A 55,029-nucleotide genomic window follows, 5' to 3' on the forward strand; every position below is an offset into this window, starting at 1 on the left:
ATGGCTAGAGAGATCTGAGTGAATGATCATCGCTTGAAAATTAATAGATGTCCCGGCCTGTTTGTTGCTTTATTCATAAGAATGGGATTTCAAGTTACCCACTCACTTTGCATTTATCACCGCGCGGGTCTCTTGCCAAATCTGTTTGGCAATTCCCGGGTGGTTCATCGTGTACAAATGAATGCCGGCCACGCCTTGAGATACCAAATCAATGATCTGATCGACCGCGTAGGCAATCCCTGCATCCCTCATTGCTTCCTTGTTGTCTTGGTAACGATCCATGATGGCCCGGAACTTTTTAGGTAGTGGGACCCCCGACAGTTGCGTAATTCTGGCAATTTGGTTGCGGTTGGTACATGGCATAATTCCAGCTTCAATTGGGACGTTAATGCCGGCAATTTCAGTCTTTTCTTTGAAATCATAGAAGGCTTGGTTGTTAAAGAATAGTTGGGTGATCAAATGGTCAACCCCTGAATCGACCTTCCGCTTTAAATTGCCAATATCATCAACGAAGTCAGTTGCCTCCATATGACAATTGGGGTAACACGCACTGGCAATGCTGAAGTTGGGCCGGTTTTCCTTAATGAAAGCAACCAGTTCGTTGGCATGATTGAAATCACCAGCTGGTTGTTTGTCAGGGATATGGTCACCTCGTAATGCCAAAATGTTTGCGACATTAATGGAACTGAGTTGATCAAGCAAATCCAAGACTTGTTGCTTGGTTTGATACAATCCAGGCACATGGGCCATTGCGGGAATCTTTAATTGATTCTGAATCAAGTTGGCAACTTCTACCGTGCGATCACAATGATCAGTTCCACCAGCACCCAGAGTGACCGAAATAAAGTCTGGATTGATCGATTGCAACTGCTCTAATGTCGGCAAAATTGCGTCCTTATCTGCAGTCTTCTTTGGTGGGAATACTTCTAGTGAAAAAACAGTTTTCTGGTTAAATAACTCCGTTAGGCTCATGAATCGCACTCCTAACCTTTTTAGTTGCGTCAACGATATTTCGTAGACTCTCGAACGCTTCATCTTCAGAACGCGTCTTCAAACCACAGTCAGGGTTAATCCAGATTTTTTCAACGGGTAATTTTGAAACCAACTGCTTGATTAAATCTTCAACTTCTTGTTCTGATGGGATTCGAGGTGAATGAATATCGTAAACACCGGGACCAACTTCTGTTTGGAAGTTCGCCGCAACTAATTCATCAATCAAGGTAAAGTCCGCCCTGGAAGCTTCAAACGAAATGACATCGGCATCCAAAGCATCAATTGCCTTGATAATGTCACCAAATTCGCTGTAACACATATGCGTATGAATCTGGGTACTTGGTTGAACCTTGCTGTGAACAAGCCGGAATGCCGGCACAGCCCAGTCAAGGTATTCAGAGTACCAGTTGGATTTACGGAGTGGTAAGTTTTCCCGCAAAGCTGGCTCATCAATTTGGATAATCTTAATGTCATTCTTTTCCAAATCAAGGACTTCATCTTGAAGCGCCAACGCAATTTGGGTGACCGATTCCTTGGGGGTAACGTCTTCTCGAGGGAATGACCAGTTGAAGATGGTTACGGGTCCGGTGAGCATTCCCTTAACAGGTTTGTCAGTTAAGTTCTTTGCAAAAACGGACGCTTTGACGGTGATTGGGGCTGTTCGGTTGATATCGCCCCAAATGATTGGTGGCTTGACCCCACGAGTGCCGTAGGATTGAACCCAACCGTTTTGAGTGAAGACAAAGCCGTCCAGCTTTTCGCCGAAGTACTCGACCATGTCGTTACGTTCGTATTCACCATGAACCAGTACATCCAAGCCAAGATCTTCTTGAATTTTGATAATTCGGCGAATTTTGTCTTCGTTAAATTGATCATACTGTTCACGGGTAATTTCACCCTTACGCAATTTTGATCGGTTTTGCCGAACGTCCTTGGTTTGGGGGAATGAACCGATCGTTGTGGTTGGCAGGATTGGCAGATCAAATTCCTTTTTCTGAATGACTTCTCGCTCGCTTCGTTTTGGCAAGCGGGTATAATCTGCATCAGTCAACTTGGCAATTCGCTCATGAACCGCTTCTTTATAAGGATGCTTGACGTTCTTAAAGAGGGCGTCATTTTTATCCAAAGCGGCCTGACCATCTGCCTCATCACGATAAATGTTATCCAATTCCTTAATTTCAGCCAGCTTTTCAATGGCGAAGGCCAAGTGTTGGTGCACATCGGCAGGCAGCTTGGTTTCGTCGGCAGCCGTGTAAGGAACGTGAAGCAGGGAAGTCGAACTACTGAGGACGATTGTCGCATCGGTATGAAGGCCATTTAAGAAAGCGATCGTCTTAGCGTAATGATTTCGCCAAATGTTTTTACCATTGACAATGCCGGCAAATAAGACTTTGTCAGCTGGAAAACCATTTTGCTTAACTAATTCGGCGTTGTAGCAGCCTTCAACGAAGTCTAGGCCAATGCCATCAAAATCGAGGCTGGTGACATCATGATAAACATCCCGAAGATCGCCAAAGTAGTTTTGAAGGAGGACCTTAACCGTCCCTTTGTTGGCTAAAATTGTCTGATAGAGTTTGTCGAACAATTGCTTTTCAGCAGCATCAACGTCAAAACTCAAGGCTGGTTCGTCAATTTGAACCCATTTAACGCCTTGTTGACCAAGCTTTTGCAGCACTTGGGAATAAGCGGCTGCCAATGTATCAGTAAAATCAGTTGGCTTGGCGCCATCAATAAACCTGCTTAATTTTAACAAGGTATATGGTCCGGTGATGACCGCCTTTGCGTTGATTCCGAGCTTGAGGGCCTCATCAACTTCATTAAATAATTTGTCACCAACCAATTTGACATCGGTATCCTTGGAAAATTCAGGGACGATGTAATGGTAATTGGTGTTGAACCACTTCTTCATTGGGAGGGCTTTAACCGTTTCGGATCCCCGTTGGTACCCACGCGCCTGGGCAAAGTATTCATCAAGTGGCGATAGATTCAATTGTTTGTAGCGGGCAGGAACGATGTTCAGTAAATTAGCAGTATCAAGAACCCCATCAAAGAATGAAAAGTCACCAGCTGGAATCAAATCGATTCCGGCCGCTTGTTGCGCTTGCCAGTGATTCTGCTTGATCTCGTCAGCCGTTTTTAGAAGTGCGGCTTGGTCGATCTTGTTCTTCCAATAGTGTTCCGTTGCAAATTTTAATTCGCGGTGATGCCCGATCCGGGGAAATCCAATAATTGTGGTTGTCATATAAACCCTCCTAGTTTTAGTTGCAAAGTGATTTGTGAACTTATTTTAATGTTAGTTGCTTGGTGTTGTAATGTGAGAAGGGTATAAGACGGGGTCAAAATCTCATAAATGAGACTAGTCGACAACGTGTCTTTCGAATGGGTCATCAGAAATTCCCTTAGCTAGAATATCTTTGCTCCATTCCTTGGCTGAGAATAATGAGTGGTCACGGTAGTTTCCGCAGCTATACTTGTCGGTTCCTTGAACGTCCTTCCATTGGATGTCGTTGGCGATTTCTTCAAGTGAACCTTTCAGGGCTTTGGCAACTTCTGTGGTGCTGTGCTTACCCCAAGTAATCAAATGAAAACCAGTTCGGCAGCCAAATGGTGAGCAGTCAATCACACCGTCGAGACGGTCACGAAGCAAGCCGGCTAAGAGATGTTCAATCGTGTGTAAACCGGCAGTTGGAATCGCGTTTTGGTTTGGTTGAACCAGTCGTAAGTCGTAGTTTGAGATAACGTCGCCTTTTTGACCAGTTTCCTCAGTAATCAAACGAACGTAGGGTGCTTTAACCTTTGTGTGATCCAATGTAAAACTTTCAACTTTTGCCATGATAGTGTCAATCTCCTTAAAATTTATTTGATACACTGTTATTTTAACGCGTGCTAAGAATCATAAAAACCCTTCCAGAAACTTTTGACCAAATAAAAAAGCATCCGCCCCTTACACCAGAAAATCTGATTAAGGGGCGAATGCTTCGCTGTACCACCCTGAATTCGTATTATTCTCACAAATAATACCTCAAAAAGTACCATGATCGATACTCGGCGATATAACGGTCGCACCCGACAACTCAAGCGTGAACTTGAATGCCGCTAATCAGAGTTCATCTTCACCAACGTATCAGCTATCCTTTCCCATCATCCGGATTCTCTTTGTGCTTGATTAGTTGGCTACTCTTCTCTTCAGAGCTTTGCTTTTTGAACTAGCATTAAAATTTAATGATAATACTAGACGCCATTCTAATCATTGTCAACCATCATTTGAGAGAATTTGATTGTAAATTGCATTTTGCGGTCGGCTCACGTATAATTACCACTGAAAAATCTGTCCTTTAAGATGGTCCTGAGAGGCTGTGAAGGAAGCCATTAATGAACATGTTTTGCTGCACCGCCTGGTTAGTCGCTTTGTTCTCCTGTTGGAATATAATTTTGCGATGGCGAATGGTCGATGTGGTTCAGATGAGCACCAGCAGTTAAATCCTCAGATAGGGTTTGAGTGTTGGTGCTCTTTTAGATAGCTGATATTAAGTTTTCCAGCGTTTGAAATCAACTTCCACGATTTTGTTAACGCCTAAGCCAACAATTCTCGCCGGATTTCCAACTGCAGTGGTTTTGGGCGGGACATCAACCAAGACCACCGCGCCGGCGCCGACTTTGCTGAAAGCCCCGATGGTAATGTTGCCGAGGATCTGGGCATTTGCGCCCAGGAAGGCCCCCTGTTCAACATGGGGATGGCGGGGACCGAAGACAGTTGTTCTTGCACCCAGGGTGACGCCGTGCAAAATGGTAACATCATCTTCAACGATTGCGGTTGAGCCAATGACCACGCCAACCCCGTGATCGATAAACACCCGTTTGCCGATGGTGGCTTCAGGAGAAATCGAGATCCCGGTGCTGTGAGCTGCATGCTGGCTGATCAGACTGGCGAGGGTGAAGAAGCGCCTTAACACCAGAAAGTGGGCAATTCGGTACCAGAATAGCGCGCGGATTCCGGGATAGGTTAGAAGGACTTCGGTCAGACTGTGCGCCGCTGGATCACGCTTGAGAATGGAGTGGGCTGTTTGAAACATGGTCATCGCTCCTCTCCAAAGCGGCGAATCCAGCTTTCAGGTCAGCCAGTAAATCTTGCTGATCTTCTACGCCAACGGATAGTCTGATCAATTCATCTTGAATGCCATTCTTTAACCGGATTTCGCGGGGAATTGCCCCGTGGGTCATCAAAGCTGGAATTTCAATGAGACTTTCAAGCGCCCCTAAGCTTTCCGCTAGGGTAATGATTTGCAGGTGCTCGACAAATTGTTTTGGATCCAGCCCCGGTTGTAACTCAAAGGAAATCATTGCGCCAAATCCGTGCATTTGTTTGCGGGCAATGTCGTAATCCGGATTGTCAGGATTGCCCGGGTAGTAAATTTTGCTGACAAGTGGTTGGTGGGAGAGATAGTCAAAGATGGTTTCAGCGTTTGCTAAATGGGCGCGCATTCGGAGCGAAAGGGTCTTAATGCCGCGTTGGAGCAGCCAACTTTCTTGTGGGGCCAAGATGCCGCCGATGGCATTTTGCAAATAGCCAATTTGTTCGCCTAGCTTTTCATCTTTGGTGACGACCAAGCCGGCGATTACGTCGCTGTGGCCGCCAAGATATTTAGACGCACTGTGGAGAACAATATCAACTCCCAGCTCCAATGGCCGTTGAACATACGGGGAAGCAAAGGTATTATCGATAATGCTTAATAGATTGTGTTCTTTTGCAATATTGGCGATGGCAGCAATATCGGTTACCCGGAGTAGTGGATTGGTTGGGGTTTCGAGGTAGATTGCTTTGGTTGCTGGTGTGATTGCCTGTTCAACTGCCTGCAAATCCCGGGTGTCAACGACGGTGAACGTCATCCCAAAGCGTTTGAGCACGGCATCGATTAATCTAAACGTGCCGCCATACACATCGTTGCCAACGATAAAGTGATCACCAGCTGAAAAGAGTGAAAAGACCGTATCGATTGCAGCAGACCCCGAAGCAAACGCAAAGCCATTCGTGCCGCCTTCAAGATCGGCAATTAATTTTTCCACTGCCTCTCGGGTTGGGTTGCCGGAACGGGAATATTCATATTGATTCTCGCCAATTTTGTTTTGGCGGAAGGTTGATGCCATATAAATTGGCACAGACGTTGCGCCGGTTGTTGCGTCTTCACTGATGCCGCCATGTAATAATTTCGTATCAAATTTCATCATAAATTACCTCACTTTTAGTTTTTAGTCGTAAATATGTTCACTCATGTAACGTTCACTGCTGTCTGGAAATACTGTCACAATCCGGCTGTTTTGGGGTAAGCGCTCCGCCACTTGTAAGCTGGCTGCCAGGGCGGCACCACTTGAACTGCCAACAAACAGCCCTTGGGTTCTCGCGAGTTGTTTCACTTGGGAAAAGGCGGCCTGATCGGGGATGGTCAAAGTTTGATCAATTTGGACCTCCTTGAAGAATGGGGGAACGAATTCTACCCCGATGCCTTCGGTGCGATGGGGATGAGCCGGGCCGCCGTTTAAAATCGATCCCTCTGGTTCGACCACGATTGTTTGGGTTGCTGAATTTTGCTCTTTTAGATATTTGGCAATTCCAGCGAAGGTGCCTCCGCTGCCAGCCCCCGCCACAAATGCAGTGATGGGTTGGCCTAAGTCTTCGATGAGTTCGGGTGCAAGGGTGTGGTAATAGGCTGCCGGGTTGGCTGGATTTTCAAATTGCATCGGAACATAACTATTTTCGATGTTGGCGGCAATGTCTCGCGCCTTCTTGATCGCGCCTTTGATTCCCAATTCACTCGGCGTGTTGATTAACTCCGCGCCCAGCGCCTTCATCAATTGCTGCTTTTCAAAACTAAATTTTTCTGGAACAACTAAAATCGTTCGTAATCCATGTTGCTGGGTTGTCAAGGCGACGCCAATGCCGGTGTTGCCAGCAGTTGGCTCGATGATTGTGGTGCTGTCATTGATTTTGCCACGGTCAATGCCATCTTGAATCATGTATTGACCAAGCCGGTCCTTGATGCTGCCACCAGGATTGAACATTTCAAGTTTGGCGTAGATGTGGCTGTGATTTGGGATATCAATTTGGAGATCAATAAGTGGCGTGTGGCCGATGAGTTGTGAAACTGATTGAATTAACATGATGTCATCCTCTCAAATGTCAAAATAGATAGAAAAAGGGTGCGAAAACTCAAATGAATTTTCGCACCCTTTGCTGAGTTCATGCCCCTGAAAGGCAATTAACTTTTAAGGTCGGTATTCCTCAAAATGTCAATGCTAACAGGCCGAACATCGCAAAACGCGCGTTGTTCGACAACAGTTATTGATTGCATTAAACATTGATTGAGTCATAAGGACACCTCCGAAATTTTGTTGATCAAATCATACTGAATTTAGATGACATTGTCAAATGATATTTTAATTTTTATTTGACACGATTCAGCAGGTTAGTGATTAAAGTCGACTTTAGCGCATTGACAAATTTTAATAATTTACTCATAATCAATACCAAATGAGGGGATCCTTGCACTCAAATTAACGATGAAGGTTGGCGACAAGATGTCAGTTAATATTAATGAGTTATCATTACCAGATGGTCAGATTGTGTCAGATAATGAAGAAATCAAGAAATTGAGCAGTGATAAATTCACTGAAGCAATTGAAGAAGATAATCAGCCATTAGCAGTTATTCAGGCGAAGAGCGTTGCCGATGTGCAGGCGGCGGTTAAATTCGCGAACGATAACCGGATCCCGGTTACTGCTCGTGGCGCTGGAACATCAATTGTGAACGGGTCAGCGGCTGAAAAAGGTGGCTTGATCATTGACCTGACACAACTCAATAAGATATTGGAAATTAATATTCCCAACCAATATGCCATTGTCCAAGCGGGCGTTTTAAACTCAGATCTTGATGAAGAAGTTCGCAAACATGGGTACTTCTTTTCACCTGATCCTGGTTCCAAGCGGATCAGTTCGGTCGGTGGGAATATCGCGACCAATGCTGGTGGAATGAGCTCATTAAAGTACGGAACAACGAAGCAATCCGTTGTTGGGTTGCAGGTGGTTCTGGCTGACGGGAAATTAGTAGAATTGGGTGGCAAAACCTTCAAAAACAATGCCCCTTACGATTTGACCGATTTATTTGTCGGTTCTGAAGGAACGTTGGGAATTATTACCGCGGCAACGGTCAAATTACTACCAATTCCGTTTGGAAACCCCGTTACAGGGTTGGCCACTTTTGATAACATGAAGCAATTGAGCATTGGGGTTCAAAATATTTCTGGCAGCGGCCTCTACCCATCAATGATGGAAGCTTTAAATAAAACGTCGATTGAAGCCTTGGATAATTTGGAAAAGTCCGATTTGGGTAAAGGTGGCGCTGAATCCCTCTTAATCTTCCAGTTGGATGTTGCTCCAGCCGGCGCGGTTGACGCTTTGAAGAAAATCTTGACTAAATCGGGAGCATTGCAGGTTAATGTCACCGATGATCCAGATTATGCTAAGAAGATCATTAAGATTCGCCAAGATTATTACCAGGCAGAAGCAGCTTATGGGCGCTTGATCGTGGAAGATGTCGCCGTGCCGCTATCCAAACTACCAGATTTGGCTGACTTTGTTGAAAAATTACAATTCACGTCTAAAGTGACTGCCTTTTTGGGCGGCCACGCTGGTGACGGTAATTTCCATCCAAACTTTGCCGTTTCAAAGGAATATTCAGAAACGCCAGCCGACGTCAATGATGCCATTAATAGAATCTTCAAGTATGTTCAATCCATTGGCGGCACAATTTCAGCCGAGCATGGGATCGGGGACTTAAAGTACAAGTGGGTATTGCCCCAACTTGGTGAAGATGTGGTTGAGTTGCAACGAAAGGTTAAAGCAGCCTTTGACCCTAATAATATCTTAAATCCAGGTCGCAAAGTCTAGCTTTAGCAGTCGTTAACAGCTAAGGCTGGTGCATCGGCTGATTTACTGATGATGCTTGATTACCAATGATATTCGGATAAAAGCTGTAATATGCAGTTGATCCAAAATAACGCAGCAGGAAGTTGGGACATATATTAATTTCCAATCAGTCATTATTCGTTTGGATCGCTGTAGTCACTTGGATAAAAGCTGCGCCAAACGGCTGATCCCGGCCATTTAACGAAAAGAACCAACTATTCCAAAATCAGGAATAGTTGGTTCTTTTCGTTAAATTCTGGGATCAAAACGCCTATTGTCTCAGTCTCTGCTGCGTTATTTTCTGTTGCAAATTACTTAAGACATTTGCGTTATTTTGTCAGATACATCATCCGTAACTTGTGAACATCACTGTTGGATAACCTTAATGCGGCCTTCTGATAATGCTTCATTGAGCCATACCGTTGATCAATCGCGCGGTAGGCGGCATCGAGATAAGCCGCCTTAGCAGATTTGGATCGTTTAAAATTAGCCAGGGCCCGTTTGTTATGAGTAACTCGTTTCAACTGCTGGTACTCCTTATGAACCGTGCCTTTCAAATCATGATTCGAAGCCAAGTAGTTTTTCATGATCGTTTGCTTGGAAACGCCCAAGCAGGCAAGGATCAGCATCGTGGCAATTCCGGTCCGATCTTTTCCATAGGTGCAGTGGTATAAAAGAGCACCGTGTTTTTGTTTCAAGAGTTGGTTCATGAATGAGCGGTAAGCTTTGATGCTATGGGAACTTGTGACCATTTTTTGATAAAACAGCTGCATATTATTTGGCTGCTTGTTTGCTAACTGGTTTGCGTATTGGCGAGTGGTGTGCACACCAAAGTTTTTGTCTGCCATCACGCTATCGTGACGATAGGCAACCCCAGACAGCTTAGCATCTTTGGCGACTTTAATTTCCCCAGTGGAACGAAAATCGCAAACCACTTTTACATTGACGTTCTTGGTTAGTTTCCACCGGTCAGTTTTCGTTAAATGAGCCAAAGCGGCCGAACGGATGAGTCGCTTTGGCTTAATGTGCCAACCGTTTTTGGCTACAATGCCGCCTAAATCGTGCGTATTCACAGTGCCCGTTAAATGAATAGGGGTTCCATAAATCTTTTGGGCAGAGGCTTTGACCGCAGTTGGTTGTAATAATCCCCAGCTTAGACAAGTAGCTGCAAATAATGTGATTCGGATGAAATGATGATCATTCATATTGATCCCCCCCAGAAAAATTAATGAATGTTCAACCCAATTTTGTCTTTCATTGTCAAAATTCGCTTAACGGACGCGTTGATCTGCTTGACGGAAACTTGCTTATTTGCCACCGCACGTCTCAGCTGAGGAATTCCCCGTTTATAATCGCTGGTTAACAGGACATCATTACCGGCTTTAAATGCGGCCACATCTCGATAAACATGATGTGATCTGGCATAATTACCAACGGCTTGCATCTGTAAGCTGTCTGAGACGATGACCCCTTTAAAGCCAAGATCCTTGCGAAGTAGGTGAATATCTTTTTTTGAAAGTGAGGCTGGCTTGTGTGGATCAATTTTTTTCAAAATGATGTGGGTGACCATGACGGAATCAACGCCGCTCTTAATTCCCGCCTTAAATGGCCGGAAGTCTTTTGATTTGAATGACCTAAGCGACCGGTTCACGGCTGCCGATCCAGTATGGGTATCAGCGGCCGAGCCATAGCCAGGAAAATGTTTGAGCGTTGCGGCCACGTGTTGCTTTTGAATTGCCGGCACGCTTGCGGCAATGTACTTAGACGTTTTGGCATAACCCTTGCCAATTGTTCGATCATAAATAAAACTACTTTTGTGCAGCGAAACATCGGCTACCGGCGCAAAGTCCCAATTAATTCCCAGGGAGTGGAGCTGTTTGGCCTGGTAACGATACATCGACAGAACTTTCTTCATCCCGCCGCGGTGAAGCGCCTGTTGTGGTGACAAATAATAGTTGTGACCAGAAATTCGTTTGTTGGCGCTCAGCCGAGAGACGGTGCCACCTTCTTGGTCAGTTGAAATGGTTAGTGGAATCTTGGCGCTATGCTGGTAACTCTTCAGTCTGCGCTTAAACGATGATTTAGTACCGACAAAATTGTTGCCCATCAAGATAATGCCACCAAGATGGTATTTTTTGATATCGTGTTTCGTGACGGATTGATTATTTGAGACGCCGGTTACAAATAATTGGCCGATTTTCTCATTAAGAGTCATATGCTTAATTCGATTATTGATTCTTTGCTCATTGGTTTGCTTTGGATGGATCCCAGAAGCAATTGACTCAGTACTTGGATGAAGAATCGTCAGGCCCAACCCAAATGACACGGTTGTAATCATTGCAAACGATGCAACCCGTTTAATCTTAATATTCACTTTCCTCAATCTCCCTATATACAATTATTATGACAACATAACAATTATATGTTAAAAGCGATCAAAATAGTTATTAATATAGCAAATTTGTTTTTCTATCAAAACTAACCAGGCATTCTTGATACCTCGACTACTTAAAGAGCCCTGATTGTATTGAACGGTTGGCAAAGTTCAAAAAAATTCAATATTTTTTATGTGAACGTGACAAGCGCTTTCTTTGTTTATATACAAACAACTTTCTTTCTATTTTATTTTAAAGCAAAGTTAGGTATACCAAATTTAGACGTTCACAATGGTTAAAAATATGATAGGATATGTTCGTAACAAATAATACAAGGAGGCCTTCTGATGCCAGAAGAAAAAGAACCAAAGAAGCAGCATTTGATTCACTACGCCAACGGTCCTTCGTTGGAAGAAATCAACGGAACCGTGGTTGTTCCAAAAGGAAAAGGATTTTGGAGAACATTGTTTGGGTATTCCGGTCCAGGCGCGTTAGTTGCGGTGGGGTATATGGATCCAGGTAACTGGTCAACGTCAATTACCGGTGGTCAAAATTTTGAGTACTTATTGATGTCCGTGATCTTAATGTCGAGTTTAATTGCCATGTTACTCCAATATATGGCGGCTAAACTGGGCATTGTGACGCAGATGGATTTAGCGCAGGCAATTCGGGCGCGTACCAGTCGAGCACTCGGGTATGTCTTATGGATTCTGACTGAACTCGCGATTATGGCAACTGATATTGCCGAAGTTATCGGGGCAGCGATTGCATTGTATTTGCTGTTTAATATTCCACTGGTCATTTCGGTATTTATCACTGTGTTTGATGTTTTGCTATTATTATTGTTGACCAAGATAGGTTTTCGAAAGATTGAAGCAATTGTTGTGTGCTTGATTTTGGTCATTTTTGTTGTGTTTGCCTATGAAGTCGCTTTGTCAGATCCGAGTTGGCTGGGGGTCTTCAAGGGATTGGTTCCAAATGGCGAAACATTTTCATCTTCGCCACATGTTGGTGGGCAAACCCCATTGACTGGGGCCCTTGGAATTATTGGCGCGACGGTGATGCCTCATAATTTGTACTTGCATTCGGCGGTTTCCCAAACACGGAAAGTTGATCACAAGGATGAGGAAGATGTTGCAAGAACAGTCCGATTTTCAACTTGGGACTCTAACATTCAATTGACAATGGCATTCTTTGTTAACTCATTATTGCTGATTATGGGAGTTGCTGTATTTAAGAGCGGCGCTGTTAAGGATCCTTCGTTCTTTGGGTTGTTTCAAGCTTTGTCCGATCCATCGACATTGAGTAATGGCGTGTTAATTGCCGTTGCGAAATCAGGAATTCTGTCAATCCTATTTGCTGTTGCTTTGCTGGCATCAGGGCAAAATTCGACCATTACAGGTACCCTGACCGGCCAAGTTATCATGGAAGGATTTATCCACATGCACATGCCATTATGGATGCGTCGTTTGGTTACCCGGTTGATTTCGGTTGTCCCAGTTTTGATCTGTGTGGCAATGACCGGTAAAGAAAGCCCAATTCAACAACACGAAGCCTTAAATACTTTGATGAACAATTCGCAAGTGTTCCTGGCCTTTGCACTGCCATTCTCAATGTTGCCATTATTGATGTTTACAGATAATAAGGTCGAAATGCATGACCGGTTTAAAAATTCTTGGATTATCAAAACCCTTGGCTGGATTTCTGTCATTGCTTTGACATATCTAAACATGAAGGGATTGCCTGGCCAATTTGAAGGATTCCTGGGCGATAATGCCTCGAAGGGCCAAGTAGCCATGGCTGATAACCTTTCATATATTGTGATCTTCCTTGTGCTGGCATTACTTGCTTGGATGATTTGGGATATTCACAAGACAAACAAAAAATTGCAGGCCAAGTTTGAAGCAGCCCATGAAGAATAGAATAAAAAAGGTATAATAAAGAGTGTTAAACAATATAGAGATCATGAAAGATGAAAGGGATGTTTAAAAATGCCAAGTACTACAGGTGGCCAAAAATTTGCCAGAATTTTAGTTGGTGTTGATGATTCGGAAGATGCCCAGTTGGCATTTAGATATGCAATTCGTGAAGCCCGCCAATCCAATGCCCGGCTCATCATTGTGTCGATTATGGAACACGATGATATGAATATTTACCAAGCATTAAGCAAAGACTACGTTCATGGTGAACGCAAAGAGTTGGCTGAACATATTGAAAAATACCGTCAGCTTGCTTTAAGAGCCGGCGTGAAGGAAGTCGACACCGTCATTGATGAAGGCGATCCGGGTGAAACGATCGTCAAACGCGTGATTCCGGCAACCAAAGCGGATTTACTCATTGTGGGGTCATTATCAAAAACTGGTGTGAGAAAATATTTTGGTTCTCAAGCAGCTTACATGGCTAAGTATTCGCCGATTTCGGTCATGATTGTTCGTTAGCGAGCGGAGCAGAATACCTAGGAATCGAAGCGTTATTTTCCACTCAGAAGAACTTTTCTCTGAGGTCGGTTACATGTTATGTTTAATGAACGATTACCAAATTTCCAGTAAAAGGACTGCCAACAAAACAGTGACGTTTTGTAGCAGCCCTTTTCTTAATTAAACTACTGGGGGATTTTCAAAATGCAATTAACAGATAAAAGCCGCAAGTGGTTCATTGCCACTTTGCTGCTTGGAACGTTTACCATGTCGATTAGCCAATCATCGCTATCGACAGCTTATCCAACGTTTATGAAATACTTCAATTTACCAGCAAGTAAGATTGCCTGGTTAACCACCGGATTCATGTTGATCATGTCGGTGGTCATGCCGCTATCACCATGGTTAATGGATAACTTTAAATTTAAGCCACTTTATTTGTCACTCTTAATTAATTTCGTCGTCGGGACGTTGATTATTATTTTTGCGCCTAATTTTTTGATTATGATGGTCGGCCGATTGATGGAGGGATTTAGTGTCGGTGTCCTGTTTCCGTCCTATCAATCAATTATTTTGGAAATCACCCCGACCAATCAACGAGGAGCTGTGATGGGCACGGTGGGCTTGGTGATGGGGTCGGCACTTGCAGTTGGCCCGATTGTTTCGGGTGTGTTACTTCAAATCCTGAATTGGCAGTCAATTTTTGGATTTTTCCTCATCGTCTTGACGGCTGTCTTTTTACTGGGTCTCAAAACCATTGTGAGTCCGTTAAAACTAAAATCGTCAGAATTTGATTTTATTTCGGTATTTATGTCACTTGGCATTATTGGGCTATTGTATTTTATTAATGAGATCTCACATATGACAATTGGCAATTATTTGAATTGGTCAATTTTGATTGTGTCATTGATCTTGCTGTACCTGTTCGTTCGTCGTCAGCTCAAGATGAAGGCACCGCTGCTTCATTTAGATATTTTAGCAATTCCAAACTTTGATCTGGGAGTTGCCCTGACGTCTTTGTCTTACATGTCGCTCATTACGGTCACAATCATCATGCCATTATATTATCAGCAGATCATTGGCCTCACGCCATTATGGTCAGGCTTGGCGTTAGTGCCAGCAGCCGCACTGCTTTCGTGGTTAAATCGTCGTAGCGGCAAACTCGCTGACCGGATTGGCTTTAAGCCAGTCATTTTAATCGGTTTTGTTCTATTTATCATCGGCTGGGCAGGGTTGCTGCTTTTCTCTGAGATGCGAAACATCTGGATTGCAATTGCCTGTTCAATGGTCATTGAGGCTGGTAATGCCTTCGCAATGATGCCAGCAACCACTTTGGGGGCTGATTCACTCACGAATGAGTTAATTCCCCACGGGTCATCAGTCATTGCAACTGTTCGCCAAGTCATGGGATCTACTGCAATCGTGTTAGCAACTGTTGTTTTAGGTGATAAAAATTTCAATGGTGTTTTCTTAACATTTTTAGTGATTGAAATCATTGCAATCTTTTTAGTATTCAAAATTAAAGATACGATGAAAGCCACGGCATAGTTGCTATTGTGAAATGTAAGCAGTTTTCAATACAAAATCAATGTATAAGTGAACAACGTGATTGTTTTGAAAATCACAAGTCATTCGATTGTACCCGTTTTCATTTTGTGGTAATCTTTTTGTGGATGATAAAACGTCAGTCGCTTTTCATTCCCGCAGGGCAGCTGTTCAAGTTTCAATGAGCTGCTTTGCCGTTATTGACGTTTCCATTAGTTTATCCAATATAATCGGACGGCTGCGTAAAGCAGAAGTCTGCGCGTAAGCACCTCAAACAAAAGTCCCCCAAGTCGGAATTTCTGTCCGAGGAGACTTACGCTCCGACTTCTAACCACTTTACTCCGCCCACTTACTTTAGGAGGGTGTACAATGGCATATCGAACTGTTAATCCTTACAATAATGAAGTTGTTAAGGAGTATCCTTTTGCAACAGATATTCAACTTGGCGAAACACTTGCGGAAAGTGACGCAACCTATCGGGCAATGAAGAAACAACCAATTTCTGAAAGAGCAAAAATTCTTCATAACGTTGCTGCCAAGTTACGTGAACATGAAGATGAACTTGCCAGAGCCTGTACCATTGATATGGGGAAATTAATTGGTGAATCAAAAGGTGAAGTTGAATTAGTTGCAATTATCGCTGATTGGTTTGCTGATCATGGTGAGGAACTGCTTCAGCCAGAAGAAGTGGATACGATCGCAACTGGTCATGCCGAGATTCAAAAGCATGCAACTGGCGTAATCATGATGGTCGAGCCATGGAACTTCCCATACTACCAAATCATGCGGGTGTTTGCGCCTAACTTCATGGTTGGCAATACCATGATTTTGAAACATGCTGCTAACACGCCAACTTCAGCTCAAATGTTTTGCGACGTTGTTGCCGAAGCTGGGGCACCAAAGGGTTCATTGACTAACTTGTTCTTAAGTTATGATCAAGTTGGCGAAGCAATTGCAGATCCACGAGTTCAAGGGGTTGCATTAACCGGTTCTGAGCGTGGTGGTACAGCCGTTGCTGAAGCCGCTGGTAAGAACTTGAAGAAGAACACAATGGAACTTGGTGGCATGGATCCGTTCATTGTCCTCGGGGATGCCAATATGGACGATGTTGCTGATATCGCATGGCGAGCACGTCTCTACAATACTGGTCAAGTATGTACATCATCCAAGCGGTTCATTGTCATGGATAACGTTTACGATGAATTTGTCGATACCCTTAAAGATAAATTCAGCAAAGTTCAACCAGGTGACCCACTGGATCCTGCAACTTCACTTGCACCAATGAACACCGAAAAAGCTAAGAACAAGCTTCAAGGACAATTGGATGAAGCCATTGCTGCCGGTGCCAAGGTTGAATATGGTAATGAACCAATTGATTTGCCAGGCCAATTCTTCAAGCCAACAATCTTAACCAATATCAGCAAGAATAATCCAGCATATGACACTGAGTTATTTGGCCCAATTGCTTGCGTTTACAAGGTTCACAGCGAACAAGAAGCCATTGATCTTGCCAACGATAACCCTTATGGGCTTGGCGGCATTGTCTTTGCTGGTGATGAAGACCACGGTGCTGAAGTTGCTTCTCAAATCGAAACTGGCATGGTATTTGTTAATAACTTCATGTCAACGTTGCCAGAATTACCATTTGGCGGGGTTAAACTTTCAGGCTACGGCCGTGAAATGAGCCACATTGGCGAAGAAGCCTTCATTAATCAACAATTAATTGTCAAGACTGCTAAACCAAACATGAACAATTTGGCTGGTGGATTAGTCGCAACGGATCCACAACCTAAAAAATTAAGCAAAACAAAATAGTCCACGCTATGTTTGAATGATAAGCGTGATTTCAAGTAAAAATTCGTCAGGGAGTCATAACCTCTGGCGTTTTTTGCGTATGGTTTTAAGTAAACGGGGGCTGGTGAACCATGACCAGCAATCTTCCAAATGGTAGGCGGGAATCTGCCAGAGTTTAAAATTGTTGGCTGAGAGGCCGGACGGTAAAATAATCCCTACCAAAGATTGAATTGAACTGGAGGTGGCACGATGAACAAAGCAACTGGTTTTTGGTCAAAGTTATCGATTATCCTGGCAATTGGTCAATTAGGCCTCTCGCTATATAAACAGTACCAAGCATCAAAGAAGCAGCGGTAAAACCAAGCGCAATTAACCAAGAAGGGCAATCATTCCAGCGTGTCGGAATGATTGCCCTTCTTGGTTAATTTCTAGTTAAAAGTGTTCAGATACGCCAGCCTATTGCTATTTTGGAACAATCACTTGCAAAAAATCGGCCTTGGTTTTAACCGTAATCGGCAGCTCCATCGCTGGGTCGCCATCGATACGGGTCTGGATTTCTCGCCGAGATAAACCTTCAATTTTAACCGTTTTACATTTGAAATACTTGACGTCGGCATTATCTTTCAAATTGCCTGAAAGAAAGTAGGACAGATACGCAAGCAATTTCGGCAAAGTAAATTTTTTCAGGATAAACACGTGAAGATGATCGTCATCATAAGTGGCTTCGGGGTTAAATTCAACGTAACCGCCAACTGAATTGGTCGTGGTGATGAGGACAATCTGGGCCCGCAAAGTTTCGACCTTGTCGTTAGCAGAAATTCGCAGCTTATAGGACCGATGAGTGAACAGTTCCTTGAATCCCCTAATGAGATAGATGACCTTGCCAAACTTTTTCTTCTTGTCGTCCTTAATGTCTCTGGCGATATCCGCTAATCGTCCCAAAGTAAGGCTGCTAATCATTGGGGTTGCCCCAACCGTTCCAAGGTCAACGGCGACACAGGTGCCAGCTAATAGATTAGTGATTGCGTCGTCAGTATTCAATGGCACTTTCAGCGCGCGGGCAAAGTTATTGACGGTCCCACCGGGAATGATGCCCAAAGGGATGGCCTTCCCGGCTTGCAGGAAGCCTGTACAAGCAGTATTAATTGAGCCGTCGCCACCAATCGTGACCAGACAGTCAAATTGATTAGGCGCTTCTGCCGACTTTGAAATGGCTTCCTCTTCAGATTGCGTTTTGGCCAATTCAACCCGCTTGCCATGGGTTTCCAAAAATGTTTTGGCTTGCTTGGCAATCTTTTCGTTATCACTTTTTCCCGCCGACCCATTGTAGATAATCAGATAGTTTTCCATGGCGCACCTCCTATAAATGTAGTTGGTTTGTCACTATTATTATATGATTATTGATCGGTTAAGTCGTGTTTGGGGATTATCGTCAGCGAGCCATTCATTACAGGCGAAGTCGCATCAACTGCGTGAGGGTCGGTAAAGATTTTGAGCATTTTCATAAAGCTTTCAGCGGTATTTTCTTCGGTTAACTCATCAATTGGCAACCAATAGATTTTCCCTTCATCCGATTGTTTCAATTGACCAGTAAAATGGCTGGTCCGGTATAAAAAGCCAATCCGGCGATAAGCGGGTTCCTCGCTGAACCACTCAACGGTGCCGCATGATTCCATTTGGCTGATATGTAAGCCGGTTTCTTCAAAGATTTCGCGCACCATTGCGTCGTACAAGCTCTCGCCCTTTTCAACGTGCCCACCGGGAAAGGTATGGCCGAACTTCCAGGCAACGTCGGTTTTATCTTCAACCAACACTTTATTTGTCTGTTGATCATAAATCATGCACATGTTAACCATTTCAATATGTTCCGTTCGGGAATAAGTCATTTGCCCACCTCATTTTCAGAATTATTTAACGACGTAATTACGGGTTTGAATTGGCTCCAGATAATCATTGAGTCGTTCAAATAGCATGACCAGCCAGGTAAACGCCAGCATAAATGCCAGAATTTCAAACGCGGTTAGTGATAGATAGCCGACCACTTGAAAGAGAATTTCGCCAGCAAGCAGCGCGCCGGCAATCAACCAGGATAGGTGAAGAAAGTCTGGCGAAACATTGGGGAGCAGCCACCGAATGCCAATGATCAATGCCAAGACCAGATACACCAAATAGCCGGCCACTTTGCCGTGGAGCAGATGCAACTGAACGTTGTTAGGAAAAACGCCAACTGAGGCTAAATCGACGGCCAATAGGGTTAAGAGAACCCTTAAAATCAATAATTGCTTGTTTTTGGGAAAAACGCGCTTTAATGACACAAATAAATAATCGATTAAGGCGATTAGGATGAGACCTGAAAAAATCAATGTCAGGTTAAATTCCCAAGCAGATTTGGCGTTAGTGGTTCCCAGGAAGCTCAAATTGCGCTTCCACCAGTAGAGGTTTTGGTTACTCATCATTGCCAGAACCATGCCGCTCACAATGACAGCGATAAACGTATTCGTCAGCAATCGAGATGAAAGTCTCGGGACCAGGTTAGCCATTGTCTGGGTCTCGATCAACGTAATCATGGCAAAAATGGCCGTGGATGTTGCCAAGTCAAAGGTAGCACCCTTGAACAGGTTGCCGGCAATCCAGAATAGGCCGGCCATTAACATGAAGCTAATTAAAGCGCCAGCTAAAGCGACCGTTGGAAAATTCCGCCAAGAAACGGCTTGAACCACCGCGGCTTTTTTGTGCTTGAGCAAAATGAATGAAGTCGAAAAGCTAATCAGGCCGCTTAAGGTGGTCAGCCCCAAGGAAAGGGTGGCAACTGATTCATTCCCGGTTAACGGGATGTAGTGGATTTTTCGGACAATAAAATAACCTAGGAACGCAATTGTCATGAGGATAATTAAAATAATTGTGCTCACCCGGCGTTCATGAATTTCAGTCGGCTTTTGAGGAGATTTGACGATGAGCCCATCTTGAGTAATTGTCACCTCAACGTTATTGCCCGATTTAATGCCCAGATGTTCTTTGAGCTGCTTTGGCAATTGTAAAAAATTCTTTTCTTCCAACAATGTTCCTCCTCAAAGTATGATGCGATCTTTCCTTGGCTAAAGAATGAACGTTCCTTATCCATATTGAAATGTTATCCTTCTTAGGATTAAATGACAAGTGATAGTGATAGCTATGTGCAGTGACACAAAAAACTAACTAACAGCTTGTTTCAGCAGTCAGCTAGTTTTGTATTTATCATATTATTGTATATAGAAGAAACAATTTATTTCACTGGTGGATCCTTTGGTGTCAAATTGGCCATCTGACCTCTAAATTCCTTTGAGTAAAGATTCAGATCTGAGCGGTATTCGTCAAGGTTATCACTCATTTCAACGGTGTAATCAGCTTCCTCACCGTGTTCACCTTGATCAAGGCCAAGTTCCTCTTCCTTACGGTCAACCCGCATTGGCATCACGAGACTGAGGCCTTTGATGATGATTGAAGCGGCAATGACGACGAATACGATGGTAACTGCAGTAGCAAGTAACTGGATGCCAAATTGATGGAAACCGCCACCGTAGAACATACCATTGTGGGTAACGACTGGGTTAACGGATTTAGTTGCGAACAAACCGGTTGCGATACTACCAACGATCCCACTAACGCCGTGACAGCCAAAGGCATCAAGGGCATCGTCAACACCAATTCGATCCTTTAGATAGTTAACGAAGAAGTAGCTGGCAAAGGTTGAGAACATCCCGATCCAAAACGAACCGGCGATGGTGACAAACCCACAAGCAGGGGTGATGCCAACTAATCCACAAAGGGTACCGGTACAAACGCCCACCAAAGTCGGCTTGCCGCTAATGATCATATCGAGGACCATCCAGGTGACCATCGCAGTACCGGTTGACATGGTCGTCGTGATCGTTGCTTGAGAAGCAATGTTATCAACACCCAGTGCTGATCCGGCGTTAAAGCCATACCAACCAATCCAGAGGATCGTTGCGCCAAGCAAGACCCAAGGTAAGTTGTAGTGGTTATGCGGCCGATCACCAAACTTAATTCGTTTGCCTAAGAAAGCGGAAAGGACAAACGCAGTCACACCGGCATTGATATGAACAACGGTTCCACCAGCAAAGTCGAGAACACCCAAGCCGTAAAGAATTCCGTGAGGGCTCCAAACCAAGTGAACCATTGGGTAGTAAATAATGATTGACCAAAGAACTAAGAATACTAACAGGAAATTAAACTTGATCCGGCCAACCACGGCGCCGACGAACAAAGCCGGCGTGATGATGGCAAACATCATTTCAAAGATTGCAAATATGCCAGTTGGAATCTTGGTAGCCGTCAGAGATGTTAAATCAACACCATTCATGAAGAAGTTCTTCACGTTACCAATGATCCCACTGATGTCACCTGAAAATGATAGCGAGTAACCAATCACAACCCATAAAACAATTGCAACACCAGTCATAATGAAGACGGACAACATGGTGTTAACCACGTTACGCTTTGACACGAGACCCCCATAAAAAAACGCCAGTCCAGGAGTCATGAACAATACTAAAATACTGGATAAAATCATAAAAGAGGTATTTGCAGCATTCATAACATCGCTTCCTTTTTCTTAATGTCATAAATTCTAACATCATCTTCGTGATAATTCCAGCAGTTTTTGAAAATGATTAGAAAATGAGAAAATGGTAAACAAATTTGTAAACGTCACCACAGTTGTTGGAAAGGCAACCAACCAATGACAAAAATGAGCTAATTATTTTGAAATTCAAAGTGATTAATGTGATCAAAACTAACATAAGTTACAAAAAACGATCCAACAGCACTCGAGGTGACGTGATGATGAATCGTTCAGGTAGGATTTAAAATCAGGCTAATTTAAATGATTAATGGCTTCTGGAATTGGCTCATTGCCAGCACTCATTTCAATGACTTCACCAATCGATGAATTGTGCTCAGCTAAGCCGATGAGGACTTCAGCGACGTTGTCGATACTATTTTCGTTAGTGGTGTAATCGCCCAGGGTAACTTTGCCCGATCCCGGCTTCTCGACTAATGCCGTTGGCTGCAGGATGGTGTACTGTAGATGGGTATTGTTCATTAACCATTCGTCGGCATAATACTTGGCAATTAAGTAATCAGCCAGCGGGGATTGTTTTTTACCGCTAAATAAATCTGGGGTTAAGGAACCCTTTGAGCTCAGCATGATAAATCGTAAGATGCCTTTTTCTTCGGCAGCTTTCATCACCTTGACAGCACCGTTGAGGTCGACTTGCAGTAAATCTTTACCGCCAGAGCCAGCAGCGAAAATCAATTTGCCAGCTTCCGGGAGCGCTTCTTTGATTTCGTCCTTGGTGTCATGTAGGTTAATTTTAAATGGCGTGACATTTGGGGCGACGGGAACTTTCTTGGGGTGGCGGGCACCTGCATACACTTCGATGTCCTTATTAGCCATTAACTTCGAAACGACGGTCGATCCGACTCGGCCGGTTGCGCCAATCACGATAATTTTCATGGGGAGCCTCCTAACATATTTGTTAACTTAATTATAGATAAAAACGGTCGCATACACAAAGCGTTATGATTTTAATTTGCAATACTTGATCCAGATCAATTATTTATTGGGGATTGCTCCCTATACTTAGGGCATAATCAAAGGACGGGAGCGAAACATGATGAAAATACAACGATTTATTAATCAACACACTAATCAAATTACGTTAATAACAGCGATTCTGATTGGAATTGGGCTGCTTGGAAATGTACTGGGTTCGCGGCTGCTTTATACGGGGGCATTTATCCTGGCTTCAATCATTTCCGCGGTGCCAATTCTGCTACGAGCGATTTCGGCGTTAAGGTTTAAAACGATCAGTATTGAACTGCTGGTCAGTATCGCAGTTGTTGGCGCCTTTATCATTGGTGAGTACAATGAGTCCGCCATTGTGACCTTCTTATTTCTTTTTGGAACCTTTCTGGAAGATAAGACGCTGGCTAAGACCCGCCATTCCATCAAAGATTTAACTGAAATGGCGCCAACCACCGCAACAATTGTGAATGACGATGGCAGCACGGCAGAATCCGACGTTGACTTTGTGGATGTCGGCGATGTGGTGCTAGTCAAAGCCGGCGGCCAAATTCCAGTTGATGGCAAAATTGTGGCCGGTTCTGGTCATCTCAATGAAGCCAGCATTACCGGAGAATCCAAGTTGGTGACCAAAACTGAGGGTGACCCAGTATACTCAGGGACGATTTTGGATAACGGGACCGTTAAAGTTGAGACTACTAAGGTCGGTGATGAGACCACCTTTGGCAAGATCGTTGAGTTAGTTGAGGATGCCCAAGATACCAAATCCCCAGCCGAAAAGTTTATTGACAAATTTGCGACGTACTACACCCCAGCCGTGTTAGTGATTGCGCTAGTGGTTGGCTTGATCTCTCAAGATTTTCGCTTGGCGATTACCGTGTTAGTTCTCGGCTGCCCAGGGGCGTTGGTCATTGGCGCGCCAGTTTCCAACGTTGCCGGAATTGGTAATGGCGCCAAAAACGGTGTCCTGATTAAAGGCGGCGAAGTGATGAATACCTTTGCCAACGTTGATACCTTAGTCTTTGATAAGACCGGCACCTTAACTGAAGGTAAAACCGCTGTGACCCAATTTAAAAATTATGCGGCTAATGAAGCTGGTTTGGCAATGGCGGCCTCAATTGAGCAGCATTCCGATCACCCTTTGGCCAAAGCGATTGTTCAATTTGCGACTGACAAAGGAGTTCGCCTGGATCAAGCTACCGCAGGCTCAGTCAACACAATTAAAGGTCGGGGCATTCAAGCTGACATTGAAGATCAGCAAGTGTTAATTGGTAATGCCGCTTTGATGGCTGATCATCAGATTAACCTTTCTCCTCAGCAGCGAGATGATCTGGAAACCATTCAAAATCAGGGGAGTTCATCCGTTATTGTGGCAATTAATCATCAGGTGAGTGCAATTTTAGGGATCTCTGATGTGATTCGCCAAGGAGTTGTCGAGAGTCTCCGCCAGCTTAAAAAGTTGGGGATCAAGCAAACGATTATGTTAACGGGCGACAATCAAGCGACTGCTCAAGCGGTTGCCCAACAAATTGGTATCGATACGGTTCATGCTGAACTGCTGCCAGAACAAAAGGTGGCTTACGTGAAGAAGTATCAAGCTCAAGGGCACAAGGTTGCCTTCATCGGCGATGGGATTAACGACAGTCCATCGATTGCCACTGCAGACATTGGGATTGCCATGGGTGGCGGAACCGATGTCGCAGTTGAAACGTCCGACGTTGTGTTGATGGCTTCAAAATTCGACGAGCTGGTTCACGCGTTTGGCCTCGCTAAAAAAACGGTCGCCAATACAAAGGAGAACATCTTTATCGCGATCGCCACCGTCGTATTTCTACTGATCGGGTTAATGCTTGGCTACATTTATATGGCAAGTGGGATGTTTGTCCACGAAGCAAGCATCCTGGTTGTGATCTTTAATGCGATGAGATTGATTAAATATCGAACAAAAGTGGCAAAACTTGATCCAGATCAATTATCTTTGCAGGGATCGGAATTATCATTAAAACAATAAGAGTGCGAGTCCAAGCGGTAGAAATCGGAGCATAAGTCTCCGCTAACAGAAATCCCGGGTTTAGGATTTTTGTTAGCGGTGCTTATGAGCAGATTTCTGCTTGGGGGAGCACATTTAATAAGAGTGTGAATCCAAGCGGTTAAGAACCGGACCATAAGGCTTCTGCCAGGGAAATTCCCGGGTTTGGAATTTTTCTGGGAGATGCTTATGGGGAGGTTCTTGCTTGGAAGAGCGCATTTAACTAAATGGAGGTCATTATTATGAGTAAAGCAATTCTACAATTAGACGCATTATCCTGCCCATCATGCATGCAAAAAATTCAGGGGGCATTGGCAAAACAGGATGGCGTTGAAGACGTTAAAGTCATGTTCAACGCTGCCAAAGTTAAGACGGAGTTTGATGGCACCAAAATTTCTGCGGACGATCTATCCAATACGGTGACAGATTTAGGTTACGAAGTTCAATCAATGAAAGTGAAGGAATGAGGTAGAAAAATGACAACTAAAAATGCGGAAACAACTCCAAAAGATTTATTTGCAGCGGAAGTGAAACAAGCCGATATTGACCACCACACCCCAACCGCAGGGGCAATGGTTGGCCACATTGTCTCAAACCTGGTAGTGTTAGCGGATAAGCTTCAGCAAGCCAAATGGTATGTTAAAGGGATGAACGCCCACTCACTGAAGGCCTACTTTGGTGAGTTGCTGATGCAAGCCAACAAGCAAAAGGATGCATTAGGCGCAACCCTGATCGATGAAAATTTATTGACGCCAACAACCCAAAAAGAGTTCAGCGAGTATGCGATGTTAACTGAAAATGGTGAAAACAAGTACCACTCAGCAGAGTGGCTGATCGATAGTTTTGTCCATGACTATGACACAGAAAACTTGTTTATTACCCGGGCAATTAAGCTGGCAGAAAAAGAAGATCGGCCAGTTCTGGCAGCTGCTCTTACAAAGCTACTCGGTGATAATAATCACAATATTGCTGAACTGCAGGCGCTTCTTGGCAATGATCCTCGAGAAGGATTGGACGAAGAAGACTTTTAGCGGTATATCGTAACTGAATTAAATCTTGATTAATAATTGCAAACGAATCATCTCCAGACCAAAATTCTTGGTTTGGGGATTTTTTACTTTATGGGGGTAGACTAATGTCGACTGTTTTTAAATTGTCGATGAGAGATATTGTCATTGACAAATAAGTACGTTAGGGTTAAATTTAACGTCATAGTTAGTTACTCATATAATTAACTAGCTAACAAATTGATTTGAAAGAATTTGGAGGATTAGTCATGAATTTAACCGCCACCAGCAGAAGAGGTCTAACCAATTTTGACATTAAAGTACTCGGGATTACGTTAATGTTTATTGACCATTTTCATGAAATGTTTGCAGCAGCCGGGGCCCCGAACTGGCTTGACTGGTTTGGCCGACCCGTTGCGACCATCTTCATGTTTTTAAGCGTTGAAGGATTTACCCACACCCATAATCAGCGACGCTACCTGTCACGATTGTTGATCGGCTTTTGGGTAATGGGAATTGGTAATTTGGTTGTCCAGCATTTCTTCAGTATGGGAAATTTCGGCCTGATGAACAATATTTTTAGTGACTTGTTCATTGGTGTTTTAACCATGTACGGTCTTCAAACCATTGCCGACGGTCACCGGGATCATCGGTGGGGAACATCTTATTAGGAATTGGTATTATTATATTGCCGCTGCTGTTTGCCGGTGTTTTAATCGGATTCATCGGCACGGGCAATCCAAGCATTTTCTATAAAGCAATCGCCATTGCAGTCCCAACCCCAATCACGGCTGAGAACTCATTCTTTTTGTATCTTGGTCCAGTGATGTATCTGTTGCGAAACAAGCGTAGTTGGCAGCTGCTGGCGGTTGCAGTTTTTGCCTTCCTGTCGACTGGATTTAATTTCAGCTCGCTGCTTTCAGAAAACACCCAATGGATGATGGCCTTTGCGATTATTCCTTTAGTAATGTATAACGGCAAATTGGGTCGAAGTATGAAGGGCTTCTTCTATGCATTTTATCCGATTCACATTTGGGTACTATATATCATCGCTTCGTTGCTTGGCGTGAGAGCCTAATAGGCAATTTGTTTGCTTGTGAATTCCGTCCGGGGTACGATTACTTATGAAACGTAATCGACCAGAGATTTAGGACAGCTCCTCCAAGCAGTAACCTGCACGTAAGCACCTCAATCAAAAATTCTAAAAACCAGAATTTCTGATTGAGGAGACTTACGCTTCGGTTACTAACCGCTTGGATCCGCTCACTTACAAATGGAGGGACATTTATGGCAAATCAATATGATTATGATGTTTTGTATATTGGCAGCGGCCACGGAACCTTTGATGGCGCTATTCCACTCGCAAGTACAGGTAAAAGGGTCGGCGTAATTGAGACCGATTTAATTGGGGGAACGTGTCCAAATCGGGGCTGTAACGCCAAAATTACGTTGGATGCCCCTGTTCAATTAGCTCGGTTAACAGAGCGACTGGACGGCATTGTTTCTGGCGGCATTTCGATTAATTGGGAACAAAATGAACAGCACATGCATGAGGTGATTGATGAGTTGCCGACCATGATTGCTGGATTAATGAAGTCGGTCAATATTGATATCATTAAGGGCTATGGCGTCCTGGCTGATAATCATACAGTGATGGTTGACGGGACACCGAAAACTGCCGACAAGATTGTGATTTCAACCGGTCAGCATCCCCACCGTTTGGAAGTGCCGGGAAACGATTTGATGCATGACAGCGAAGAGTTCATGAATTTAAAGCGGCTGCCCCGGCAAATTGTGATTATCGGTGCCGGCTATATTAGTTTGGAATTTGCCACAATTGCCAACGCTGCTGGCGCTCAGGTCACGGTCATGACTCACGGTGACCGGGTGCTGCGAAAGTTCTATCAGCCTTATGTTGATCAAGTGGTGGCTGACTTGAAGTCTCGCGGGGTCCAGTTTATTTATGATGCTAAGGTAACCGAAGTTGAAAAAGCCGCCGATAATTTCGTTGTTCATTATAATGATGATCAACAAGTTACTGCCAGCTGGGTGCTTGATGCAACTGGTCGCAACCCTAATGTCGATGGTCTTGGCTTAAACAAGCTCGGGATTAAGTATAATCGGAATGGTATTTCGGTGAACGATCATCTGCAAACCAGCGTTGATAATATTTATGCGTCTGGGGATGTGATCGATAAGGATCAACCTAAATTAACCCCAACCGCCATTTTTGAGTCAACTTACCTGATGCATCAATTTGCTGGTGATAGCGATGCACCGATTAGCTATCCGGCGATTCCTTCAGTTGTCTTCACCTCACCAAGGATTGCCAAAGTCGGGGTGACCCCGGAAGCCGCCAAGGACAGTGGTGATTTCGATATTCAAACCAATCATTTGCCCGATGATTGGTACCGGAAAGTTACGAAGGAAAAAATTGGGGATAACACCTTAATTTATAATCAGCAGCATCAATTAGTCGGAGCAACCGAAATCAGTGACCAAGCAGAAAATGCGATTAACACTTTGCTGCCGGCGATTGAGTTCAAATTCAGCGCTGATCAACTTGGTCGGCTGATCACGTTGTTCCCATCAATTGCAGCTGATACGCTCGGGCAATTGTCATGAAGAACAGGTTAGTTGTTTAGCAACCAGTTCATTGGCGGCTGAATGGCTGTTTGAGTTAATCCATTTCGTCAGTGCTGCTAAGATCAAAGTAAAATAACTTTAAAATGAAAAAAGTGGACCAAGAATCAACAATGGAAGTTTCAGCTTCTGATTGTCGGTTTTTGGCCCACTTTTTTGATTTAAAGAATGAGATCTTCGTGCACTTAATTACCAGAGATACTCAACGGGGTTTTTAATATATTTATTGTAAACATCGCGGACGATCTGCATTTGTTCATCGCTAAGTGCTGGAAGGTCAGCGGCAGTCGTGTTGCGATCAATTTGGGTCGGATTGCTGGCACCGGGGATGACAGCGGAAACGGCATCGTACATCAGAATGAAACGAAGGGCGGTTGCAGCCAAGTTGTCGGTGCCTAAGCGTTCCTTTAACTCGTTGGCGGCTTTCACACCAGTCAGGTAATCGACACCGGAGAAGGTTTCACCCTTATCGAATTGTTCACCGTTTCGATTGGTTGTGCGGTGATCTTCCGGAGCAAATTTGGTATCTGCCGTGAATTTGCCGGTCAATAGGCCACTTGCCAAGGGGACCCGGGCCAAAATGCCAATGTTATGTTGTTTGGCGAGATCGAAGAATAAATCGGCTGGCCGTAACCTGAACATGTTGAAGATAATTTCAACGGCGGAAATGTCGTACGACATCGCTTTGATCCCTTCTTCAACTCGTTCGACACTCACCCCGTAATTTTTGATTTTACCCGCTTTCTTGAGCTTATCCATCGTGAAGAAAGTTTCCGGCATGTAATAAGTCTGCATTGGCGGACAATGGAGTAACACCATGTCCAATGCATCGACTCCCATGTTCGTCAATGATTCCTCAACGTAGCGGGTGAGGTGTTCAGGATTGAAGTGGTCAACGGTTAATGGCATTTCTTTGCGACCAATTTTAGTTGTGAAATGGACATCAGGGTGGGTTTGAACAAATTTGCCCACCGTCTTTTCACTATTGCCATCCTGATAACCATCGGCAGTATCGAAGAAATTAACCCCGTGATCATAGGCTTCAGCAAGGGTCTCTTCAGCATCCTTGGGGTCAAATGGGGTACCCCACTTACCACCGAGCTGCCAAGTTCCAAGTGAAACTTCACTGATTGAATAGCCAGTCTTTCCAAGTGTCCGGAATTTCATGATTGTTGCCTCCTAATTGTTGTTAACGTTACTTCAATTTTAACATTTTTTGAGCAGAATAATTGTTCCCTGGCCGGATTCGGTTGAATAGGGCTAAAATCAATCGAAGTTAAAACGTTAAAACATAAAATATGAACTATTTTTTGTAAAAAAGCGGCAAAAATGGGGTAAAACACGAACAATGCTGTTGACAATTAAAATCGATGCCAGTATGATTTAGACACCAAATAAATTCGAAAAGGTGAGTGTTGAAATGGCAAACGTCGTCGGAGTGGCAATGGGATCGATATCTGATTGGCCAACAATGAAGCTGGCATGTGAACTACTTGAAAAGCTGGGGATTCCGTATGAAAAGCACGTTATCTCAGCTCATCGGATGCCAGACGAACTACAAGCGTTTGGTAAATCTGCCAGAAATAACGGTTTGAAAGTCATCATTGCCGGTGCTGGTGGGGCGGCCCATCTACCAGGCATGATTGCGGCAAATACGACATTACCCGTTATCGGGGTACCCATCAAAACACGAACATTAAACGGCGTTGACTCCTTACTTTCAATTGTCCAAATGCCATTTGGGGCACCAGTGGCGACTGTTAGCATTGGTGAATCTGGCGCTAAAAATTCAGCGTTACTCGCAGCTCAGATTTTAGCAACGACTGACAAAACAATTGAAAAGAAGTTGCTCGATTTGAAACATGAGCAGAAAGTGGAGGCCAAAAACAGTGAGCAGCAGTTCGATTAAAACAATCCTGCCACCAGCCACGATCGGAATTGTTGGCGGTGGTCAATTAGGACAGATGATGGCGCTCATTGCCAAATCGATGGGCTATCACGTTGGCATTCTGGATCCGACGCCACAATCACCGGCGGGTCAGGTGGCGGATTTTCAAATCGTCGCTGAATATGCCGACGTCGATTCACTCATGAAGTTGGCCGAAAAGTCGGATGTGTTGACCTATGAATTTGAGAACGTTGATGAAGCTTCCCTACTCAAAGCCAAAAAGGTGGCTGAACTTCCTCAAGGGGTTAACTTACTGCATATCACTGGCGAACGACTCAATGAAAAGAACTTCATCCGTGATTGTGGCTTGCCGGTGACAAAGTTTGCTGCGGTAAACGATAAGCACTCACTTGAGAAAGCAATTGATGAAGTTGGCTATCCCGCAATATTGAAAACAACCTCTGGTGGGTACGATGGCCACGGTCAAATGGACATTAATGGTCCGGCCGATATCGATGGCGCTGCTGAATTATACGATAAGACGCAGTGCATTCTGGAAGCCCGCCAAAAGTTTATTGCTGAAGCCTCCGTCATGGTTACTCGCGACCTCAACGGGAAAGTGATCACCTTCCCACTGGTTGAAAATCGCCATAAGAATCACATCTTACACACAACCATTGCCCCAGGACAATTTTCGCAGACGGTTCATGACAAAGCACATCAATATGCGGAAATCATCGCCAATAAGCTGGATTTGTATGGGGTTTTAGGAATTGAACTATTTGTGATTGATGATCAAGATATCATGGTCAATGAATTAGCGCCACGTCCACATAACTCCGGTCATTATACGATCGAAGCCTGCAACATCTCTCAATTTGAGGCACATATTAGAAGTATCTGTGGCCTGCCAATTCCGGCCGTTACTCAAACCAAGCCAGCGGTCATGCGCAACTTGTTGGGAACCGACCTAACGCTTGCCCGCAACTTACTCAAAGATCATCCAGAATGGCATTTCCACGACTACGGTAAAGCAGAAATTCGGCCACAACGGAAAATGGGCCACGTTACCGTGCTTGGTGACAATATTGATGACTTGCTTGAATCCACCGACATGTTAAAGGGAGAAAATTAAAATGACTGATATTAACAATATTGAGAAAAAAGACCTCTTATACAAAGGAAAAGCCAAAGAAATGTTTACTACTAACGATCCTGACATCATGTGGGTTCATTACATGGATCAAGTAACGGCATTTAATGGCAAGAAAAAAGTCCAAATGGCCGGTAAGGGTCAAACTAATTGTGAGATTTCTTCCCTAATCTTCACCGACCTGGCTAAACATGGCATTGAAAATCACTTCATTAAGCAGCTTGATTCCAACAATCAATTAGTTAAACGAGTTCAGATTATTCCGTTGGAAACAGTTGTCCGCAACTTTGCTTCAGGTAGTTTTGAGAAGCGTTTTGCGGTTAAGCATTTGATGAAATTCGACAAACCCGTTACCGAATTCTATTACAAGAGCGATGAACTTGACGACCCATTCATTAATGATTTTGAAGTCGCAGCTTTGAAGATTGCGACCGAAGATCAGATGAATCAAATTCGGACAATTGCCTTGAAAGTCAATGATCGGCTGAAAGAAATCTTTGGCAAGATGAACATTGACTTGGTTGATTTCAAAGTTGAAATTGGTATTGACGCCGATGGTCACTTAATTCTCGCCGACGAGATTTCCCCTGATAGTTGTCGTTTGGTTGATCGTGATACGAAGAAGTCACTTGATAAGGATGTCTTCCGAAAGGGCTTGGGCGCACTAGTCCCAGTTTATAAAGAAATCCTCGGTCGACTCGAAAAAGTGGAAGGTGTTAACTAATGGCCCTTGTAAAAGTTTACGTTAATTATAAAAAATCAATTTTGAACCCTGAAGCAGAGGCTGTTCACAAAGCCCTTCAACGATTAGGTTATGAGAACGTTGAAGATGTCAAACTCGGCAAGTATTTTGAATTAACGGTTGCTGACGGTAAATCAAAGGCTGACCTGGATGCCGAAATTAATGAAATTTGTGATAAGCTGCTGGCCAATTACAATATGGAAAATTACCACTATGAAATTGAAGAAACGGAGGCTGCCCAATGAAATTTGCTGTCCTTGCATTTCCCGGATCAAATTGTGAGATGGATCTCTATAACGCAATTAAAGATATCATCAAAGAAGATGTTGAACTTGTTTCGTATAAGAATGATTCGTTAGCTGGGTTTGATGCTGTTCTGATTCCCGGAGGCTTCTCTTATGGTGACTATTTACGAAGTGGGGCAATTGCCCGCTTCTCACCAATCATTCCCGCTCTCCAAAAATTCGCCAAGAGTGGCAAACCGGTATTGGGAATTTGCAACGGATTTCAAATTTTGACTGAGGCAGGCCTGCTCCCTGGCAGCTTGCAGAAAAACGTGTCTGCCAAGTTTATTTGCAAGGATGAAACCTTGGTCGTCAATAATGATCACAGCATTTTCAGTTCTGAATATCAAAAGGGCCAATTGATTACGTTGCCAATTGCCCATGGTGATGGGAATTATTATGCAGATCAAGAAACATTGAAGGATTTAGTTGCCAATGACCAGATTGTTTTCAAATATACCAACAATCCAAACGGTAGTGTCGATAACATTGCCGGCATTGTTAACAAACAAGGCAATGTATTAGGGATGATGCCCCATCCAGAACGGGCCGTCGAAGATATCTTAGGTTCAAGTGACGGCAAGGGGGTATTTCAGTCGATCGTCAAGCATATTAAGAGTCGAGGGGTTATCTATGAATAAAGTCGCGGAACAAACTCAAACTGAAGCAACACCGGAACAAATTAGGGATCACAAGTTGTACTTATCAATGGGTTTGACCGATCACGAATATGACTTGATCAAGGACGATGTTTTACATCGATTGCCTAATTATACCGAAGTTGGGCTTTTCTCTGGTATGTGGAGCGAACACTGCTCTTATAAGAATTCCAAACCAGTCTTAAAAAAGTTTTTCACCAAAGGTCAACACGTTGTGAAGGGCCCAGGTGAGGGTGCCGGCATCATTGATATTGGTGACAATCAGGGCGTTGTTTTCAAAGCCGAAAGTCATAATCACCCTTCAGCAGTTGAGCCATTCCAAGGCGCAACGACTGGGGTTGGTGGTATTTTACGGGATATCTTTTCGATGGGTGCTCGCCCAATTGCCAGCCTGGACAGCTTAAGATTCAGTGCTCCTAAGACCGACAGCGATAAATATTTTATCCAGCAGATCGTCGCTGGCATTAGTGCTTACGGTAATTGTATCGGCGTACCGACGGTTGGTGGTGACACCGCCTTTGATGACGCCTATGAACACAATCCCTTAGTAAACGTGATGTGTGTGGGTCTGATGGATCTCGATAAAATCGAAGTTGGGGCCGCAGCCGGAGTTGGGAACAGTATTATCTACGTTGGCGCCAAAACCGGTCGGGATGGCATTAACGGGGCGTCATTTGCCTCATTCCAATTCGATTCAGAGCACGAAAGCCAACGGTCTGCTGTTCAAGTTGGGGATCCATTTACCGAAAAATTAGTCATGGAAGCCTGCCTTGACGTGATTAATAATCATTCAGATGCGCTAGTTGGCATTCAAGATATGGGAGCTGCCGGCCTCGTTTCATCATCCGCAGAAATGGGTTCCAAGGCTGGTGGTAACGGGATGGTGCTTGATCTTGATTTAGTGCCGCAACGAGAAGTTGGCATGTCTGCTTTTGAGTTGATGCTCTCCGAATCACAGGAACGGATGTTGTTATGTGTGAAGGCTGGCCACGAAGACGAAGTGCTGAAAGTATTTGCCGATCATGGGGTTGACGCCGTCGTTATTGGCCACGTCACCGAAGGCCACCAATATCAATTGCGCCAACATGGTGAAGTGGTCGCAGACGTGCCAGTTGATTCATTGGCTTCTCAAGCCCCCGTTTATCATCGTGAGTCAGCAGTCCCTGAACATTTGAAGGACGCTGACCCGAAACAGTATCAACCTCAAATTGTCAATCCAACTGAAACCTTAAAACAAATGCTGGATCAATTAACCATTGCTTCCAAAGAAGACATTTACGAAACTTACGATACGCAGGTTCAGACTAACACAGTGGTTGCTCCTGGTTCAGATGCAGCCGTGGTTCGAGTTCGTCATCATGACAAGGCCTTGGCAATCACCACCGATGTCAACGGCCGGTATCTCTATTTGAATCCGCGAGTGGGTGGCCAGATGGCAGTCGCTGAAGCAGCCCGAAACATCGTTGCTTCAGGAGCTGTTCCACTAGGAATTACTGATTGCCTTAACTTTGGTAATCCCGAAAAACCAGATCAATTTTATGAGTTGGATCAAGCTGTAATGGGAATGAGTGAAGCCTGTGAAAAATTTGAAGCACCAGTCATTTCTGGGAATGTTTCATTAAATAATGAATATGACAATGTGCCAATTTATCCAACACCGATGGTTGGCATGGTTGGCTTGATCAAGGGCCTCGAGCATGTGACCACCCAAGATTTCAAACAGGCTGGCGATTTAGTTTACGTTGTTGGTAAAACTGGTGACGGCTTTAACGGCTCACAAATTCAAAAGATGCAGACTGGTAAAATTTCTGGTCAGCTGTTCGACTTTGACTTAGATTATGAATTAAAGATTCAGCAGTTAATCACTAAAGCGACTCAAGCAAACTTATTGAATAGTGCTCACGATATTTCAGAAGGCGGATTGATCACGGCGATTGCTGAAAGTACGTTTGGTAATCAACTTGGGGTTAGCCTTTCAAGTTCGCTGAGCGTTAACCAATTTTTCTCTGAAACTCAATCACGGTTCTTAGTTTCAGTGCCACAGGCGAACCAAGCACAGTTTGAACAAATTACGGGCAGCCAAGCAGAGCTGCTTGGAAAGGTAACTGCTGACAATCATTTGTTTGTTCAAGCAACGGATGGTTACTTTGATATCGATGTTGACACTGCGTTCAATATTTGGAAAGGGGCATTACAATGCCGTCTGAAGTAAAAAGTCTCAATGAAGAATGTGGGATCTTTGGCGTTTGGGGAACTCCTGACGCCGCCAGACTCACCTATATTGGCTTGTTTGCCCTTCAACATCGTGGTCAAGAAGGGGCCGGCATTACAGTTAATAATGACGGTCACCTCCAGACCAAGCGGGGATTTGGGTTATTGACGGACGTTTTTGACTCTCCTAACGCCGTTGAAGATATGACCGGGACTGCTGCCATTGGCCATGTTCGTTATTCGACTGCCGGTAGTAATCTCCTTGAAAATATTCAGCCACTCCCGTTCAATTTTAGCGATACCCAATTTGCCCTGGCCCACAATGGGAACTTGACCAATGCAATTTCAATTCGAAAAAACTTGGAAGATCGCGGCGCAATTTATCATTCCAGTTCTGACAGTGAAAATTTAATGCACTTAATTCGACTGAGTCAGGCAGATGACCTCGATGACCAAATGAAAGAAGCCCTGAACATCATCAAGGGTGGGTTTGCTTACTTGGTTATCACAAAGGACCGTTTGTATGCGGCGCTTGATCCCAACGGGTTTCGACCGTTAGTGGTTGGTCAACTGCCAAATGGGGCTTACGTGGTCTGCAGCGAAACTTGCGCGTTGGATGCCGTTGGCGCAACCTTTAAGTTTGATGTTCAGCCCGGCCAACTCATTAAAATTGATGACTCTGGGATTACAGTGGATCAATATACTAACGATACACAGCTATCAATTTGTTCGATGGAGTTCATCTATTTTGCTCGGCCTGATTCAGATATCTATGGCGTAAACGTCCACTCTGCCCGAAAACGAATGGGCGAGCGGTTAGCCCGTGAGCAACCGGTTCCCGGCGCCGACATGGTGATTGGTGTGCCGAATTCTTCGCTGTCTGCCGCAATGGGATATGCCCAAGAATCTGGTCTACCGTATGAAATGGGTTTGGTGAAGAATCAGTATTCTGCCCGAACCTTTATCGAACCTACTCAGGAACTCCGTGAGCAAGGTGTTAACATGAAGCTTTCGGCCGTTAAAGGAGTCGTTCGGGGAAAGAAAGTCGTCTTAGTTGATGACTCGATTGTTCGGGGAACTACCAGTCGACGAATCGTTAAATTGCTCAAGGACGCAGGAGCACTTGAAGTTCATCTTCGAATTGCCTCGCCGCCACTGCGCTACCCATGCTTTTATGGGATCGATATCCAACATGTTCGTGAGCTGATCGCTGCTAACAAGAGCATTGAAGAAATGCGCGAATTATTCGGCTGTGACACGTTAGGCTTTCTCAGTGTTGAAGGGGTGGTTGATTCAGTTAATCTTCAAACTGATGCCCCTAACAAGGGCCTCTGTGTTGCCTACTTCGACGGTAAATATCCAACACCGTTATACGATTACGAAGAAGAATATGATCGCGATCAAGCCCAGCTACAACAAATGAGATGAGGTAATTTTGATGGATGCCTATAAAAAAGCCGGTGTCGATATTAACGCTGGTTACAAATTAGTCGATGAAATTAAAAATTTATCCAAAAATAGCGAGTTGGGTGCATTTGGCGGACTGTTTCCCTTGGAACTTGGGAAGTACAAAAATCCCGTGTTGGTATCTGGAACTGATGGGGTTGGCACGAAGCTGCTGATTGCTATCCAGGCTGGCTTGAATGAAACCGTCGGGATTGACCTTGTGGCAATGTGTGTCAATGATATCCTTGCCCAGGGAGCCAAGCCACTCTTCTTTTTGGATTATTTAGGGATTGGTCACCTAGATCCGGACAATGCCAAGAAAATTGTCGCCGGGGTTGTCGAGGGCGTGAAGCAAGCAGGCGCCAAATTGATTGGTGGCGAAACCGCCGAAATGCCTGATATGTATACGAACGGGCATTATGATTTAGCTGGGTTTGCCGTGGGAATTGCCGATAAAGACAAGTTGTTGAATAAAGCAGCTCTTCGCGAAGGGGATGTTTTGTTGGGCTTAGGGTCAAACGGACTGCATTCAAACGGCTTTAGCTTGGTTCGTGACATTCTGTTTAAACAGCATGATTATAAGCTGGCCGATCAATTGCCTGGCCTTGATCAAGATCTTAAGCATGAGCTACTACGACCAACTCGAATTTACGTCAAATCAGTTTTGCCACTCGTTGAACAAGGATTAATTGGGTCAATTGCCCATATCACTGGTGGTGGCCTGCCAGAAAATGTTGCCCGGATTTTGCCGGCGAATTTAGCGGCTGAGTTCAATTATGGCACTTGGCCGGTGCCGCCGATCATGAACGACCTTCAAAAGATCGGCAATTTATCATTTGATGATATGAAACATACTTTCAATCTTGGTTTAGGGATGGTTTTGGCTGTTCACCCAGAAAACGTTGACCAAGTGAAGGCAGCATTAAGCGAAGCTGGAGAACAGGTGTACCAAGTTGGCCGACTTGTTTCCGGCTTCCAAGAAGTAATTATTCGAAAGGATTAATGATGAAATCAGACGTCAAAAACATCGCAATATTTGCTTCAGGTGAAGGGACAAATTTCACAGCCTTGACCGAGTATTTCAAAAGAGAAAAGCTGCCACTTAACGTCAAGTTGTTAGTGTGTGACCATTCAAAAGTTCACGTGCTTGAGCGGGCAGCCAAAGAATCTGTGCCAACATTTGTTATCCATTTCAAAGATTATCCTGATAAGGCCGCAGCTGAAAAGGTGATTGCCCAGAAATTGGCTGATGAGCAAATTGACTTCATCATTTTGGCCGGGTACATGCGAATCATTGGCCCGACACTACTCGCCAAGTATGAGGGTAAAATTGTGAATATTCATCCAGCACTGTTGCCTAAATTTCCTGGGCGCCACGGGATTGAAGATGCCTTTGAAGCGGGTGTTGATACCACTGGCGTCACCATTCACTGGGTTGATTCCGGGATTGATTCCGGGAAAATTATTGCTCAGCGAAAAGTCCCGGTGCATCAGGACGATCGGTTAAGTGATCTTGAAACGCGGATTCACGCAACTGAGCACAAACTTTATCCAGAAGTCATCAAACAATTATTAGAAAGAGGAGAAATTTAATGTCAAGAAGAGCTCTGCTAAGTGTTTCTGATAAAAGTAATTTGGTTGATTTTGCTAAACAATTAAAGGAACTAGATTTTGAAATTGTCTCCACTGGTGGGACCAAAAAAGCACTTGAAGATGGCGGCGTTGCCGTAACTGGTGTTGAAGAAGTAACCGGTTTTCCAGAGATGTTGGATGGCCGGGTTAAGACCTTGCACCCCAAAATTCATGCTGGCATTTTGGCTAAGCGGGATAATCCCGATCACATGAAGCAATTGCAGGATGCAGGCATTACACCAATCGATTTGGTTGCGGTTAACCTTTACCCATTCAAGCAGACAATTGAGAAACCAGAAACAACTGAAGCACAGGCAATTGAGCAAATTGACATTGGTGGCCCTTCGATGTTACGGGCAGCTGCTAAGAACTTTGCCGGAGTTTTGACCGTCGTTGACCCAGCTGATTATCAACCCGTTGTGGATGCATTAAAAGCTCACAAAGACGATGCTGACTTCAGAAAGCACCTGGCAGCCAAGGTGTTTAGACACACTGCCGCCTATGATGCGTTAATTTCAAATTACATGACTGAGGAAGAATTCCCAGAAAAATTGACGTTAACTTACGAAAAGCAACAATCCTTGCGATATGGCGAAAACAGTCACCAAAAAGCTGCCTTTTATCGCAAGCCAATTCCTTCTAAATTATCGATTATTCCTAATCAACTTCATGGTAAGGAACTTTCATACAATAACATCAAGGATGCTAATGCCGCGTTGAACATGGTGGCTGAATTTGATCAGCCGGCTGTCATTGCAATGAAGCACATGAACCCCTGTGGTGTCGGTGTGGCGGATACGATTGAAAAGGCTTGGGATGAAGCCTATGAGTCTGATCCAATGTCGATTTTTGGCGGGATTATTGCCGTTAACCGTGAAATCGATGCCGCAACTGCCGAAAAAATGCACAAAATTTTCTTGGAAATTGTCATCGCGCCATCATATTCAGATGAAGCGTTTGAAATTTTGGCTAAGAAGAAAAATATTCGCTTGCTCAAGGCAGACCTCAGTCACCGAGACCAGCCAGATCGTTTTGAAGAGATTACTGTGAGTGGTGGGATGTTGATCCAAGAAAGTGACCACGAAATTGATCAGATTCCTGATTTCAAAGTCGTTACCAAGGTTCAACCAACGGAACAACAATTAAAGGCACTGCAATTTGGCCAACATGTGGTTAAACACGTTAAGAGTAACGCGGTGGTTGTAACCACTGATACCAAGACGCTGGGTGTCGGCATGGGCCAACCAAATCGAATTGATTCCGCTAAGATTGCGATTAAAAAAGCAATGCCAAAGGATGGTTACGAAAATGCCATCATGGCCTCGGATGCCTTCTTCCCAATGGATGACTGTGTGGAATATGCGGCTAAACATGATATCAAGGCAATTATCCAACCAGGTGGCAGCATCAAGGATAAGGACTCGATTGCAATGGCGGATAAGTTCGGCATTGCGATGGTGATGACGGGAGTAAGACATTTTAGGCATTAAAAGAAGTGTGCGGAACAAAGCGGTTAGAAACCGGAGCCTAAGTTTCTTCAACCAGAAATCCGGGCCTTGGATTTTTGGTTGAAGAGACTTAGGTGCAGGTTTCTGCTTTGTGGAGCAGTCCTAATCTATGTAGCCTAGAAATCCCGAGTTTGGAATTTATGGTTGAGGTGCTTATGCGCAGATCACTGCTTGGCGGAGCAGTCCTAATCTATGTAGCCTAGAAATCCTAGGTTTGGGGATTTTTGGTTGAAGAGACTTAGGTGCAGGTTTCTGCTTTGCGGAGCAGTCCTAATCTATGTAGCCCAGAAATCCTGGCTTTGGGGATTTCTGGTTGAGGTGCTTATGCGCAGGTTATTGCTTGGTGGAGCAGTCCTAATCTATGTAACCTAGAAATCCCGGGTTTGGAATTTGTGGTTGAGGTGCTTATGCGCAGGTTAGCCAAGCCACATTCTCAACCCCAACTCACAAGCTAATTTCACTAAACAAAAAAGGCTGGTTTTCAGCCTTTCATACATATCTAAAAATAGTAAACAAGGAGACCTTCTCATGGCAAACGTTTTGGTTATTGGTTCTGGTGCCCGCGAGCACGCAATTGCAGCAACGATGTTAAAAAGCAACCAGGTTGAAAATGTTTATTGTGCTCCGGGCAACCCGGGCATGAAAAAGGATGCCATTCAGCTTGTTGATATTGATGAACTAGATTTTGCCAAGTTGACGGCGTTCGCGCAAAGAAAAGCCATTGACCTAACGTTTGTCGGCCCGGAAGTCCCCCTTGCAATGGGCATTGTTGATAAATTTCAAGCTGCGGGGTTACGCGCTTTTGGCCCCAGTCAAAGTTCTGCTCGGCTGGAAAGTGATAAAACATTTGCTAAAAAATTCATGATGAGAAACGGAATTCCAACGGCTCAGTTTAAGACATTTACGGATGCTGACGCGGCCGAAAATTATGCCCGCACCCTTTCACTGCCAGTGGTTGTCAAAGAAAATGGTTTGGCAGCCGGCAAAGGGGTTTCAATTGTGCGAGATATTGACGATCTTCGTGGCGCAATTGACGCTAGTTTTCAAAAGTCTGACGAAATTTTGATTGAGCAATTTCTGTCTGGGGAAGAATTTTCATTGATGTTGTTTGTTGGTGGTGATCAAAAAGTCCTCTTCCCAATATCACAAGACCATAAGAAAATTCACGAAGGCGAAACTGGTCCTAATACTGGTGGGATGGGCGCTTACTCGCCGGTTCCCCATATTACGGAAGAAGTTCAAAAAGAAACCATTCAAAAGATTGTTGAACCGACGATGGCTGGTCTTGCCAAGGAAAACTTGGAATTTGCTGGGGTGATCTACATTGGCTGCATGCTCACCGAGGAGGGCCCCAAAGTGATTGAATATAACCTGCGATTGGGAGATCCGGAAACTCAAGTTCTGCTGCCTCAATTGCAATCTGATTTCTACCAAATGACAATTGATCTGATTGATCATAAGCTGCCAGAAGTGAAATGGCAGACCGGTGAATTTTACCTGGGGGTTGTGATTGCCGCTCCTGGTTATCCAGCCTCACCGCAGCAAGATATTGAATTACCTAACTTACCAAATAACGTCTTCTACGCAGGCGTCACCGAAAGAAACCACAAGCTCTACAGTTCTGGTGGTCGGATTTTCACAATTTATAACCACGCAGCGACCTTGGAATGTGCCCAAGCGAAAGTTTATGCAGAGTTAAGTCGGATTAATCTATCGAATTTTTATTATCGGAAGGATATTGGCTTTCGGGATCTTCAATCTTAATCAGTACATTTATCATAAAAAACGGCTACTGAGAGGTAATTTCCATGATTTTGATTCAATTAATCATGAGGTTGCTGATCTGGGTAGCCGTTTGTTGGTTTTAATAAGATGCAAAGGACCCTCAAATAACGGGAGATTAGTTCCAAATAAATGACGTGGGAATTTGAAATAAAACTATAATTAATTCAAATCTGAACGTATGGCGAAAGGAAGTCTGCTGAATGAAACAAGCGATTAAACCCTTGCGAGTCTTATATACCTTGATATTTTTGGTGATCGTTGTCGTAATTGGTTCTATCATACTCATACAAACAAGGGTTATTCCCGTTAATGATGGCGTGGGTATTCAGCTGCTCTTTCTGGCAATCCTTTTCTGGTATTTGTATGGATTGACGATTCACAATGTTCGCCACCATAAAGGTGAGTATAAAGAGCACACTGATTTTTGGGTCAGGGTACCCAGTGGAAAAAGAATCAATCCATATAATCCAAACGGCTTGATTACCGTTACAATCATTAATGTGATTTGTACGTTGGCTTTTATATGTATCTTTTTATTATTAACCTGGTGAGCGGGGAGATAGCTGGGATTGAAATGGTTAAAGGCAAAAGTGCACCACGGTAGTTAGGATTATCTAACCATCGTGGTGCACTTTGAGTTTAGAATTTTCAATGATTAATCATTTTCCTTCAGCCAATTGTCCAGCACACTCATAAATTCATCGTGCTGATCCAATAGGGCAAGATGCCGGCTATTTGCAAACAAATGCCACTTAGCACCCGGAATGTGATCGTAAACTGATTTGGCAATCAACGGCGTGCAGAGATCGTCGGTGCCATTGGTAACCAGTACTGGCACGTGAATGTTCTTAAGATCGTCAGTGACGTCAAAGTCGCCGATGGTCCCATTCTCGGTAAATTCATTTGGGCCTTCTGCAATTAAGCTGGCCTTTTTGCCGTTGGTTGGGCGTCTTAGTGGTTCCGGTGAATTTTCATCGGGATCATCCCAGCAGTAGCGTTCCATATACCGATCATTAGCAGCTAAGTATTTAACATTCGTGAAATCACCAGTCCGTTCAGCTTCGGCGATGGCCTGACGATCTTCATAACTTAAGTATTTGATCAGACGATGCTGTTCTTGCCGCCATAACTCAATAGAAGCTGGTGAGCCGTCAATCATGACACTCTTGACGCCGTCTTGACTATAGTGGGTGAGGTACAACATTTCCAACATGCCACCCCAGGATTGGCCTAACATGTGGACTTGATCAAGGTGGAGATATTTCCGCAGGGCAATCAATTCTTCAGCCCAAGTTTCCTTCACGTAAATTGATTCATCATCAGGGATGGAAGACTTGCCACAACCAACCTGGTCGTACATGATTAACTGCCGGCCCGTTTCCGCATAGTCGTCGAGCAATTCGAAATAGTTATGAGATGAGCCGGGACCACCATGAATGAGCAGGAGTGGTGCTTTGCCCGGAGTTGGGTCACCGACAATTCGGTAATACGTTTTGTAGCCTTTAAAGGGCATATAGCCTTCTTGAATGTTCATAAGTTAAACAGATCCTTCCTCAAAATAAACTTGGTTCATTGGGTTCGATTATACTACGCGTTTTCAGCGGTACAGCGGTTAAATTAAAATTATTTTAATTCTCTAATAATCGATTACGAAGTTGTTCAACTGAGGTGAAGACCTCATTGGGATTAAGCTTTTCCATTTCGGCTGGCTTGGCGTTAATTGACCAAGCGGCCGTATAACACGTGATGCCGGCGTCTTTGCAAGCTTCAACGTCACTAGTGGCATCACCAATATAAGCCATCTGATCCTTTGGCAGATCATATTTTTTGAGTACATCACCAAATTGTTTGGATTTAATTGAGCCATCAGGAGAGCCAGACATTACCGGCTCAAATTGGTCGGCTAACCCCAGGGCATCCAAGCTGGTTTGTAAACTTTGCTCGCCCTTGCCGGTAATCATTGGCGTGATGACATCGTGTTCGTGGAGCATATGTAAAAGATCATTGATTCCGTCGAAGGGTTTCCGCAGTAACATGTGGGCGCTTCGATAATTTTTGTGGAAGGTCTCTAAAACTTCATCTGAATAGTTCGGAATTAATTCTTTGAGCATCCCAATTTCGTTGGCACCGAATTGGGCAAGGATGACCTGGTTGCTGATCCATTTTCCGGTATAATCATGGACGGTTTTTCTGAACGAATCAAAAATAACCGGGAACGTTTCGGCAGTGGTGCCATCCATATCAAAAGCGATGATTTTTTTCATTTTACGTGACTCCTTCTTATTCAGGATAAATGTAATAGCCTAATTGACCGTTACCATCTATTATTAACCACGTAGACGCAAGATACAAGGGGAGCCGGTTCAAAAACAGTTCTCTGAGTGGGAACTTAAATCATTAGAAGCCAACTCAATCAGCAGTTGTTTTTAGATGTCAGCCAATTATAATGAGAATGTCACATAAATTAATCCGTGGTCTGGGGTGCTTTAACGGCTGAGATGATACCCATAGAACCTGATACAGTTAGGACTGTCGCAGGAAGACCCAAGTGAGCTGTTGTTGTGAGAATAGGCGACGGCTGAATCAATGGTGTCATTTCAGAGCAGAGCAGCCCCTCCGCCACAACAGGAGGGAATTGCCAATGTCATTATCTCAAGATATGTTATTCGAAGCCGAACCTTACTTAGTTGCCAACGAAAAGCATCCATTTGTCCAAGGAATTATCCATGCCACGTTAACGCCGGAACAGTTGCGGTATTACGATGAACAGGACATTGCCTTTGAGTATAACGAAGTGGGGATTATTAATGCATTGATCGACAACAGTACGACAACTGAACAGGCGCTGTTATTTCACAAACGTCAGGATCTTCAATTGACGATGTTGCGGGATTGGCTGCACCGAGAGCCGGAATCAATGCCTCACAACTGGGAAACGCTGAAGCAGACGCCGATTCAACCAATTAATCAACTTTATCGCCAACACATGGCTGCGACCGTTCAAACGCACAGTGTTCTCCAAATTCTGCCTTCGTTTGCCGCCGGCGAGTGGATGTACATTGAGTTAGGTAGATTTGTTTCTAAACAAGCCCGGGTCGAAAAAGAGCCGTTCCAAAGTTTCCTAACGATGGGCGGGGATGATTTTCTCGGTCCGAATGGGTTCATTCAGCAGTTCTTTAATATCATCGATTATGAAGCAAAATCTGCTACTCCTCGTGAACAGGAACGGGCCAAGCAAACCTTTCTAAAGAGCTGCCTGCTGGAATGGTATTTCTGGGATGCGGCATACAAACAAATCACCTGGGACGATTGGCAAAACGCCGCTTTGAAAGGGAAGGGCGAATCATTACTTTAATTGGTGATTTATGAAAATACTAAGATTGGGACGAAAGGCGATTTGATCCCAGAATTTAAGTTAAAAAAGCAACGCATTCTGGTTTTTGAATGCGTTGCTTTTTTGCTTAAATGGCAGGAATCAGCCGTTTGTCGCAAGTTTTATCAATATAAGAATTAACAGCCAAGTTGCCTTTTAAACACTCAGCAGACTAATGCCACAGCCTCGTTTAGTTAAGATTGATGAAAATGTGATTACTTCATAATGATCTAAAAATATTTGAATGATTGATTGAAACCATTGCTTAGGCCGTTTGTCGTGAGCTCAATTTTTTCAATCCTGGTAGGGTAACCATTGTGACAAAGCTGATGATGTAAAGGATTGATAGAAAGCCCATGACAACTGTCAGTGAGTAGTGATCCATCAAGATACCGATGACCACTGACGAGAAGCCACCAACTGCACGACCGATGTTGACAATCACGTTATTAGCAGTTGAGCGGATTTCAGTTGGGTACAAGCGACTGATGACCGCGCCGTAACCGCCGAACATCCCGTTTGAGAAGAAGCCGACGATCGCACCGATGATTAATAGTGAAACCGTGTTATGAGCCAACGTAATCGTGAATACCATTGCAGCCGAAGCAAGCAGGAAAATGCCGAATGCGCGTCGTGGACCAAAGTAGTCCAGAATTGAACCAAAAGTCATCATGCCCAAGCTCATCCCGATGATCGTAGCAATCATCCAAAGTGACGAGCCGGAAACATTTAAGCCAAGTTGTTTTTGAACGATGATTGGCAGCCAGTTCATCAGGCCGAAGTAACCAGCGATTTGAACAGTTGTCATGATCATCAAGGCAAAACTTTGATAAGCTAATTTTGGTGAACTGAACATGTATTTGAATACGGCACTGGTAGTTGATTCCTTTTCGGCTTTCTTAGCTTGGACAAACTCAGTGGTTTCAGTCAAGTGACGACGGACAAAGTATGTCAGGACAACTGGCACAATTCCAAGGAGGAAGAGTGCGTGCCAGCCAAGCGTGGGGATAACCAACGCAGCTGTGACTGCAGCCAGAATGGCCCCAATTTGGCCACCAATTGCGGCTACTGAAGTCATCTTACCGATTTGGTTCTTGTGGAATGATTCAGCAATCAGTGAAATACCGACGCCATACTCACCACCGGCACCGATTCCAGCTAAGAATCGCAAAATATAAATCAATGTAATGTTATTGGCGAAAGCCATCATGGCAGTTGCGAAGGCAAAAATGAAGATGGTGTAGGTAAACGTCTTAACTCGGCCAAATCGGTCACCGACCAAGCCAAAGATGACACCACCGAACAACATGCCCAAGTTGGTGATTGAACCAATTAATCCAGCAGCGCCACCGCTGAGATGGAGCTGGCCGATCATTGAACTCATCGCAAACGATAAAAATAGCACATCCATATTTTCCAATGCGAATCCAGAACTGGTAGAAGCAATAACCCATTTCTGATTCTTGGTAAAAGTATGGCTGTGCGTAAGTGATGCTTTGGTATTTTCCATGTCGAATTCCTCCAAATGAATGCTCGCTGACATTCGTTATTTTTGCTGAACATATTATTACATGGATATTGGGGGATTGCAAGGCGTCAATTTAGAATATCCGTGATCGTCTGTTTGACTTTGATAAAAGCAGGTGTCTCGAGTAAACCAATGAATTCAGCGCGGCGAGCGCGAAAATCATATGTGAAAAATTGAAGTGGGTTAACGAAACCGTCCACTTGGCTATTGGCGACTTTGACTAAAAAGCCACTTTCGCGTAGTGCGTTGTTAGTAGCGTGAGTGATTGGGGAGACCACGACTAACGAAGTCAACAGACTATATCCGTGGTTGCTCAGAACGAGTGCTGGCAGTCGTTTTCGAATCTCGTGGCCCACTGAGGGGTCAAAGTCAATGAAGATAATATCTTGTTGATCTGGAATGTAGTCGTTAATCTTTTGGGGTTTCTTTGCCAACTAACTTTCCTCCAAATTCCTCTTGTTGTTCTAAATGATGAGTTTTAATGAATTTCTCGTCGTGAAATGGATTTTGATGTTTTGGAACATAAACAATGACGCCATCTCTACCTTGATAAACATCAAACTCATGGGCAATCGGCTTGATGTCATTTGGAACAGTTAATGTGTTGGAATTACCGACTTTACGGATTTTAACTGACATAAAAATCCCTTCCTTTCTTTTTGTATACATAGAGTATATACGAGAAAATTGACGATTTCAATAAATAGCGCCTCAGACAGAATTCACTTGAACAACGCTCGTCAACGTGATAAAGTTATTAACAAATAAAAGAGCTTTAATTTGGTTCAGAGAGGCCAAAAGCGGACGAAAATTAAATCAAGAGTCCGTGATTTTGCGAGGATGAGTGCGTTAATGTGCTGAATTCTGCAGTCTCGGGCTCTTTTTATGTCATCAGATGGAGGGTAATTATGCGAGGACCGTTAATTGTATCATTGGATGTTGCTAACAAGGAAGGCCTGTTCAAAATCATCGACCAGTTTCCAAACGATGAGGGCATGACTGTTAAGATCGGGATGGAACTTTTCTATGGAGAAGGTCCCGACATTGTTCGCCAACTCTTGGCTAAAGGATTCAAAGTGTTCTTGGATCTTAAGCTGCAAGATATTCCCAACACGGTCAAAATGGGAATGATGCAAATTGGTCGACTGGGCGTCACCTATACGACTGTTCACGCGTTAGGCGGTTCAGAAATGATTGCTGCCGCCAAGGAAGGCCTGGAGCTTGGCAGTGAAGAAGCTGGGGTTCCAAGTCCTAAGCTCTTGGCGGTGACAGAATTAACTTCCATCACTGATGATGCTTTAAAGAATGAGCAGAACTGCCGGTTAGATATGGTTGATCAAGTGGTTTCATTGGCCAAACTTGCCAAGCAATCCGGTGCCGATGGGGTCATTACCTCACCGCTTGAAGTCAGTTCATTGAAAAAACAAGTGGGCGATGATTTCTTATACGTCACCCCAGGAATTCGGCCTGCTAATTTCCCTAAGGATGACCAATCAAGAACCGCAACACCTAAACAAGCCGCTGAATATGGCAGTTCAGCCTTAGTTGTCGGCCGGCCAATCATCCGGGCAACCGATCCAGTCGCCGCTTATCACAAACTATTAGAGGAGTGGAATTATGCAAACTGATCAAATCATTCAATCATTAATTGATAATCAAATTGTTAGTATCAACCTTGAAAAGCCATTTAGATATGCAAGTGGCATTTTGTCCCCAATCTACACTGATTTCAGATTGACGATTTCCATTCCATCATTGCGTGAGATGATTGCGGATGGCTTGGCTGAAAATATCAAGAAAAACTATCCTGACGCAACGGTTATTGGTGGTGTGGCAACCGCTGGGATTCCACATGCTGCTTGGGTTGCCGAACGATTGAACCTGCCACTGATCTATGTGCGGGCCAAGCCTAAGGATCACGGTGCCGGCAAACAAATTGAGGGTCGGATTACCAAGGACGACAAGGTTGTTTTGATTGATGATTTAATTTCCACTGGCGGCAGTGTGTTGGGCGCAGTCAAAGCGGTTCGCAACGAAGGCGTTAACGTGATTGGCGTGGCCTCAGTCTTTACTTATGGCCTGCCTGATGCTGACAAGAATTTTGCCGCTGCCGATACCAAATTAGTGCCCCTGCTAAGTTACGCAGAACTGATCAAACAAGGTCATAAAGAAAACAAATTCTCAGATGAACAGTATTCACGATTATCAACTTGGCACAAAGCCCCTTGGGACTGGACAAAACGGGAGGAAGCAAATGCAAAGTAATATTTCGCTCGCATCACAAATTGGTGACTACAAGTTTGACAACCTCTTGTTAAACGCAGCTGGTATCCGTTGTGCCACAACCGAAGAACTCGATAAGATCTTAGATTCTGATGCGGGTGGTTGTGTGACGAAGAGTGCCACGCCTGAACCTCGAAAAGGGAATGAAAGCCCCCGGATGAAAGCTACTTCGATGGGCTGCATCAATTCGATGGGGCTTCCTAACCATGGGTTGGATTATTATTTGAAATTCGCTGAAGCCAATCAAGGCAAGAATGGCAAACAAGTCATTTTATCAATTGCTGGCTTATCGATTGATCAAAACATTGAAATGCTCAAGAAGATTCAGGCCAGTTCATTTGCCGGCTTGACTGAATTGAACCTTTCCTGCCCAAATATTGCTGGCAAATCACAAGTGGGTTATGACTTTGAAGCAGTCAGGGATGTGTTGACGTCAGCCTTTAGTTTCTTCAAGAAACCATTAGGCTTGAAGCTGCCACCATACTTTGACTTCAACCAGTTTGACGGCATCGCCGAAGTATTAAATGATTTCCCGGTGACTTACATTAATGTTATTAATTCGATCGGCAATGGGTTAGTTGTTGACCCTGAAACAGAGTCGGTGGTCATCAAACCTAAGGGTGGTTTTGGCGGCTTGGGTGGCGATTACGTCAAGCCAACTGCTTTAGCCAACGTGAGAGCCTTACGGCAACGATTGAGACCAGAAATTTCAATCATCGGTACCGGTGGCATCAAATCTGGCAAGGACGTCTTTGAGCACGTCCTGTGCGGTGCCAATCTTGTTCAAATCGGAACAGCCTTTGGATTTGACGGAACCCCAATTTTTGAACGGATTTCTAAAGAATTAACAGCCATTATGGAAAAGAAAGGCTACAAGACCCTTGATGAATTTAGGGGTAAGTTGAAGACAATTGAATAGTTGAGACTGGGACGATCGGCGCTTTGATCCCAGAATTTAATGGAAAGGACCAATTATTCCTGGCTTTGGAATAGTTGGTCCTTTTCGTTAAATGGCCGGGATCAACCGTTTGTCGCAGCTTTTGTCTAGGTGGCTACGACGATCTAAGGGAATGATTACCGACTGGAAATTAATATATGCTCCACCCTCCTTTTTTCAAAATCTTATAAAACATCTGGAAACTCTGAGTTGTCACCCCTGTGAGTGCAGGTAATTTTCCTGATACCCTCAAGTAAAATAGTGTCTCTATGAATGCCATGATGGTATGGTTTATGTGAATTCAGTAATGATAATCAGAGGAGGTTTTATGATGGCTGACTTAACAAATAAAGTTGCCCTTATTACGGGTGCTGCAAGTGGGATGGGCAAAGCATTTGCCAAGAATTTTGTCGATCATGGCGCAAAAGTGATTTTAACCGATGTTAACGAAGAAAACGGTCACCAGGTTCAAAAAGAACTCGGTGATCATGCGGTTTTCTTTAAGCAGGATGTTTCTTCCATCGATGATTGGAAAAGAGTCGTTCAAGACGGTGAAGCAAAGTTTGGCCCAATTAACACATTAGTTAATAACGCGGGCATCGGAATTATGAAGTCAATTGAAGACATCACCCCGGCAGAGTATGACAAGGTCATTCACATTAATCAGTATTCAGTGTTTTACGGGATGAAATATGTATTGCCTTCCATGAAGAAGGCAGATGCAGGATCAATCGTGAATATTTCGTCAATCGGTGGCCTGGTTGCGATGCCAATATCGATTGCCTACGGGGCTAGCAAATTCGCTGTTCGTGGTATGACCAAAGACGCCGCAATCGATTTAGTCAAATACAATATTCGGGTCAATTCAGTTCATCCTGGGGTTGTGGAAACACCGATCCTAAAAGATATTCCTGACGAGCAAAATGAAGCCAGCCTTAAAGAAATTCCAATGCATCGATTTGGAAAACCAGCCGAATTGGCAACAATCGTTAATTATCTCGCTTCAGATGAAGCCAGTTATGTGACTGGCCAGGAATTCACAGCTGATGGTGGCTATACTATGAAATAAAGGCTCGAATTAAACAAAAATGCTGAGACCCGTTTTAAACGGCGGGTTCCAGCATTTTGTTTTTGTACGATTAATCGTTTTGGAAAACTAATCTCCTTCAGAGATATCAACTAGGTTATAGAAGGAATGACCACCCACGTTGTATGTTGTCCAGCTTGCGCGCGGCCAAGCTTTATCGCCAGTGTGCCATTTTTTATTTTGAGTTCCTAACTTCTTGATTGCTAATCGATAGTATTTGGATGAAACTTTCTTAGCGGGAAGTCCTTTAATTGCCTTTTTATAATAAACATATGAGGTGTTTCCCTTCACTTTGAAAGTGCTCAGCTTCACGCTGGCACTTGGCTTGATTGTCCAAAGCGGATTATCGACTGCCGCTACTGGTTTGGTGGATTGCCAACTGTTTAGAACGCCGTAATGCTTCAAGCGCGCAGTGGTGTAATACTGCAGGTACCCATCCAATGTAATGTAGAAGATTGGCCGATAATTACCAGCTTTATTGTTGGTGTAGCCATTTCCGGCCTGCAGAGCCAGTGTTCGGATCGGTAATTTTAATTTGTATGAGGTGAAGTATTTCGTATTGTACTGTTTGACATTCAATTCAGGGCCTTTGGTAACCTGATAAATGTGTTGCTGCTTTTGGTAACTCACGAGGCCCCGGGTCAGCTGCGCAGAAGAAGGGCCGTCTCCTGTGGATACAGATCCTTCAACCTTCAGAATGGTGCCTTTCGGGGTGATAATTTTATGCCCCCTTTTACCATTAATTTTGGTGTACTGGCCCGTAAAAATCGGCCGTTTGACTTTCACGTATTGAATGTTGGAATTATTTCCCAAGTCAGTGTAAGCATGGGCGGCAACGGCTGGAAAGCTGAGGATTGCAACGGCCGCGCCAGCAATGATTGCGAGTTGTTTTGTAAACTGAGCTTTGATTAAATACATTAAGAGATCCCCCATAGTGATAAAAACTTTTTTGATTGTTGAATTCACATTAACACAAGTATCGATGAGGTGACAACGGAGATGTTTCAAAAAAACATTCACGGGCCGTTCAATCAATGGTTGACGGGCATCAATCATTTGCTGGTATAATTAATTGTTGAATGTAAAATGGGGTTATTGAGAGATCAAATGATTCTGAAAAGGGGATAATTTTGTTGAACAAATTAAAATTAACGTTGATTTTATTGGGAACGATTTTCGGCTTTGCAATCATGACGAACGGTGCTACCGAAGCCAGCAAGATTCCAGCCAATTACACCTTTGACTATCAGAAGGCGCAAGTGGGTTCTGTGCCATACAAAGCTAAATTGCTCAACAAGTCGGCATATCTATGGAATTACAGTCATACGAAGCGGCTGCATAACATTAAGAATTATCCGAATTCAAACTGGTACGTTTTTTACGCGCAGGTTAAAAATTACAACGGCAAACGAGCAGTTTACTATTATGTAGGCGCCAGTTCGAATTTCAAGATCAAAGGTTGGGTCTGGAGTGGCTATCTTACTCGATTGCTAGCAAAATCACCAACTGATTTTTCCTCTGAATCAGTCTTTACTCATTATGTTAAGACGGACCGATCACAGCGATTGGCCAGAGCAATTCTAAAGCTGTTTCCCAATGCCAAGTTGAAGCTCGATTTATCTCAAGTTGCCGTGACTGGATTTAACAACAAACCAAGCTTTGACCCAAATTACACGAACTACGTGGATGTTGATGGGATGAAGCCTGCTGGTGCAAGTCAAAACAGTGACAACATCATGTGGTATTTAAGCAAAACAGCCGGCAAACCAATCACACCAAGAATTAATCATGTCAAGAGCATCCTAAATGATAACGGTTATACCGATGAGAAACGCCAAATCATGAATAACTATTCTATTGGAATTTCATCGTTTGATGGCGCCCAGGACAGTCCAAGTTCATATTTCACAACCCCATATCCCTCTGAGCAGTTGGATGATAGTCAAAATAATGGAACGTTAATTTATCTAGCGACTGAAAAATAAATCATTAATCATAAGATTGGGACGAAAGGCGATTTAATCCCAGAATTTAACGAAGAGGACCAATTATTCCGAATTTTTGGAATAGTTGGTCCTCTTTGTTAAACGGCCAGGGTCAGCCGTTTATCGCAAGCTTTATCAATATAAGAATGGAAAACCAAGTTGCGTTTATAAACACTTGGCTGACGAATGTTAGATTGTTTTTTATATCTAGATCATTATTTCAAATAAGAAAGCGGCTTTTGCACCTCGACTTTTGTTCCGGCATATTGGTCCTTGATGTATTTTTGAATTGCTGGTTCATGGTACAGTTTGACCAGCTTTTTGTAGCTTGCGTTACTTTTGTTCTTCTTGGCAGTTGCCAATACGTTGATATTACTTCTGGTATCAGTATCGATTTTTTCGTGGAAGATCGAGTCTTTCAAAACGTTCAAGTGGCCTTCCAGTGCCACCGTATTTGAAATCAAGACGGCATCGACGTTGTGGAGAACTCGAGGGCCAGTGGTGTCATCAATTTGTTTGAATTTAAGATGCTTAGGGTTTGAAACAATGTCATTGGTGTTACCTAGCGTGCCAAAGTTTTTCTTTAACTTGATCAGGCCAGCACTTTGAAGCAGTAACAACCCCCGTGCCGTGTTCGCTGGATTGTTGGCGATGGCGATCGTAGCGTGGCTGGGAATCTGAGTCACCTTTTTGTATTTATCGGAATAAATGCCAAGTGGTTCTAAGTAGGTGGTGCCCAGTGCTGCCAATTGGGCGGTTTTATGTTCCTTATTGTATGCTTCTAAATATGAATAAGATTGAAAGGCGTTCACATTGACGCTACCTTGGGCAGTGGCATTGTTTAGCTGAACACCATCAGTGATTTGCTTGACTTTGATCTTCAATCCGAGTTTCTTAGCCTGGGGACTTTTAGCGATATGGTTCCAAATGTCATAGTCTGATCCTTGCGATCCCACGGTAATTGTTGCGTTCTTCGAGTTGGCAGAACTGCCGGTTAATGCGTGGAGGCCAAAGACGATACCGATAATGACGACAATGGTGAGTAGGGTATAGATAATTCCTTTATGATTTTTCATTTTCATTCTCCTTTATAAATGGACTGTTTTTCTGGCGAGCCAATCGCCAATGATTTGGACGAGAAAGACCATGATCAAAATGGCCAGCATTGCGGCGACTGTGACGTCGTTTTCAAAACGGGCATAACCAATGCTGATAGCGATGTCACCAAGGCCACCAGACCCAATTGCTCCAGCCATCGTGGTTAAGCCAATTAAACTAATAATCGTGACGATTGATGCCCTGATCAGATCGGGCAGCCCTTCTCTGAGATAAATTCGAAAAATAATTTCTGGAATACTGGACCCCATTGAGCGGGCAGCCTCAATCACTTGAGGGTCAATTTCAAGTAAGGCATTCTGAACTTGGCGGGCATAAAATGGAAAGATGCCAACAACTAAGGGAACCAGCGCTGCAGTTGTCCCAACGGTTGTGTGGACAATGAAGTTGGTAATTGGGAACATCACTGCTAACAGAATGATGAATGGAATCGATCGAAGCAGGTTAACAAGCTTATCAGTCAAACTATACACAGCTTTGTCTTCGGCAATCCCGCCTGCTTGAGTAATAACTAAGACAATGCCAACTGCTAATCCCAAGAGGCCGGCAATCAAGGACGACCAAAATGTCATATAAATCGTTTCCCAAATGGATTGGGTAAACTGAGGCCAAATATGAATGACGTTAGGAAATATTTGCTTTAACATGCTTGTTCATTCCTTTCTTGTCGGTGGGAATCAGCTGGACACTAACCCCGTTTTGATTTAAGAAATTGATCCCGTCGGCTAAACGCTTGGTTTCCCCAGATAGAATGATAATTAAGTAACCAATTGAAGTGGACCCGATTCGCTCAATGTTACCAAATAAAATATTGGCCTTCAGTTTGTATGATTCGGTCAGATCGGAAATTAACGATTCTCTGGTGGCCCTTCCTCTGAACTTTAAATACAATAATCGTTCATTATTGGTGAGTTGTTGTAGGCTTTCGTCAGCTTTGATTTGGGCAAGGGCTTCTGGAACATTGGCGGATGAATCGACAAAATTCTGGGTGAGGGCTTGTTTTGGATCTGAGAAACTGTTTGAGATCTCTAAAAGCGGCGTAGGGAAACTGAGACAAACGCTAAAG

Annotated in this window: 50 protein-coding genes, 1 pseudogene and 1 riboswitch; of the genes and pseudogenes, 28 read left to right on the forward strand and 23 right to left on the reverse strand. The window is 43.9% G+C overall.

The window, feature by feature from the left end; translation table 11 throughout:
- Positions 1-102 precede the first annotated feature (102 nt).
- The 6 genes from metF to FD12_RS04025 all read right to left on the reverse strand — a co-directional run bounded on the left by metF (position 103) and on the right by FD12_RS04025 (position 7,149).
- Positions 103-972, reverse strand: a complete 870-nt coding sequence (gene metF / locus FD12_RS04000) for a methylenetetrahydrofolate reductase [NAD(P)H] (protein WP_056981809.1) — start codon at positions 970-972, stop codon at positions 103-105.
- Positions 950-3,235 carry a 5-methyltetrahydropteroyltriglutamate--homocysteine S-methyltransferase gene (gene metE / locus FD12_RS04005; protein WP_056981812.1) on the reverse strand — a complete coding sequence of 762 codons (2,286 nt, stop codon included), beginning with the start codon at positions 3,233-3,235 and terminating at the stop codon, positions 950-952. Before metE ends, metF begins: the two co-directional genes overlap by 23 nt.
- 114 nt (positions 3,236-3,349) lie before the next feature.
- The gene (locus FD12_RS04010) at positions 3,350-3,826 is read right to left on the reverse strand and encodes an S-ribosylhomocysteine lyase (RefSeq protein ID WP_054746957.1); all 477 of its coding nucleotides are present in this window, start codon (positions 3,824-3,826) and stop codon (positions 3,350-3,352) included.
- 694 nt (positions 3,827-4,520) lie between these two features.
- Entirely contained in the window at positions 4,521-5,066 is a 546-nt protein-coding gene (gene epsC / locus FD12_RS04015) for a serine O-acetyltransferase EpsC (protein ID WP_056981814.1), read from the reverse strand.
- Positions 5,032-6,216, reverse strand: coding sequence for a trans-sulfuration enzyme family protein (locus FD12_RS04020; protein WP_054746959.1), 1,185 nt, complete (start codon positions 6,214-6,216; stop codon positions 5,032-5,034). Before FD12_RS04020 ends, epsC begins: the two co-directional genes overlap by 35 nt.
- Positions 6,217-6,240: 24 nt before the next feature.
- Entirely contained in the window at positions 6,241-7,149 is a 909-nt protein-coding gene (locus tag FD12_RS04025) for a PLP-dependent cysteine synthase family protein (RefSeq protein ID WP_054746961.1), read from the reverse strand.
- Positions 7,150-7,566: 417 nt separating this feature from the next.
- On the opposite strand from FD12_RS04025, the gene FD12_RS04030 reads away from it, so the two are divergent.
- On the forward strand, positions 7,567-8,934 hold the full coding sequence (locus FD12_RS04030) for an FAD-binding oxidoreductase (protein WP_056981869.1): 1,368 nt from the start codon (positions 7,567-7,569) through the stop codon (positions 8,932-8,934).
- Between the two features lie 347 nt (positions 8,935-9,281).
- On the opposite strand, the gene FD12_RS04035 is transcribed toward FD12_RS04030, so the two are convergent.
- A complete protein-coding gene (locus FD12_RS04035) occupies positions 9,282-10,157 on the reverse strand; it encodes a tyrosine-protein phosphatase (RefSeq protein ID WP_082622158.1) in 876 nt (291 codons plus the stop codon).
- A gap of 20 nt (positions 10,158-10,177) precedes the next feature.
- A complete protein-coding gene (locus FD12_RS04040; RefSeq protein WP_225427270.1) occupies positions 10,178-11,326 on the reverse strand; it encodes a glycoside hydrolase family 3 protein in 1,149 nt (382 codons plus the stop codon).
- A 348-nt stretch (positions 11,327-11,674) separates the two neighbouring features.
- On the opposite strand from FD12_RS04040, the gene FD12_RS04045 reads away from it, so the two are divergent.
- From FD12_RS04045 to FD12_RS04060, 4 genes are all read left to right on the forward strand, one after another.
- Positions 11,675-13,249, forward strand: a complete 1,575-nt coding sequence (locus tag FD12_RS04045; RefSeq protein ID WP_056981818.1) for an Nramp family divalent metal transporter — start codon at positions 11,675-11,677, stop codon at positions 13,247-13,249.
- Between the two features lie 69 nt (positions 13,250-13,318).
- Positions 13,319-13,765, forward strand: coding sequence for a universal stress protein (locus FD12_RS04050; RefSeq protein WP_054746963.1), 447 nt, complete (start codon positions 13,319-13,321; stop codon positions 13,763-13,765).
- 183 nt (positions 13,766-13,948) lie between these two features.
- Positions 13,949-15,292 (forward strand): MFS transporter, encoded by a 1,344-nt coding sequence (locus tag FD12_RS04055; RefSeq protein WP_056981820.1) that lies wholly within the window; start codon positions 13,949-13,951, stop codon positions 15,290-15,292.
- Positions 15,293-15,658: 366 nt separating this feature from the next.
- Positions 15,659-17,104, forward strand: coding sequence for an NAD-dependent succinate-semialdehyde dehydrogenase (locus FD12_RS04060; RefSeq protein WP_056981822.1), 1,446 nt, complete (start codon positions 15,659-15,661; stop codon positions 17,102-17,104).
- Between the two features lie 441 nt (positions 17,105-17,545).
- Here the strand turns inward: FD12_RS04060 and FD12_RS04065 are convergent, their stop codons facing one another.
- From FD12_RS04065 to FD12_RS04085, 5 genes are all read right to left on the reverse strand, one after another.
- Entirely contained in the window at positions 17,546-18,433 is an 888-nt protein-coding gene (locus tag FD12_RS04065) for a diacylglycerol/lipid kinase family protein (protein ID WP_056981824.1), read from the reverse strand.
- 47 nt (positions 18,434-18,480) lie between these two features.
- Positions 18,481-18,969: an 8-oxo-dGTP diphosphatase gene (locus FD12_RS04070; protein ID WP_054746965.1), complete on the reverse strand. Its 489-nt coding sequence runs from the start codon at positions 18,967-18,969 to the stop codon at positions 18,481-18,483.
- 21 nt (positions 18,970-18,990) lie between these two features.
- Entirely contained in the window at positions 18,991-20,139 is a 1,149-nt protein-coding gene (locus FD12_RS04075) for an AbrB/MazE/SpoVT family DNA-binding domain-containing protein (RefSeq protein WP_056981826.1), read from the reverse strand.
- A gap of 206 nt (positions 20,140-20,345) precedes the next feature.
- Positions 20,346-21,677 carry an ammonium transporter gene (locus FD12_RS04080; RefSeq protein WP_056981828.1) on the reverse strand — a complete coding sequence of 444 codons (1,332 nt, stop codon included), beginning with the start codon at positions 21,675-21,677 and terminating at the stop codon, positions 20,346-20,348.
- A 279-nt stretch (positions 21,678-21,956) separates the two neighbouring features.
- Positions 21,957-22,598, reverse strand: a complete 642-nt coding sequence (locus tag FD12_RS04085; RefSeq protein WP_056981829.1) for an NAD(P)H-binding protein — start codon at positions 22,596-22,598, stop codon at positions 21,957-21,959.
- 160 nt (positions 22,599-22,758) lie between these two features.
- Between FD12_RS04085 and FD12_RS04090 the strand changes: the two genes are divergently transcribed.
- From FD12_RS04090 to FD12_RS04110, 5 genes and pseudogenes are all read left to right on the forward strand, one after another.
- Positions 22,759-24,678 (forward strand): heavy metal translocating P-type ATPase, encoded by a 1,920-nt coding sequence (locus tag FD12_RS04090; protein WP_056981832.1) that lies wholly within the window; start codon positions 22,759-22,761, stop codon positions 24,676-24,678.
- Between the two features lie 260 nt (positions 24,679-24,938).
- Positions 24,939-25,163 (forward strand): heavy-metal-associated domain-containing protein, encoded by a 225-nt coding sequence (locus FD12_RS04095; protein WP_056981834.1) that lies wholly within the window; start codon positions 24,939-24,941, stop codon positions 25,161-25,163.
- Positions 25,164-25,172: 9 nt separating this feature from the next.
- The gene (locus tag FD12_RS04100) at positions 25,173-25,727 is read left to right on the forward strand and encodes a ferritin-like domain-containing protein (protein ID WP_054746968.1); all 555 of its coding nucleotides are present in this window, start codon (positions 25,173-25,175) and stop codon (positions 25,725-25,727) included.
- A 245-nt stretch (positions 25,728-25,972) separates the two neighbouring features.
- Positions 25,973-26,781, forward strand: a pseudogene (locus FD12_RS14390) (TraX family protein).
- Positions 26,782-26,990: 209 nt separating this feature from the next.
- A complete protein-coding gene (locus FD12_RS04110; RefSeq protein ID WP_056981836.1) occupies positions 26,991-28,328 on the forward strand; it encodes a dihydrolipoyl dehydrogenase family protein in 1,338 nt (445 codons plus the stop codon).
- 207 nt (positions 28,329-28,535) lie between these two features.
- Here FD12_RS04110 and FD12_RS04115 read toward each other — a convergent pair whose 3' ends face one another.
- Positions 28,536-29,513, reverse strand: a complete 978-nt coding sequence (locus FD12_RS04115; RefSeq protein ID WP_186825947.1) for an aldo/keto reductase — start codon at positions 29,511-29,513, stop codon at positions 28,536-28,538.
- A 253-nt stretch (positions 29,514-29,766) separates the two neighbouring features.
- Between FD12_RS04115 and purE the strand changes: the two genes are divergently transcribed.
- The 12 genes from purE to FD12_RS04175 all read left to right on the forward strand — a co-directional run bounded on the left by purE (position 29,767) and on the right by FD12_RS04175 (position 42,205).
- Positions 29,767-30,255 (forward strand): 5-(carboxyamino)imidazole ribonucleotide mutase, encoded by a 489-nt coding sequence (purE, locus tag FD12_RS04120; RefSeq protein ID WP_054746973.1) that lies wholly within the window; start codon positions 29,767-29,769, stop codon positions 30,253-30,255.
- Positions 30,236-31,369, forward strand: a complete 1,134-nt coding sequence (purK, locus tag FD12_RS04125; RefSeq protein WP_056981838.1) for a 5-(carboxyamino)imidazole ribonucleotide synthase — start codon at positions 30,236-30,238, stop codon at positions 31,367-31,369. Before purE ends, purK begins: the two co-directional genes overlap by 20 nt.
- Position 31,370: 1 nt before the next feature.
- Complete coding sequence (gene purC / locus FD12_RS04130; protein ID WP_056981839.1) at positions 31,371-32,111, forward strand: phosphoribosylaminoimidazolesuccinocarboxamide synthase; 741 nt, start codon at positions 31,371-31,373, stop codon at positions 32,109-32,111.
- Complete coding sequence (purS, locus tag FD12_RS04135) at positions 32,111-32,374, forward strand: phosphoribosylformylglycinamidine synthase subunit PurS (RefSeq protein ID WP_056981841.1); 264 nt, start codon at positions 32,111-32,113, stop codon at positions 32,372-32,374. The genes purC and purS overlap by 1 nt, the downstream gene beginning before the upstream one ends.
- Positions 32,371-33,054 (forward strand): phosphoribosylformylglycinamidine synthase subunit PurQ, encoded by a 684-nt coding sequence (gene purQ / locus FD12_RS04140; RefSeq protein WP_054746975.1) that lies wholly within the window; start codon positions 32,371-32,373, stop codon positions 33,052-33,054. The genes purS and purQ overlap by 4 nt, the downstream gene beginning before the upstream one ends.
- On the forward strand, positions 33,047-35,284 hold the full coding sequence (purL, locus tag FD12_RS04145) for a phosphoribosylformylglycinamidine synthase subunit PurL (protein ID WP_056981843.1): 2,238 nt from the start codon (positions 33,047-33,049) through the stop codon (positions 35,282-35,284). Before purQ ends, purL begins: the two co-directional genes overlap by 8 nt.
- Positions 35,269-36,711 (forward strand): amidophosphoribosyltransferase, encoded by a 1,443-nt coding sequence (purF, locus tag FD12_RS04150; RefSeq protein ID WP_054747008.1) that lies wholly within the window; start codon positions 35,269-35,271, stop codon positions 36,709-36,711. Before purL ends, purF begins: the two co-directional genes overlap by 16 nt.
- 10 nt (positions 36,712-36,721) lie before the next feature.
- The gene (gene purM, locus FD12_RS04155; RefSeq protein ID WP_056981845.1) at positions 36,722-37,732 is read left to right on the forward strand and encodes a phosphoribosylformylglycinamidine cyclo-ligase; all 1,011 of its coding nucleotides are present in this window, start codon (positions 36,722-36,724) and stop codon (positions 37,730-37,732) included.
- A gap of 2 nt (positions 37,733-37,734) precedes the next feature.
- Positions 37,735-38,322, forward strand: coding sequence for a phosphoribosylglycinamide formyltransferase (purN, locus tag FD12_RS04160; RefSeq protein WP_054746979.1), 588 nt, complete (start codon positions 37,735-37,737; stop codon positions 38,320-38,322).
- Complete coding sequence (gene purH, locus FD12_RS04165; protein ID WP_056981847.1) at positions 38,322-39,851, forward strand: bifunctional phosphoribosylaminoimidazolecarboxamide formyltransferase/IMP cyclohydrolase; 1,530 nt, start codon at positions 38,322-38,324, stop codon at positions 39,849-39,851. Before purN ends, purH begins: the two co-directional genes overlap by 1 nt.
- Positions 39,852-40,397: 546 nt before the next feature.
- On the forward strand, positions 40,398-41,633 hold the full coding sequence (purD, locus tag FD12_RS04170; RefSeq protein WP_054746981.1) for a phosphoribosylamine--glycine ligase: 1,236 nt from the start codon (positions 40,398-40,400) through the stop codon (positions 41,631-41,633).
- Between the two features lie 221 nt (positions 41,634-41,854).
- A complete protein-coding gene (locus tag FD12_RS04175) occupies positions 41,855-42,205 on the forward strand; it encodes a hypothetical protein (RefSeq protein ID WP_054746983.1) in 351 nt (116 codons plus the stop codon).
- A 104-nt stretch (positions 42,206-42,309) separates the two neighbouring features.
- On the opposite strand, the gene pepI is transcribed toward FD12_RS04175, so the two are convergent.
- Both pepI and FD12_RS04185 read right to left on the reverse strand, forming a co-directional pair.
- The gene (gene pepI, locus FD12_RS04180) at positions 42,310-43,188 is read right to left on the reverse strand and encodes a proline iminopeptidase (RefSeq protein WP_054746986.1); all 879 of its coding nucleotides are present in this window, start codon (positions 43,186-43,188) and stop codon (positions 42,310-42,312) included.
- Positions 43,189-43,282: 94 nt separating this feature from the next.
- Positions 43,283-43,918 carry an HAD family hydrolase gene (locus FD12_RS04185; RefSeq protein WP_082622159.1) on the reverse strand — a complete coding sequence of 212 codons (636 nt, stop codon included), beginning with the start codon at positions 43,916-43,918 and terminating at the stop codon, positions 43,283-43,285.
- Positions 43,919-44,121: 203 nt separating this feature from the next.
- Positions 44,122-44,212: riboswitch (TPP riboswitch) on the forward strand.
- A gap of 83 nt (positions 44,213-44,295) precedes the next feature.
- Between FD12_RS04185 and FD12_RS04190 the strand changes: the two genes are divergently transcribed.
- On the forward strand, positions 44,296-45,009 hold the full coding sequence (locus FD12_RS04190) for a TenA family protein (RefSeq protein ID WP_054746990.1): 714 nt from the start codon (positions 44,296-44,298) through the stop codon (positions 45,007-45,009).
- A 283-nt stretch (positions 45,010-45,292) separates the two neighbouring features.
- Here the strand turns inward: FD12_RS04190 and FD12_RS04195 are convergent, their stop codons facing one another.
- The 3 genes from FD12_RS04195 to FD12_RS04205 form a co-directional block, all read right to left on the reverse strand.
- Positions 45,293-46,537 carry an MFS transporter gene (locus FD12_RS04195; protein WP_056981850.1) on the reverse strand — a complete coding sequence of 415 codons (1,245 nt, stop codon included), beginning with the start codon at positions 46,535-46,537 and terminating at the stop codon, positions 45,293-45,295.
- A gap of 86 nt (positions 46,538-46,623) precedes the next feature.
- Complete coding sequence (locus FD12_RS04200; RefSeq protein WP_054746992.1) at positions 46,624-46,989, reverse strand: type II toxin-antitoxin system PemK/MazF family toxin; 366 nt, start codon at positions 46,987-46,989, stop codon at positions 46,624-46,626.
- Positions 46,964-47,194, reverse strand: a complete 231-nt coding sequence (locus FD12_RS04205; protein WP_054746994.1) for a hypothetical protein — start codon at positions 47,192-47,194, stop codon at positions 46,964-46,966. The genes FD12_RS04200 and FD12_RS04205 overlap by 26 nt, the downstream gene beginning before the upstream one ends.
- A 269-nt stretch (positions 47,195-47,463) precedes the next feature.
- Between FD12_RS04205 and pyrF the strand changes: the two genes are divergently transcribed.
- The 4 genes from pyrF to FD12_RS04225 all read left to right on the forward strand — a co-directional run bounded on the left by pyrF (position 47,464) and on the right by FD12_RS04225 (position 50,844).
- The gene (gene pyrF / locus FD12_RS04210; protein ID WP_056981852.1) at positions 47,464-48,183 is read left to right on the forward strand and encodes an orotidine-5'-phosphate decarboxylase; all 720 of its coding nucleotides are present in this window, start codon (positions 47,464-47,466) and stop codon (positions 48,181-48,183) included.
- Positions 48,173-48,820 carry an orotate phosphoribosyltransferase gene (gene pyrE, locus FD12_RS04215; protein ID WP_054746997.1) on the forward strand — a complete coding sequence of 216 codons (648 nt, stop codon included), beginning with the start codon at positions 48,173-48,175 and terminating at the stop codon, positions 48,818-48,820. Before pyrF ends, pyrE begins: the two co-directional genes overlap by 11 nt.
- Positions 48,810-49,757, forward strand: coding sequence for a dihydroorotate oxidase (locus FD12_RS04220; RefSeq protein WP_056981854.1), 948 nt, complete (start codon positions 48,810-48,812; stop codon positions 49,755-49,757). The genes pyrE and FD12_RS04220 overlap by 11 nt, the downstream gene beginning before the upstream one ends.
- Positions 49,758-50,106: 349 nt before the next feature.
- Entirely contained in the window at positions 50,107-50,844 is a 738-nt protein-coding gene (locus tag FD12_RS04225; RefSeq protein WP_056981856.1) for a glucose 1-dehydrogenase, read from the forward strand.
- 87 nt (positions 50,845-50,931) lie between these two features.
- Here FD12_RS04225 and FD12_RS04230 read toward each other — a convergent pair whose 3' ends face one another.
- Positions 50,932-51,780, reverse strand: a complete 849-nt coding sequence (locus FD12_RS04230) for a hypothetical protein (RefSeq protein ID WP_056981858.1) — start codon at positions 51,778-51,780, stop codon at positions 50,932-50,934.
- A 215-nt stretch (positions 51,781-51,995) separates the two neighbouring features.
- On the opposite strand from FD12_RS04230, the gene FD12_RS04235 reads away from it, so the two are divergent.
- Positions 51,996-52,847, forward strand: coding sequence for a hypothetical protein (locus tag FD12_RS04235; RefSeq protein ID WP_056981860.1), 852 nt, complete (start codon positions 51,996-51,998; stop codon positions 52,845-52,847).
- Between the two features lie 215 nt (positions 52,848-53,062).
- On the opposite strand, the gene FD12_RS04240 is transcribed toward FD12_RS04235, so the two are convergent.
- The 3 genes from FD12_RS04240 to FD12_RS04250 form a co-directional block, all read right to left on the reverse strand.
- The gene (locus tag FD12_RS04240) at positions 53,063-53,923 is read right to left on the reverse strand and encodes a MetQ/NlpA family ABC transporter substrate-binding protein (protein WP_056981862.1); all 861 of its coding nucleotides are present in this window, start codon (positions 53,921-53,923) and stop codon (positions 53,063-53,065) included.
- Between the two features lie 12 nt (positions 53,924-53,935).
- Complete coding sequence (locus FD12_RS04245) at positions 53,936-54,610, reverse strand: methionine ABC transporter permease (RefSeq protein WP_054747002.1); 675 nt, start codon at positions 54,608-54,610, stop codon at positions 53,936-53,938.
- Positions 54,588-55,029, reverse strand: a 442-nt coding sequence (locus FD12_RS04250) for an NIL domain-containing protein (protein WP_275453023.1), incomplete at its 5' end; no start/stop codon positions are given. The genes FD12_RS04245 and FD12_RS04250, both read right to left, overlap by 23 nt.

Origin of the sequence: Lentilactobacillus rapi DSM 19907 = JCM 15042 (genome assembly GCF_001436255.1) — a bacterium.
In the GTDB taxonomy this organism is placed as follows: domain Bacteria; phylum Bacillota; class Bacilli; order Lactobacillales; family Lactobacillaceae; genus Lentilactobacillus; species Lentilactobacillus rapi.

Bases quoted from the DNA above. Each gene is read 5' to 3' on its own strand.
- metF (WP_056981809.1), bottom strand. From the start codon at position 972: ATGAGCCTAACGGAGTTATTTAACCAGAAAACTGTTTTTTCACTAGAA.
- metE (WP_056981812.1), bottom strand. From the start codon at position 3,235: ATGACAACCACAATTATTGGATTTCCCCGGATCGGGCATCACCGCGAA.
- FD12_RS04010 (WP_054746957.1), bottom strand. From the start codon at position 3,826: ATGGCAAAAGTTGAAAGTTTTACATTGGATCACACAAAGGTTAAAGCA.
- epsC (WP_056981814.1), bottom strand. From the start codon at position 5,066: ATGTTTCAAACAGCCCACTCCATTCTCAAGCGTGATCCAGCGGCGCAC.
- FD12_RS04020 (WP_054746959.1), bottom strand. From the start codon at position 6,216: ATGAAATTTGATACGAAATTATTACATGGCGGCATCAGTGAAGACGCA.
- FD12_RS04025 (WP_054746961.1), bottom strand. From the start codon at position 7,149: ATGTTAATTCAATCAGTTTCACAACTCATCGGCCACACGCCACTTATT.
- FD12_RS04030 (WP_056981869.1), top strand. From the start codon at position 7,567: ATGTCAGTTAATATTAATGAGTTATCATTACCAGATGGTCAGATTGTG.
- FD12_RS04035 (WP_082622158.1), bottom strand. From the start codon at position 10,157: ATGAATGATCATCATTTCATCCGAATCACATTATTTGCAGCTACTTGT.
- FD12_RS04045 (WP_056981818.1), top strand. From the start codon at position 11,675: ATGCCAGAAGAAAAAGAACCAAAGAAGCAGCATTTGATTCACTACGCC.
- FD12_RS04050 (WP_054746963.1), top strand. From the start codon at position 13,319: ATGCCAAGTACTACAGGTGGCCAAAAATTTGCCAGAATTTTAGTTGGT.
- FD12_RS04055 (WP_056981820.1), top strand. From the start codon at position 13,949: ATGCAATTAACAGATAAAAGCCGCAAGTGGTTCATTGCCACTTTGCTG.
- FD12_RS04060 (WP_056981822.1), top strand. From the start codon at position 15,659: ATGGCATATCGAACTGTTAATCCTTACAATAATGAAGTTGTTAAGGAG.
- FD12_RS04065 (WP_056981824.1), bottom strand. From the start codon at position 18,433: ATGGAAAACTATCTGATTATCTACAATGGGTCGGCGGGAAAAAGTGAT.
- FD12_RS04070 (WP_054746965.1), bottom strand. From the start codon at position 18,969: ATGACTTATTCCCGAACGGAACATATTGAAATGGTTAACATGTGCATG.
- FD12_RS04080 (WP_056981828.1), bottom strand. From the start codon at position 21,677: ATGAATGCTGCAAATACCTCTTTTATGATTTTATCCAGTATTTTAGTA.
- FD12_RS04085 (WP_056981829.1), bottom strand. From the start codon at position 22,598: ATGAAAATTATCGTGATTGGCGCAACCGGCCGAGTCGGATCGACCGTC.
- FD12_RS04090 (WP_056981832.1), top strand. From the start codon at position 22,759: ATGAAAATACAACGATTTATTAATCAACACACTAATCAAATTACGTTA.
- FD12_RS04095 (WP_056981834.1), top strand. From the start codon at position 24,939: ATGAGTAAAGCAATTCTACAATTAGACGCATTATCCTGCCCATCATGC.
- FD12_RS04100 (WP_054746968.1), top strand. From the start codon at position 25,173: ATGACAACTAAAAATGCGGAAACAACTCCAAAAGATTTATTTGCAGCG.
- FD12_RS04110 (WP_056981836.1), top strand. From the start codon at position 26,991: ATGGCAAATCAATATGATTATGATGTTTTGTATATTGGCAGCGGCCAC.
- FD12_RS04115 (WP_186825947.1), bottom strand. From the start codon at position 29,513: ATGAAATTCCGGACACTTGGAAAGACTGGCTATTCAATCAGTGAAGTT.
- purE (WP_054746973.1), top strand. From the start codon at position 29,767: ATGGCAAACGTCGTCGGAGTGGCAATGGGATCGATATCTGATTGGCCA.
- purC (WP_056981839.1), top strand. From the start codon at position 31,371: ATGACTGATATTAACAATATTGAGAAAAAAGACCTCTTATACAAAGGA.
- purS (WP_056981841.1), top strand. From the start codon at position 32,111: ATGGCCCTTGTAAAAGTTTACGTTAATTATAAAAAATCAATTTTGAAC.
- purQ (WP_054746975.1), top strand. From the start codon at position 32,371: ATGAAATTTGCTGTCCTTGCATTTCCCGGATCAAATTGTGAGATGGAT.
- purL (WP_056981843.1), top strand. From the start codon at position 33,047: ATGAATAAAGTCGCGGAACAAACTCAAACTGAAGCAACACCGGAACAA.
- purF (WP_054747008.1), top strand. From the start codon at position 35,269: ATGCCGTCTGAAGTAAAAAGTCTCAATGAAGAATGTGGGATCTTTGGC.
- purM (WP_056981845.1), top strand. From the start codon at position 36,722: ATGGATGCCTATAAAAAAGCCGGTGTCGATATTAACGCTGGTTACAAA.
- purN (WP_054746979.1), top strand. From the start codon at position 37,735: ATGAAATCAGACGTCAAAAACATCGCAATATTTGCTTCAGGTGAAGGG.
- purH (WP_056981847.1), top strand. From the start codon at position 38,322: ATGTCAAGAAGAGCTCTGCTAAGTGTTTCTGATAAAAGTAATTTGGTT.
- purD (WP_054746981.1), top strand. From the start codon at position 40,398: ATGGCAAACGTTTTGGTTATTGGTTCTGGTGCCCGCGAGCACGCAATT.
- FD12_RS04175 (WP_054746983.1), top strand. From the start codon at position 41,855: ATGAAACAAGCGATTAAACCCTTGCGAGTCTTATATACCTTGATATTT.
- pepI (WP_054746986.1), bottom strand. From the start codon at position 43,188: ATGAACATTCAAGAAGGCTATATGCCCTTTAAAGGCTACAAAACGTAT.
- FD12_RS04185 (WP_082622159.1), bottom strand. From the start codon at position 43,918: ATGAAAAAAATCATCGCTTTTGATATGGATGGCACCACTGCCGAAACG.
- FD12_RS04190 (WP_054746990.1), top strand. From the start codon at position 44,296: ATGTCATTATCTCAAGATATGTTATTCGAAGCCGAACCTTACTTAGTT.
- FD12_RS04195 (WP_056981850.1), bottom strand. From the start codon at position 46,537: ATGGAAAATACCAAAGCATCACTTACGCACAGCCATACTTTTACCAAG.
- FD12_RS04205 (WP_054746994.1), bottom strand. From the start codon at position 47,194: ATGTCAGTTAAAATCCGTAAAGTCGGTAATTCCAACACATTAACTGTT.
- pyrF (WP_056981852.1), top strand. From the start codon at position 47,464: ATGCGAGGACCGTTAATTGTATCATTGGATGTTGCTAACAAGGAAGGC.
- pyrE (WP_054746997.1), top strand. From the start codon at position 48,173: ATGCAAACTGATCAAATCATTCAATCATTAATTGATAATCAAATTGTT.
- FD12_RS04220 (WP_056981854.1), top strand. From the start codon at position 48,810: ATGCAAAGTAATATTTCGCTCGCATCACAAATTGGTGACTACAAGTTT.
- FD12_RS04225 (WP_056981856.1), top strand. From the start codon at position 50,107: ATGGCTGACTTAACAAATAAAGTTGCCCTTATTACGGGTGCTGCAAGT.
- FD12_RS04230 (WP_056981858.1), bottom strand. From the start codon at position 51,780: ATGTATTTAATCAAAGCTCAGTTTACAAAACAACTCGCAATCATTGCT.
- FD12_RS04240 (WP_056981862.1), bottom strand. From the start codon at position 53,923: ATGAAAAATCATAAAGGAATTATCTATACCCTACTCACCATTGTCGTC.
- FD12_RS04245 (WP_054747002.1), bottom strand. From the start codon at position 54,610: ATGTTAAAGCAAATATTTCCTAACGTCATTCATATTTGGCCTCAGTTT.